31 protein-coding genes and 1 CRISPR repeat array (1 of these 32 cut by a window edge) are annotated in these 57671 nt (G+C 45.8%); of the genes, 11 read left to right on the forward strand and 20 right to left on the reverse strand.

Translation table 11 applies throughout. The annotated features are described in order from the left end of the window. Positions 1 to 162: 162 nt before the first annotated feature. Positions 163 to 1263 carry a precorrin-8X methylmutase gene (locus QUB08_RS13355; protein WP_333225158.1) on the forward strand — a complete coding sequence of 367 codons (1101 nt, stop codon included), beginning with the start codon at positions 163 to 165 and terminating at the stop codon, positions 1261 to 1263. 5 nt (positions 1264 to 1268) lie between these two features. Here QUB08_RS13355 and QUB08_RS13360 read toward each other — a convergent pair whose 3' ends face one another. From QUB08_RS13360 to QUB08_RS13395, 8 genes are all read right to left on the reverse strand, one after another. Continuing rightward, positions 1269 to 2459 (reverse strand): RNA-guided endonuclease TnpB family protein, encoded by a 1191-nt coding sequence (locus tag QUB08_RS13360; protein ID WP_333225159.1) that lies wholly within the window; start codon positions 2457 to 2459, stop codon positions 1269 to 1271. A gap of 541 nt (positions 2460 to 3000) precedes the next feature. After that, a CRISPR array of direct repeats spans positions 3001 to 19390; the repeat unit is 37 nt; unit sequence GTTTCAATCCCTGATAGGGTTTTAGGGTTTTTCCGGC. Between the two features lie 278 nt (positions 19391 to 19668). Then, the gene (locus tag QUB08_RS13365) at positions 19669 to 21798 is read right to left on the reverse strand and encodes a DNA-binding protein (RefSeq protein WP_333225160.1); all 2130 of its coding nucleotides are present in this window, start codon (positions 21796 to 21798) and stop codon (positions 19669 to 19671) included. A 371-nt stretch (positions 21799 to 22169) separates the two neighbouring features. Beyond that, a complete protein-coding gene (locus QUB08_RS13370) occupies positions 22170 to 22886 on the reverse strand; it encodes a Uma2 family endonuclease (protein WP_333225161.1) in 717 nt (238 codons plus the stop codon). 33 nt (positions 22887 to 22919) lie between these two features. Beyond that, the gene (locus tag QUB08_RS13375) at positions 22920 to 23927 is read right to left on the reverse strand and encodes a ribonuclease III domain-containing protein (protein ID WP_333225162.1); all 1008 of its coding nucleotides are present in this window, start codon (positions 23925 to 23927) and stop codon (positions 22920 to 22922) included. A 352-nt stretch (positions 23928 to 24279) separates the two neighbouring features. Continuing rightward, positions 24280 to 24972, reverse strand: coding sequence for a hypothetical protein (locus QUB08_RS13380; RefSeq protein ID WP_333225163.1), 693 nt, complete (start codon positions 24970 to 24972; stop codon positions 24280 to 24282). Positions 24973 to 25123: 151 nt separating this feature from the next. Continuing rightward, entirely contained in the window at positions 25124 to 25795 is a 672-nt protein-coding gene (locus tag QUB08_RS13385; RefSeq protein WP_333225164.1) for a hypothetical protein, read from the reverse strand. A gap of 38 nt (positions 25796 to 25833) precedes the next feature. Beyond that, the gene (locus tag QUB08_RS13390) at positions 25834 to 26607 is read right to left on the reverse strand and encodes a PP2C family serine/threonine-protein phosphatase (RefSeq protein WP_333225165.1); all 774 of its coding nucleotides are present in this window, start codon (positions 26605 to 26607) and stop codon (positions 25834 to 25836) included. Positions 26608 to 26839: 232 nt separating this feature from the next. Beyond that, positions 26840 to 27502 (reverse strand): VWA domain-containing protein, encoded by a 663-nt coding sequence (locus QUB08_RS13395; RefSeq protein WP_333143204.1) that lies wholly within the window; start codon positions 27500 to 27502, stop codon positions 26840 to 26842. A 247-nt stretch (positions 27503 to 27749) separates the two neighbouring features. On the opposite strand from QUB08_RS13395, the gene QUB08_RS13400 reads away from it, so the two are divergent. Beyond that, positions 27750 to 28352, forward strand: coding sequence for a Uma2 family endonuclease (locus tag QUB08_RS13400; protein WP_333225166.1), 603 nt, complete (start codon positions 27750 to 27752; stop codon positions 28350 to 28352). Positions 28353 to 28404: 52 nt separating this feature from the next. Continuing rightward, positions 28405 to 28659, forward strand: coding sequence for a DUF6737 family protein (locus QUB08_RS13405; protein ID WP_333225167.1), 255 nt, complete (start codon positions 28405 to 28407; stop codon positions 28657 to 28659). 288 nt (positions 28660 to 28947) lie between these two features. Here QUB08_RS13405 and carB read toward each other — a convergent pair whose 3' ends face one another. The 3 genes from carB to QUB08_RS13420 all read right to left on the reverse strand — a co-directional run bounded on the left by carB (position 28948) and on the right by QUB08_RS13420 (position 33578). Then, entirely contained in the window at positions 28948 to 32259 is a 3312-nt protein-coding gene (gene carB / locus QUB08_RS13410; protein ID WP_333225209.1) for a carbamoyl-phosphate synthase large subunit, read from the reverse strand. 748 nt (positions 32260 to 33007) lie between these two features. Continuing rightward, the gene (locus QUB08_RS13415; protein WP_333225168.1) at positions 33008 to 33247 is read right to left on the reverse strand and encodes a hypothetical protein; all 240 of its coding nucleotides are present in this window, start codon (positions 33245 to 33247) and stop codon (positions 33008 to 33010) included. Positions 33248 to 33338: 91 nt separating this feature from the next. Further along, positions 33339 to 33578 (reverse strand): hypothetical protein, encoded by a 240-nt coding sequence (locus QUB08_RS13420; protein ID WP_333225169.1) that lies wholly within the window; start codon positions 33576 to 33578, stop codon positions 33339 to 33341. Between the two features lie 431 nt (positions 33579 to 34009). On the opposite strand from QUB08_RS13420, the gene QUB08_RS13425 reads away from it, so the two are divergent. The 4 genes from QUB08_RS13425 to QUB08_RS13440 all read left to right on the forward strand — a co-directional run bounded on the left by QUB08_RS13425 (position 34010) and on the right by QUB08_RS13440 (position 37695). Beyond that, positions 34010 to 34267, forward strand: coding sequence for a hypothetical protein (locus QUB08_RS13425; protein ID WP_172192361.1), 258 nt, complete (start codon positions 34010 to 34012; stop codon positions 34265 to 34267). 13 nt (positions 34268 to 34280) lie between these two features. Next, positions 34281 to 35483 carry a murein transglycosylase A gene (gene mltA, locus QUB08_RS13430; protein ID WP_445300916.1) on the forward strand — a complete coding sequence of 401 codons (1203 nt, stop codon included), beginning with the start codon at positions 34281 to 34283 and terminating at the stop codon, positions 35481 to 35483. Positions 35484 to 35733: 250 nt separating this feature from the next. Continuing rightward, complete coding sequence (locus QUB08_RS13435; protein ID WP_333225171.1) at positions 35734 to 36444, forward strand: tetratricopeptide repeat protein; 711 nt, start codon at positions 35734 to 35736, stop codon at positions 36442 to 36444. Positions 36445 to 36807: 363 nt separating this feature from the next. Beyond that, complete coding sequence (locus tag QUB08_RS13440) at positions 36808 to 37695, forward strand: ROK family protein (protein ID WP_333225172.1); 888 nt, start codon at positions 36808 to 36810, stop codon at positions 37693 to 37695. 262 nt (positions 37696 to 37957) lie between these two features. On the opposite strand, the gene QUB08_RS13445 is transcribed toward QUB08_RS13440, so the two are convergent. From QUB08_RS13445 to QUB08_RS13455, 3 genes are all read right to left on the reverse strand, one after another. Beyond that, positions 37958 to 38380 (reverse strand): hypothetical protein, encoded by a 423-nt coding sequence (locus QUB08_RS13445; protein WP_333080303.1) that lies wholly within the window; start codon positions 38378 to 38380, stop codon positions 37958 to 37960. A 477-nt stretch (positions 38381 to 38857) separates the two neighbouring features. Then, a complete protein-coding gene (locus QUB08_RS13450) occupies positions 38858 to 40516 on the reverse strand; it encodes a CTP synthase (RefSeq protein WP_333225173.1) in 1659 nt (552 codons plus the stop codon). A 28-nt stretch (positions 40517 to 40544) separates the two neighbouring features. Continuing rightward, positions 40545 to 41567, reverse strand: coding sequence for an Rpn family recombination-promoting nuclease/putative transposase (locus QUB08_RS13455; protein WP_333225174.1), 1023 nt, complete (start codon positions 41565 to 41567; stop codon positions 40545 to 40547). A gap of 345 nt (positions 41568 to 41912) precedes the next feature. Between QUB08_RS13455 and QUB08_RS13460 the strand changes: the two genes are divergently transcribed. The 3 genes from QUB08_RS13460 to cutA all read left to right on the forward strand — a co-directional run bounded on the left by QUB08_RS13460 (position 41913) and on the right by cutA (position 46468). Then, positions 41913 to 44618, forward strand: coding sequence for a VIT domain-containing protein (locus QUB08_RS13460; protein ID WP_333225175.1), 2706 nt, complete (start codon positions 41913 to 41915; stop codon positions 44616 to 44618). Positions 44619 to 44871: 253 nt separating this feature from the next. After that, positions 44872 to 45771, forward strand: coding sequence for a pentapeptide repeat-containing protein (locus tag QUB08_RS13465; protein ID WP_333225176.1), 900 nt, complete (start codon positions 44872 to 44874; stop codon positions 45769 to 45771). 376 nt (positions 45772 to 46147) lie between these two features. Continuing rightward, positions 46148 to 46468 (forward strand): divalent-cation tolerance protein CutA, encoded by a 321-nt coding sequence (gene cutA, locus QUB08_RS13470; protein WP_333225177.1) that lies wholly within the window; start codon positions 46148 to 46150, stop codon positions 46466 to 46468. Between the two features lie 67 nt (positions 46469 to 46535). On the opposite strand, the gene QUB08_RS13475 is transcribed toward cutA, so the two are convergent. Then, positions 46536 to 47075: a DUF2231 domain-containing protein gene (locus QUB08_RS13475; RefSeq protein ID WP_333225178.1), complete on the reverse strand. Its 540-nt coding sequence runs from the start codon at positions 47073 to 47075 to the stop codon at positions 46536 to 46538. A 50-nt stretch (positions 47076 to 47125) separates the two neighbouring features. Next, positions 47126 to 47404 (reverse strand): hypothetical protein, encoded by a 279-nt coding sequence (locus QUB08_RS13480; RefSeq protein ID WP_333225179.1) that lies wholly within the window; start codon positions 47402 to 47404, stop codon positions 47126 to 47128. A 211-nt stretch (positions 47405 to 47615) separates the two neighbouring features. On the opposite strand from QUB08_RS13480, the gene QUB08_RS13485 reads away from it, so the two are divergent. Further along, entirely contained in the window at positions 47616 to 48785 is a 1170-nt protein-coding gene (locus QUB08_RS13485) for an FAD-binding oxidoreductase (protein WP_333225180.1), read from the forward strand. 54 nt (positions 48786 to 48839) lie between these two features. Here the strand turns inward: QUB08_RS13485 and QUB08_RS13490 are convergent, their stop codons facing one another. From QUB08_RS13490 to QUB08_RS13505, 4 genes are all read right to left on the reverse strand, one after another. Further along, positions 48840 to 49949 carry an ATP-binding protein gene (locus QUB08_RS13490; RefSeq protein WP_333225181.1) on the reverse strand — a complete coding sequence of 370 codons (1110 nt, stop codon included), beginning with the start codon at positions 49947 to 49949 and terminating at the stop codon, positions 48840 to 48842. A gap of 4 nt (positions 49950 to 49953) precedes the next feature. Continuing rightward, positions 49954 to 53661 (reverse strand): PAS domain S-box protein, encoded by a 3708-nt coding sequence (locus tag QUB08_RS13495; protein ID WP_333225182.1) that lies wholly within the window; start codon positions 53659 to 53661, stop codon positions 49954 to 49956. An 83-nt stretch (positions 53662 to 53744) separates the two neighbouring features. Further along, positions 53745 to 56531: an adenylate/guanylate cyclase domain-containing protein gene (locus QUB08_RS13500; RefSeq protein ID WP_333225183.1), complete on the reverse strand. Its 2787-nt coding sequence runs from the start codon at positions 56529 to 56531 to the stop codon at positions 53745 to 53747. Positions 56532 to 56588: 57 nt separating this feature from the next. Then, positions 56589 to 57671, reverse strand: the 3' portion of a protein-coding gene (locus tag QUB08_RS13505) for a PAS domain-containing sensor histidine kinase (RefSeq protein ID WP_333225184.1). It continues 474 nt past the right edge of the window; the window shows 1083 of its 1557 coding nt (coding positions 475–1557); the start codon falls outside the window, past its right edge; it ends in the stop codon at positions 56589 to 56591.

Genomic DNA, 57671 nt, shown 5'->3' on the forward strand with positions numbered 1-57671 from the left:
TGAGAATTGAATTTAATGTTTCAGTCGGTTTTAACCGACTTCTGCTATGAGACGGGGATTTCAATCCCCGGCGGACTGTGGGTGAATGCGTGGGAATTCATTCACTCCTAGGACTCTGGGTGAATTCGAGAATCAAATATACAATCAAAATCCCAAAATCCCATGCAACAATTCCTAACAATCAAACAACTTACTGAAGCGGTAAAAGGCACAATTACGCCTCGGATGGTGCGGCATTATCACGCTTTGGGGCTGCTATCTCCGGCGGTACGATCGACCTCTAACTACAGACTGTACACCCGCAGCGATGTGCAAAGACTGCAAAGAATAGTCGCACTCAAGCAGCAAGGCTTTCAACTGTCTCACATCCGCAAACTGTTAGAAACTGACGCGGATGCTTCCCCTGACGCGCTGATGGCGACTCTGCAACGGCAATATCTCTCGGTTATTCAGCAAATTGTACGCCTCAGAGAAACGGCTTCGGCGCTGGAAGGATTGCTGGGACGGGATATTTCCTGTCAAGCGGTGCAAGCGGACGCATTGGCGCAATTAAGGCTGTTGCAGGCGGAAACTGAGGGGGGGTTGGATGAGTTGGAACAACTTTGGGAGGGTTGGGATGCGGGGGCGCACACTCACCCGGAGGATTTTGGGGAGTCGTTGCAGCAGTTGTTGCCGGATTTGACCGATCGCTCGGAAATTGAGGTAGACTTGCTTTCTAAACTGGTGTTAGCCTGCGGAGATTGTTCGCTGCTGCCGTTTGTGAAGTTGAGCGAAACGGCGATTAAATCGGCGCGGGAAGCTTTGAAAAATCAGTGTCAAATTGTGGCTGATGTGCCACCTGTTTTTGCGGCTTTGGATCGGACAAGATTGGCGCATTTGGGAACAAGTATTGCAACTTTAATTGATGATCCGCACATCAATGCTGCGGCGGAAGCGGAACAGGAATTTTGGCAGCAGCGTGAGTGGTTTGATAAGTTGTTGAAACTGGAAAAAGGATGTATATTGGTGATAGGATATGCGCCTTCTGTGCTGATGGCGGTTTGCGAGGCGATCGAGAGTGGGCAACTGCAACCGGCTTTGGTGATTGGAATGCCGATCGGTTTTAGTCATTCTCCGGTGGCGAAACGGCGGTTAGTGCGATCGGGCGTTGCTTATATTACGACTGTGGGAACTTTTGGCGGCGGGTTGTTGGCGGCGGTTGCTTTGAATGCTTTGGTTGAGTCTTTGATTGAAAAGCCGAATTGTCACTGTCATCTCAATTGAAATACTTACCGTGCTAAAGCAGCGGTGATTCTTGACGCTTCATCGGGTCTTGCTACCGAAGTAGTCTTACAGTCCCTCAGCGCCCCTTTAGAGTCGTGGCGATTCCCCATCCCGACTTGCTCTATATTTCTAGCAGCATTTTCGTCTCTGTCTTGTTCAGTGCCACAACTGGGACAAAGCACTGAGCGAATAGACAAATCGATTTTACCCCATTTAAACTCACAATCTGAGCAGACTTGGCTAGTAGGTTCCCAGCGACTGATGACCTGAAACTCTCTGCCAAATTTTTCGGATTTAGCCTCGCACAAAGTCCTGAATTCTCTCCATCCTTGCTGGCTAATCGCTCTCGAAAGTTTCCGATTCTTGACCAGACCCGACACATTTAAATCTTCCAAAACTATCACTTGGTTTTCGTTGACTATTTTGGTTGACAATTTGTGTAGAAAATCTTTGCGGGTATCGGCAATTTGATTGTGCAACTTCGCAATCTTAATGCGGGTTAGATTTCTTCTCCTAGAATCTTTTGGTTGACGGGCTAATTTACGTTGCAGTTTACGAATTTTCCGGTCTAGCTTTTTATAGTTGGGACTTTCGGCTTTCTCGCCGTTGCTCATCACTGCAAAGGTTTTTATCCCTAAATCAATCCCGACACTTGAATTCTTAGCCTCAGTTTGAATTGATTCAATCTCTACAACAAAACTCAAAAAATAACGGTTTGCACAGTCCTTAATTACTGTGACAGAACTAGGTTCCGACGGTAATTTTCTTGACCAGACTGGGTTGACAATCCCAATCTTAGCTAAGTATACACCTCCGTTCTCCTTCATTGAGAATCCACGGCGGGTAAGTCTTGCCGATTGGCTGCTAGTTCTTTTTTTGAACTTAGGATACCCAACTTTACGTCCTTTTCTATTTCCTTTACAGGAGTCGAAAAAGTTCTTGAAAGCGATTTCTAAATCAGCCACCGACTGCTGCAAGGGAACACATGACACATTCTCCAGCCAAGCTCTTTCGGTTGTCCGTTTTGCCTGAGTAATTACTATCTTCTGAAGTTCGGTCGATTTGGGCTTCTTTTCAGACTGTTTGCAGAGCGCAAGAGCATCGTTCCAGACTACACGAACGCAGCCAAACAACTGAGCCAATCTCTGCTGCTGTTGGTCTGTCGGATAGATTCTGTACTGATACCTTGCTTTCATTATTTTTTGTTGCTTGAATTACTCTATCATACCATGTATTGTTGATACAACCCTTGAAAGATTGAAGAGAATTAAATCCGTCCTAGAAGGACGGGGCTTCAGCCCTCCGCTACGCTCCGCCCAGTTCTTTGGTGAAAATGGGATTTAGGTTTATGGTGGCTTAATTTGTATTTTGCTCTTTCATATCAATTCCGGGTGCGCCGCAATGATATCAAATCCGCGCTTCATCGTCGGTCTTGGTAAAGTGGAGTCAAGCTGCCAACAAATATCAGCGTAATTTTCAGTTTTTCGAGTCACAGTCAACAGTCATGTCTGAGTGCAACCGCAGATGATATCATACCCGATTTAGTTTCAATCTTTGATAGGGATTTAGGTTTTTTGCAGGGCGCTTGTACTTTGTTTCAATCCCTGATAGGGATTTATGGTTTTTCCCGCTACATTGTCCGAGGCGAAAGCCTTCTAATAAAGGGTTTCAAGCCTTAGATCGGGAAATAGGGTTTTTCCGGCTGCTTGCTAAAGCGCTTAAAGAAATGCGATGTGAGTTTCAATCCCTGATAGGGTTTTAGGGTTTTTCCGGCGCGCATCACATATCAATCAAATCTCACACTTAATTAGTTTCAATCCCTGATAGGGTTTTAGGGTTTTTCCGGCTTTCAGTCTTTTCCGATGTCCACGACAGCAGCTTGTTTCAATCCCTGATAGGGTTTTAGGGTTTTTCCGGCTAATGCTTCTTCTCCTCCATCGGGGCTAGGTATAGTTAAGTTTCAATCCCTGATAGGGTTTTAGGGTTTTTCCGGCCAGTAGCGAGAGCCATTAAACGAGCAACTTGCTGTTTCAATCCCTGATAGGGTTTTAGGGTTTTTCCGGCCTCAACAGCGTCTCGGTTCCAACAGACGGTGAACCGCTTGTTTCAATCCCTGATAGGGTTTTAGGGTTTTTCCGGCGCTACCGCCGTCAAGGATGAGTTCTGGCACTGTGTTTCAATCCCTGATAGGGTTTTAGGGTTTTTCCGGCGCGTTGTTTTCGATGGTTGTGAGGTTCATTTTTGTTTCAATCCCTGATAGGGTTTTAGGGTTTTTCCGGCCCACATCCGGCGATCGACAGATTTACAGGTCATTAAGTTTCAATCCCTGATAGGGTTTTAGGGTTTTTCCGGCGCGACTGTTGCTGATGTTCCCAACTGGAACACCTCAGTTTCAATCCCTGATAGGGTTTTAGGGTTTTTCCGGCGAAGCGGTAACGACAATTGCCTTGACTACTACTCGATTAGTTTCAATCCCTGATAGGGTTTTAGGGTTTTTCCGGCCTTACTAGGTCTTCGCTAACATCAAAAATGCCGTGTTTCAATCCCTGATAGGGTTTTAGGGTTTTTCCGGCGATCGAGCATATCCCTAGCATCTACATATCGCGTTTCAATCCCTGATAGGGTTTTAGGGTTTTTCCGGCCAAGCCAAACTTATAGTCAGCGTACAGCAGAAAGTTTCAATCCCTGATAGGGTTTTAGGGTTTTTCCGGCTTGATTTTATCCACGATGTCGCTAAGGGAATGCCCAAATGTTTCAATCCCTGATAGGGTTTTAGGGTTTTTCCGGCCAATCTAGTTGCTATATCGCCAGTTTTTTTATCCATTCAAGTTTCAATCCCTGATAGGGTTTTAGGGTTTTTCCGGCCATTTGGCTGCGCTTTGTCAAGCTTTTTACACTCGTGTTTCAATCCCTGATAGGGTTTTAGGGTTTTTCCGGCTCTGCCATTTGTGTTAGTAGGGAGTTACTGATTTCTATTGTTTCAATCCCTGATAGGGTTTTAGGGTTTTTCCGGCCCTCCCGCGTCATCTACCACCTGATGAGGCGAAAGTTTCAATCCCTGATAGGGTTTTAGGGTTTTTCCGGCAAAAAAGCACAGCAGTTTTTCTCTCAAGCCAGTTTGTTTCAATCCCTGATAGGGTTTTAGGGTTTTTCCGGCGCTCTTTAAAAAAATTAATAGCGATCGAATGTTGTAGTTTCAATCCCTGATAGGGTTTTAGGGTTTTTCCGGCCCCAAACTTTTTTATTAGCAGGGCAATCGGGAGGAGTAGAGTTTCAATCCCTGATAGGGTTTTAGGGTTTTTCCGGCAATCTCTTTTTCGTCCTGTTTTTCAAGCAATCCAAGTTTCAATCCCTGATAGGGTTTTAGGGTTTTTCCGGCTTAATGAATTACTTGCACTAATTGGATCGGAATCAGACAGTTTCAATCCCTGATAGGGTTTTAGGGTTTTTCCGGCTTATCGCGGAGAATATGTCTAAGATTATGGCCGTAGTCAGTTTCAATCCCTGATAGGGTTTTAGGGTTTTTCCGGCGAAATGGCAAAAAGTCGCCAGGGCGATCGAAGTGGTGCGTTTCAATCCCTGATAGGGTTTTAGGGTTTTTCCGGCAAGCAACAGAGAGCCCAGGAGCATGGCAAAGCTATAGTTTCAATCCCTGATAGGGTTTTAGGGTTTTTCCGGCTCTAGACCTGTAATTTTTGGTAATTTTAATATATGTTTCAATCCCTGATAGGGTTTTAGGGTTTTTCCGGCCTACTCGTACAATCCGTTTTCAAAAGACTAATTTCCAGTTTCAATCCCTGATAGGGTTTTAGGGTTTTTCCGGCGGGAATTTAGGGCGATTGCAACTTGTTACCGTAACGTTTCAATCCCTGATAGGGTTTTAGGGTTTTTCCGGCGTTGATGTGTGCGAAGATATAAAGTGAAGAGACTAAAGTTTCAATCCCTGATAGGGTTTTAGGGTTTTTCCGGCGAGATGTCGAGCTTGATGAAGACGGTCTAGAGGTTCTGTTTCAATCCCTGATAGGGTTTTAGGGTTTTTCCGGCTTGAATGATTGCTTGGTGTATGCAATGAGTTTGCATGTTTCAATCCCTGATAGGGTTTTAGGGTTTTTCCGGCCGGATGTAAGGTTTGCAAAGCAGGTTTAAGCGAGTTTCAATCCCTGATAGGGTTTTAGGGTTTTTCCGGCTCATCGGAGCTCATCGCATTTTCACCAAAGCTGACGTTTCAATCCCTGATAGGGTTTTAGGGTTTTTCCGGCTCTACGAATCTGGCGAAATGCAGGTAACTTGCTACCACGAGTTTCAATCCCTGATAGGGTTTTAGGGTTTTTCCGGCCCTCCACACCCTCAGCCCTGGGGCTTCTTAAGTCGTTTCAATCCCTGATAGGGTTTTAGGGTTTTTCCGGCTTCGTGAGCCTCTAATAATTCTTCTAAAGTGGATTCTTTAGTTTCAATCCCTGATAGGGTTTTAGGGTTTTTCCGGCTCTACCACAACAGCCCAAAAGCACGGCTTTATGAGTTTCAATCCCTGATAGGGTTTTAGGGTTTTTCCGGCGAAAGGGCGCGATCGCTCCTCAAAGCAAAAGTTAGCCCGTTTCAATCCCTGATAGGGTTTTAGGGTTTTTCCGGCAAGTTACTTTTCTGGTCTGCAAGGTCGGACAACTTTCGTTTCAATCCCTGATAGGGTTTTAGGGTTTTTCCGGCTTTAGTTTTATTTCTGTTGGCTTCATAGTTTCTCGGAGGTTTCAATCCCTGATAGGGTTTTAGGGTTTTTCCGGCCTGACCCCTACAATGCCATTCTTAGCGGAGATAGGATATGTTTCAATCCCTGATAGGGTTTTAGGGTTTTTCCGGCTTGATCGTAGTAGCTCCAGCCGTCCCCGCAGAAACAGAGTTTCAATCCCTGATAGGGTTTTAGGGTTTTTCCGGCGATCAATTCCCTTGGGGACAAGAGCCTTGAATGCGTTTCAATCCCTGATAGGGTTTTAGGGTTTTTCCGGCTAATTATTGAGGCAGCCGGAGGGGAAGAGATAGATTGGTTTCAATCCCTGATAGGGTTTTAGGGTTTTTCCGGCTGGAGGTTCCGGAGGGGGATCTGGCCTTTGGGAATGTTTCAATCCCTGATAGGGTTTTAGGGTTTTTCCGGCCTTCAAACACTTTTTATGATCGCATGGGTTTTCTGCTGTTTCAATCCCTGATAGGGTTTTAGGGTTTTTCCGGCGCCAAATATTTCTGGAAGGAAACCGAAATCCCAAGTTTCAATCCCTGATAGGGTTTTAGGGTTTTTCCGGCATATTTTGGAGCTTTTTTGCTTGCCGGATCGGTTGGTTTCAATCCCTGATAGGGTTTTAGGGTTTTTCCGGCTGCGACTGCAACACGATCGCTACCATTGTAGAAGTTTCAATCCCTGATAGGGTTTTAGGGTTTTTCCGGCCCAAAAATGCACCGGGGGAGCTGTAAAGCATAAGGCAGTTTCAATCCCTGATAGGGTTTTAGGGTTTTTCCGGCAATATAAAAATGGGGGTGTCTGTGACAGAACTAGGTTTCAATCCCTGATAGGGTTTTAGGGTTTTTCCGGCGCTATCAGTAACGGCATCAAATGGTTTTGTCCTGTTTCAATCCCTGATAGGGTTTTAGGGTTTTTCCGGCTGGAATGTGTCTGCGTTCCGTGCCATAACAAGCGCGGTTTCAATCCCTGATAGGGTTTTAGGGTTTTTCCGGCTTTGTTCGCGGGTGTTGCCAAAAACTCGAAATGTGTTTCAATCCCTGATAGGGTTTTAGGGTTTTTCCGGCGCTGGCAATTCCGTTGGAGCCAGCGCCTGTTGCCAGTTTCAATCCCTGATAGGGTTTTAGGGTTTTTCCGGCTTATTCTTGGTGGCTATTTCTCGCCATACTCGCACAGTGTTTCAATCCCTGATAGGGTTTTAGGGTTTTTCCGGCAATGAGGTCATGAAAATGTTTTCCCTGCTTTTATCTCTTCGTTTCAATCCCTGATAGGGTTTTAGGGTTTTTCCGGCACAGACGGGGCCCGACAATCTAAACGCGCCTACAAAGGCATCAAATGGTTTTGTCCTGTTTCAATCCCTGATAGGGTTTTAGGGTTTTTCCGGCTGGAATGTGTCTGCGTTCCGTGCCATAACAAGCGCGGTTTCAATCCCTGATAGGGTTTTAGGGTTTTTCCGGCTTTGTTCGCGGGTGTTGCCAAAAACTCGAAATGTGTTTCAATCCCTGATAGGGTTTTAGGGTTTTTCCGGCGCTGGCAATTCCGTTGGAGCCAGCGCCTGTTGCCAGTTTCAATCCCTGATAGGGTTTTAGGGTTTTTCCGGCTTATTCTTGGTGGCTATTTCTCGCCATACTCGCACAGTGTTTCAATCCCTGATAGGGTTTTAGGGTTTTTCCGGCAATGAGGTCATGAAAATGTTTTCCCTGCTTTTATCTCTTCGTTTCAATCCCTGATAGGGTTTTAGGGTTTTTCCGGCGTAACGGCGTTGACAAGTTCGTGGATACCCAGCGGTTCGTTTCAATCCCTGATAGGGTTTTAGGGTTTTTCCGGCGAGTTGGCGATTGTGAATTAATCTTCTCTTAATTCTTCAGTTTCAATCCCTGATAGGGTTTTAGGGTTTTTCCGGCTTAAAGATTTAGAAAAGAAAGGGTTTTTAACTCCACAAGTAAGTTTCAATCCCTGATAGGGTTTTAGGGTTTTTCCGGCTGCATCAATTAGAAATCTCACGATACGAATTGCAAGGTTTCAATCCCTGATAGGGTTTTAGGGTTTTTCCGGCTTCCGGCGCTTGTAAAATTTGTTTGTAGTCTGAAATTACTTTTTGTTTCAATCCCTGATAGGGTTTTAGGGTTTTTCCGGCATGGGTGATGATGATTATCATCAATTTATGAGTGGTTTCAATCCCTGATAGGGTTTTAGGGTTTTTCCGGCCCAGCGGGAGCCTTGTAAGGGCTGGTAAAACCAAACTAACATCAGTTTCAATCCCTGATAGGGTTTTAGGGTTTTTCCGGCGAGTAGGGGCGTACTCCAGCCCGCTTAATTGTCGTTTCAATCCCTGATAGGGTTTTAGGGTTTTTCCGGCATTGAACCACCTTAGCAGCCCTTTTAAGAGCAGTTGTTTCAATCCCTGATAGGGTTTTAGGGTTTTTCCGGCTGTAAAGATATCAGTGAAATTATTGATATTATTGCCGTTTCAATCCCTGATAGGGTTTTAGGGTTTTTCCGGCAAATACGGTCATTTAATTGTTAATATGTTAAAGGTTTCAATCCCTGATAGGGTTTTAGGGTTTTTCCGGCCGATCGGCTATCACAGCCGATCGCAAGACAGCCCAAGTTTCAATCCCTGATAGGGTTTTAGGGTTTTTCCGGCAAGATGCCCGTCAAGTGTTGCCAATTGTGCTGTCGGGGAAGTTTCAATCCCTGATAGGGTTTTAGGGTTTTTCCGGCCGCAAGTAATCTCGAAAAAGCAACAGATCGAAATTAGTTTCAATCCCTGATAGGGTTTTAGGGTTTTTCCGGCGTTCAACCGCTAGCAGTTCCAAACTTGCCAGAAGAGGACAGCGTTTCAATCCCTGATAGGGTTTTAGGGTTTTTCCGGCCAAAATATTAATCTGGTACGAAGAAAACGATGAGGTTTCAATCCCTGATAGGGTTTTAGGGTTTTTCCGGCGTAAGAAAAATCGCTGGCCGGCTTGGCCTACTACCAGTTTCAATCCCTGATAGGGTTTTAGGGTTTTTCCGGCTGTTATTTGGTTTTAGCTTGTGTATTGCATTCCAGGAAATGTTTCAATCCCTGATAGGGTTTTAGGGTTTTTCCGGCTGGGCTTGTGGCCTCACATCAATCCACTAAATCGTTTCAATCCCTGATAGGGTTTTAGGGTTTTTCCGGCAATGGTGCGCGTGTGTAGCCCGCTTCCAGGGGTATGTTTCAATCCCTGATAGGGTTTTAGGGTTTTTCCGGCTAACTAATTTTCTGTATCGCCTTGCATGGTTGTGTGTCCGTTTCAATCCCTGATAGGGTTTTAGGGTTTTTCCGGCTTGGCGCTCCATTTGCAAATCCTCCAGGAGGAATGTTTCAATCCCTGATAGGGTTTTAGGGTTTTTCCGGCGCTATTGATAAGCACGAGGATTTCAAGCAAGAGTATGTTTCAATCCCTGATAGGGTTTTAGGGTTTTTCCGGCATTACAACTCAGAGTGTTTTAAGAGTGTTTACGATGGTTTCAATCCCTGATAGGGTTTTAGGGTTTTTCCGGCGAGCATTACTACGGCACAAGTAAGGCCATCAGCTACGTTTCAATCCCTGATAGGGTTTTAGGGTTTTTCCGGCTGAAAGAATAAATGCCAGCCACCCGATCGCCGCTACGTTTCAATCCCTGATAGGGTTTTAGGGTTTTTCCGGCCGGGCATTGATATTGACATTTACCTACCGCCCCGTTTCAATCCCTGATAGGGTTTTAGGGTTTTTCCGGCGAAGATTTCCTGAAAAAGCTCGGCATTAACGCTGAGTTTCAATCCCTGATAGGGTTTTAGGGTTTTTCCGGCCACCGGGCGCTGCGTGTTTTTTGCCTTCTGGTCCTCCCGTTTCAATCCCTGATAGGGTTTTAGGGTTTTTCCGGCTTCATTTGCAAATTAAAATCCGGTATTGTTGAGTGTTTCAATCCCTGATAGGGTTTTAGGGTTTTTCCGGCATTGAAGTCGAAAATCGGAGAAGAATAAATCGGGTTTCAATCCCTGATAGGGTTTTAGGGTTTTTCCGGCCAAAACCGACGCTAGCGAACAGTTAGCTGAATTGCAGTTTCAATCCCTGATAGGGTTTTAGGGTTTTTCCGGCGTAAGTTGTTAGGGATAGGCTCTAACGTACTGTCGGTTTCAATCCCTGATAGGGTTTTAGGGTTTTTCCGGCTAGACTTTTTTCTGAGGATTACATTCCATTGGCGGCAGAGAGTTTCAATCCCTGATAGGGTTTTAGGGTTTTTCCGGCTTTATCTGATGCTAGTTGTTTGTCAAAAATGCTTGATTTTGTTTCAATCCCTGATAGGGTTTTAGGGTTTTTCCGGCGGCGATAATCGCTGGCAAAAATGGGTAGACTCTAGTGTTTCAATCCCTGATAGGGTTTTAGGGTTTTTCCGGCTCGATTCTCTGCCTTTAAGTTACCTACTTTAATCTGTGTTTCAATCCCTGATAGGGTTTTAGGGTTTTTCCGGCAAGATGGCACAAGCTTTTTTGCGCCAAGCAGGAGGGTCTGTTTCAATCCCTGATAGGGTTTTAGGGTTTTTCCGGCATACAATGTCTCGTTCTTCTATAAAAAAAATGAATTCAGTTTCAATCCCTGATAGGGTTTTAGGGTTTTTCCGGCGGTTCCGGGGCGGGGCGGCATTATTAAGCCCTGCACTTGTTTCAATCCCTGATAGGGTTTTAGGGTTTTTCCGGCGCTACGTCACGATCTTCACAACCGTCGCAGCATTCATCGTTTCAATCCCTGATAGGGTTTTAGGGTTTTTCCGGCTACCGATCACCACCGTACTCTGGAATTGGTGAAAGTTTCAATCCCTGATAGGGTTTTAGGGTTTTTCCGGCCCGCCGATCGCCGGGATTGAAACAGTTGTCATTGTGTTTCAATCCCTGATAGGGTTTTAGGGTTTTTCCGGCTCACTCAATCAAATGCTTACGGTGGAGACAGTTATCGATGTTTCAATCCCTGATAGGGTTTTAGGGTTTTTCCGGCGTTTCCGGCTCGCGCAAAAGCGATTTCTTCTTCTTTTGTCCCCAGTTTCAATCCCTGATAGGGTTTTAGGGTTTTTCCGGCATTAAAGAACGGGCAATTACCGCCGATGTAGTTGTTTCAATCCCTGATAGGGTTTTAGGGTTTTTCCGGCTTAAAATCCGCCAAAAAACAAAAATTTAAGGTGCTCTGTTTCAATCCCTGATAGGGTTTTAGGGTTTTTCCGGCCTAGAGAACACCGCCGAGTTGCAGCAGTGGGACGATTCGTTTCAATCCCTGATAGGGTTTTAGGGTTTTTCCGGCTTGTATTGCTGCATTTGTCCGCTTCTAATAATTCGTTTCAATCCCTGATAGGGTTTTAGGGTTTTTCCGGCCAAATACAATCAGCGTATGCTGAGTCGAATTACAGTTTCAATCCCTGATAGGGTTTTAGGGTTTTTCCGGCGGGTATCTAGATCGTCATGAAGTAAAAGCTTAGTAAAGTTTCAATCCCTGATAGGGTTTTAGGGTTTTTCCGGCCTTGCTATTCTTGACAATAAAGACGGAATAGCCGTTTCAATCCCTGATAGGGTTTTAGGGTTTTTCCGGCGGAAGCACCAGGCCCAATTCTGTTTACGACACGTTTCAATCCCTGATAGGGTTTTAGGGTTTTTCCGGCGTGGAATCGGTCTGGTGGAGTACATATTTTTGATCACGTTTCAATCCCTGATAGGGTTTTAGGGTTTTTCCGGCATTTTGGACTTAGACTAATTATGAATGAATTACTTGTTTCAATCCCTGATAGGGTTTTAGGGTTTTTCCGGCGAAGAGGAAGGCGAGGGAACCAAACCCGAAGGAAAAGGTTTCAATCCCTGATAGGGTTTTAGGGTTTTTCCGGCCCAAACTCAACCTCGCTCTCGATTCTAGGAAATTATAAGTTTCAATCCCTGATAGGGTTTTAGGGTTTTTCCGGCCTGGTTTGCGGCACGATGCATCAATGCAGCCATGTTTCAATCCCTGATAGGGTTTTAGGGTTTTTCCGGCCTGGCAAAGTTTAGCAGCGCTTGCTCTACCCAGTTTGGTTTCAATCCCTGATAGGGTTTTAGGGTTTTTCCGGCTTGACTGATGACGAATACAAAAGCTCGCAACAAAGTTTCAATCCCTGATAGGGTTTTAGGGTTTTTCCGGCTTAAAGCCTCAAGTTGTGCCGCACGTTCAAGCGATTCGAGTTTCAATCCCTGATAGGGTTTTAGGGTTTTTCCGGCTAGAAAAAGGCAGCAATTAAGCTGCCCAACAAAGGTTTCAATCCCTGATAGGGTTTTAGGGTTTTTCCGGCTGCTCCGATTGCCACAGCTAGTACCATTGGGTCGATCGGTTTCAATCCCTGATAGGGTTTTAGGGTTTTTCCGGCTTTTGTTGGTCTGATCATACAAGGGTTCTCTAATGTTTCAATCCCTGATAGGGTTTTAGGGTTTTTCCGGCTTAATTCTGAACATTTTGTATGGTATTTTGTATTGTTAGTTTCAATCCCTGATAGGGTTTTAGGGTTTTTCCGGCGAAATGTCGTAAGGTTTCTATTAGTCGATATCCTCACAGTTTCAATCCCTGATAGGGTTTTAGGGTTTTTCCGGCTGTGTTTTGATGCCTTCAGTAGCACCCTTAATGTTTCAATCCCTGATAGGGTTTTAGGGTTTTTCCGGCGGGATGTCAAATTGCTTAGCTATTTCGGTAAAAGTTTCAATCCCTGATAGGGTTTTAGGGTTTTTCCGGCCAGCTTATCTGCATCATCGAGCGCAAAGAGTTTGGTTTCAATCCCTGATAGGGTTTTAGGGTTTTTCCGGCCGATTAAGATTTCAATGAGTCATTCCCCATAGGTAGAGTTTCAATCCCTGATAGGGTTTTAGGGTTTTTCCGGCAAAATTCGAGTTTGACGAGCGCTTATTTGAGATTGTTTCAATCCCTGATAGGGTTTTAGGGTTTTTCCGGCCTGTTTGCGTGATTCGTTCACCTGCTGTGAATTTGAAAGTTTCAATCCCTGATAGGGTTTTAGGGTTTTTCCGGCCATGTGGAAATTTTTGCCAGCGATCGTTCCCGCGTGTTTCAATCCCTGATAGGGTTTTAGGGTTTTTCCGGCGCAGCTATCGGACTCAAGCGAGTTGAATATCTCAGGTTTCAATCCCTGATAGGGTTTTAGGGTTTTTCCGGCTTAGAGGTAGGCTACCTGAGTTAGCAGCTAAAATAATGGAAGTTTCAATCCCTGATAGGGTTTTAGGGTTTTTCCGGCATTCTTAACCAAACTAAAGGCAATTGTGATTTCTATGTTTCAATCCCTGATAGGGTTTTAGGGTTTTTCCGGCAGCAATCAGCATCACCGTCACCATGCCACCTGTAGTTTCAATCCCTGATAGGGTTTTAGGGTTTTTCCGGCAGCAGCAGTGCTTAAAGATTGCTACCAGCGAGGCTACGTTTCAATCCCTGATAGGGTTTTAGGGTTTTTCCGGCTTTAGAGATGATAATTGTGATTATTATTGTGGGCTTGTTTCAATCCCTGATAGGGTTTTAGGGTTTTTCCGGCTGATGAATCTCTCTACATCAATCCAACTAACATCGTTTCAATCCCTGATAGGGTTTTAGGGTTTTTCCGGCGCAATAAACTAATCTTATTACTTGATGCAATTCCTGTTTCAATCCCTGATAGGGTTTTAGGGTTTTTCCGGCATTCCCCGGCGGCGATCGATATAGCAACGTCAAAGTCGTGGTTTCAATCCCTGATAGGGTTTTAGGGTTTTTCCGGCGCAATCTCCGCCTAAGATTGCCGCGAAGTCTTTGGGTTTCAATCCCTGATAGGGTTTTAGGGTTTTTCCGGCTTGACATGGTAGATTGAGTATGCGATGTTTAAGTCGTTTCAATCCCTGATAGGGTTTTAGGGTTTTTCCGGCGTACATACTTTAAATGATGTTTGGAGCGATGAAACTGAATGTTTCAATCCCTGATAGGGTTTTAGGGTTTTTCCGGCGTTCATTTAGTAAATCATTCCAGATTACAGCATCTGTTTCAATCCCTGATAGGGTTTTAGGGTTTTTCCGGCTGGAAAAAGGTCTTTTCGCCAACGGTATCGGGCCGTTTCAATCCCTGATAGGGTTTTAGGGTTTTTCCGGCGGTTTGGGAGATATCTCGCTCTCCCAAATGTGCCGGCATAAGCGTTTCAATCCCTGATAGGGTTTTAGGGTTTTTCCGGCTGTAACGTGGCCTGGCATCCAGACAGAAATAGATTTGTTTCAATCCCTGATAGGGTTTTAGGGTTTTTCCGGCGTAGTCCCGTTATTAATGTTCCACTCGTACCCGTTAGTTTCAATCCCTGATAGGGTTTTAGGGTTTTTCCGGCGTTACAGTTTTGCAAGTGCTCGCGTGGATTAATGGCGTTTCAATCCCTGATAGGGTTTTAGGGTTTTTCCGGCACTTACATCAAAACTCAAAGCCTCAGAGATTTCGTTTCAATCCCTGATAGGGTTTTAGGGTTTTTCCGGCGAATAAAACCGGGGAATTCTAGTCCGGCGATGATTGTTTCAATCCCTGATAGGGTTTTAGGGTTTTTCCGGCTTAGATGATTTAGCGATCCTTCTGCATCAGTAGATTGTTTCAATCCCTGATAGGGTTTTAGGGTTTTTCCGGCGTTGTTGATCGCTTGGGTCGCTGATAAAAGTCGCGCCAGTTTCAATCCCTGATAGGGTTTTAGGGTTTTTCCGGCTTGAGTTCCGCTTCTTCTTCGTCGTCGTCGGCAATTAATTCTTGCTCGTTTCAATCCCTGATAGGGTTTTAGGGTTTTTCCGGCAATTCAGCGTGATCTGCCTTCAAATGGTGAGATTGAGTTTCAATCCCTGATAGGGTTTTAGGGTTTTTCCGGCGGAAGCTAATCGCTTACAAGGAAAGATTTAAACCCATGTTTCAATCCCTGATAGGGTTTTAGGGTTTTTCCGGCTGGTTGCGGTTTGAGGTGCAAAATATTAACTTTCACGTTTCAATCCCTGATAGGGTTTTAGGGTTTTTCCGGCAAAAGTGTTGCAGAAGAAATCCTGGGAGATGATATGTTTCAATCCCTGATAGGGTTTTAGGGTTTTTCCGGCTTAAATTGATGCTTCTCACAGGCTGCAATAAGAAAGGGCAGTTTCAATCCCTGATAGGGTTTTAGGGTTTTTCCGGCCTAGCTGCTGCAGCTTGCACCAATTCATTAGCTCCTTGTTTCAATCCCTGATAGGGTTTTAGGGTTTTTCCGGCTCTGCCTAGTGTTACAAATCCCATGATTTGTCGCAAGTTTCAATCCCTGATAGGGTTTTAGGGTTTTTCCGGCGCAATTACAGATTTTTCTGTGAGATGGGAGGGATGCGTTTCAATCCCTGATAGGGTTTTAGGGTTTTTCCGGCTATTTTGTCAGCAGTATCCGGAATGGAATCAGCGTTTCAATCCCTGATAGGGTTTTAGGGTTTTTCCGGCACTGCGATCGGAGAAGATTTTTATGAGGGTCTTTACCTCGTTTCAATCCCTGATAGGGTTTTAGGGTTTTTCCGGCCAGAGACGTGCGCCGCACAAATGCCATGCGGGCGTTTCAATCCCTGATAGGGTTTTAGGGTTTTTCCGGCTAAAGGGCCACCATTTTCGACTAGGTACGTGAGATTACGTTTCAATCCCTGATAGGGTTTTAGGGTTTTTCCGGCGCATCTTTAATCAATATTTCTAAGCCAGTGGGAGTGTTTCAATCCCTGATAGGGTTTTAGGGTTTTTCCGGCAATTCCTGTTGCTGGCTCTACACCGCTAGATTGGTTTCAATCCCTGATAGGGTTTTAGGGTTTTTCCGGCTAAAACTGGGAAATGGATTGCTGGCGATCGATATCGTTTCAATCCCTGATAGGGTTTTAGGGTTTTTCCGGCGTCCCCTTCCAGATGGACTGGTACGAATATCCACGTTTCAATCCCTGATAGGGTTTTAGGGTTTTTCCGGCTCTACCGCCCAGTACGCCAGAATTCAAGTCATACAATTGTTTCAATCCCTGATAGGGTTTTAGGGTTTTTCCGGCTCCAGCTAGCTACCCGCCACCCGTCGCTCGCCGACAAAGTTTCAATCCCTGATAGGGTTTTAGGGTTTTTCCGGCTGCACCGATTTTCTGTTAGTTATTAATACTCTCGTTTCAATCCCTGATAGGGTTTTAGGGTTTTTCCGGCTTTTGGATAAAGACTGGAAAATGTATCTGTTTTAAGTTTCAATCCCTGATAGGGTTTTAGGGTTTTTCCGGCCGGCTTTATCCGATTGTGCCGCTAGGTCTAGAACCTTTGTTGCAATCCCTGATAGGGTTTTAGGGTTTTTCCGGCTGTAAAAAGTACACCCTCAACATATCATTTAATAGTTTCAATCCCTGATAGGGTTTTAGGGTTTTTCCGGCATAGATATCTCTGGATGTTACGGGGAAGGTCAGAGAGTTTCAATCCCTGATAGGGTTTTAGGGTTTTTCCGGCGCAGAATTGGCGCTAAGTCAATACAAACAAACTCGTTTCAATCCCTGATAGGGTTTTAGGGTTTTTCCGGCTCCGGTGATTGATTCTTGGATGGTACCGCGCCAGCCGATGTTTCAATCCCTGATAGGGTTTTAGGGTTTTTCCGGCCCCCAATATTCGACATCGCCAAATCCGGGAAGCCATTGTTTCAATCCCTGATAGGGTTTTAGGGTTTTTCCGGCTCTCCGTACAAAATCAGAAGGATATTCGCCAAGTTAGGTTTCAATCCCTGATAGGGTTTTAGGGTTTTTCCGGCTTGACTCAACTACCTTTCCCTCTCTCCTAGTTGTATTTACATGTTTCAATCCCTGATAGGGTTTTAGGGTTTTTCCGGCATTGGGCATCCTATCAAGTGTATAATATTATTATGTTTCAATCCCTGATAGGGTTTTAGGGTTTTTCCGGCCAAAATCCAGCGTCTACAAATGGCATAGATACTGTAGTTTCAATCCCTGATAGGGTTTTAGGGTTTTTCCGGCAATTCGTTCCCGTATTGGGAAGTAGCAAAGGCAAGTTTCAATCCCTGATAGGGTTTTAGGGTTTTTCCGGCGTGCCTTTGGTTATTGCAACCATCCTTACTAATTGTCCTGTTTCAATCCCTGATAGGGTTTTAGGGTTTTTCCGGCGAGAATCTTTAATCACAAGCATCTCTCAGGGCTTTTAGTTTCAATCCCTGATAGGGTTTTAGGGTTTTTCCGGCTCGCTGCATAGATTTTAAGGTAAAATTAAATTTGTTTCAATCCCTGATAGGGTTTTAGGGTTTTTCCGGCGTTCGCCTTTGATTGTCCACTGCTGTTTTGAGTTTAGTTTCAATCCCTGATAGGGTTTTAGGGTTTTTCCGGCTCAGAATCTCGGTTTGTTGCGGTAAAAATTCGTTTGGGTTTCAATCCCTGATAGGGTTTTAGGGTTTTTCCGGCTCCAACGCTTTAAGATGTTCTAAGTCTTTAAGAATGTTTCAATCCCTGATAGGGTTTTAGGGTTTTTCCGGCCCAAAGGTCTTGGATTTGTCGAAAATTTCTGTTGCGTTTCAATCCCTGATAGGGTTTTAGGGTTTTTCCGGCAGATTTTAGGTTTTTCTTCCGACAGTGGTATCGGTTTCAATCCCTGATAGGGTTTTAGGGTTTTTCCGGCAGACGATCGCCCACCACACTCAACTTGAAGCCGCGTTTCAATCCCTGATAGGGTTTTAGGGTTTTTCCGGCCTCCAACCGCACCCGCCCCGACACCAACACAGCCCAAAAGTTTCAATCCCTGATAGGGTTTTAGGGTTTTTCCGGCCAATTGCTTCTAAATCTCCCTTTCTCTTCTCTTCTGGTTTCAATCCCTGATAGGGTTTTAGGGTTTTTCCGGCTTCAGCTATTGTTTTGTTCATACCCCACAAGAATTTTAGTTTCAATCCCTGATAGGGTTTTAGGGTTTTTCCGGCTTTACGCGCCATTCCAGTGCAGTGTTCGCGCAGAGGAAGTTTCAATCCCTGATAGGGTTTTAGGGTTTTTCCGGCTTGGCCGGTAGTTAACCTCCAAACCCTCCATACGAAAGTTTCAATCCCTGATAGGGTTTTAGGGTTTTTCCGGCTGAGTACGGTTGTGGTGTGGCTGCGTTTCCATTTTTGTTTCAATCCCTGATAGGGTTTTAGGGTTTTTCCGGCTCTATTAGTCCAACCCCCTGCAAGTTAAACAACCTAGTTTCAATCCCTGATAGGGTTTTAGGGTTTTTCCGGCCAAATTTTAACAAGTTACCTCAAGATTTAGATGTTTCCGTTTCAATCCCTGATAGGGTTTTAGGGTTTTTCCGGCCGTGGAGATTAACCCAATACAAATCGATGCTAAAGTTTCAATCCCTGATAGGGTTTTAGGGTTTTTCCGGCAGATGTTGAAGCGTTCACGGGGTTGTTAGAGTAGTTTCAATCCCTGATAGGGTTTTAGGGTTTTTCCGGCGTTTTTTGGCAATGGCAGCAGACAGTGCTGCATGTTTCAATCCCTGATAGGGTTTTAGGGTTTTTCCGGCTTTAGAGAGTCTTTTTGAAAACCTGAAAGACCACATAGTTTCAATCCCTGATAGGGTTTTAGGGTTTTTCCGGCTACTGGATAGCTGGCTCGAATACTGCGAGGTCGATCGTTTCAATCCCTGATAGGGTTTTAGGGTTTTTCCGGCTCACGAATCAACCACGGACAACCCCCATCTACAACCGTTTCAATCCCTGATAGGGTTTTAGGGTTTTTCCGGCACAGCATTTATCAACCCAAGGGAGTGGATCAGAAGTTTCAATCCCTGATAGGGTTTTAGGGTTTTTCCGGCCCATACTGGCACTTTTTCTTAAATTCTTGCAGATAGTTTCAATCCCTGATAGGGTTTTAGGGTTTTTCCGGCATAAGCAGCCGATCGCGCACTAAGAGATGCCGCAGAGTTTCAATCCCTGATAGGGTTTTAGGGTTTTTCCGGCTTAACCCCCGGAATTTTACCGCACCTTTATACTGTTTCAATCCCTGATAGGGTTTTAGGGTTTTTCCGGCTCCACAAAGAAACGCACCGGTGTCTCCGCTTGATTGTTTCAATCCCTGATAGGGTTTTAGGGTTTTTCCGGCTGAGGCTTGGCAGAGCTGGATTTACCTTTCTGTTTATTGAGTTTCAATCCCTGATAGGGTTTTAGGGTTTTTCCGGCGAAACGGGATTTATGAAATCGAGCGAGAGACCGAGTTTCAATCCCTGATAGGGTTTTAGGGTTTTTCCGGCCTCCCGCTCCTGATCAGCGATGATTTGCCCTGCTGTTTCAATCCCTGATAGGGTTTTAGGGTTTTTCCGGCGAAGTACGAAAGCACCGCCACTAGGAGAAGTGAAGTTTCAATCCCTGATAGGGTTTTAGGGTTTTTCCGGCAGCCCGTTTTAGAAGCCTTGCTGTATTTAGTTTTCAAGGTGCAGTTCCGTGAATCTAAAACAAAAGTACCATTTGGGCCTGCGACTTGTCAATACCCAATTTTTCATATTCACTCCTAAGGCTTATCCAGTAATACTTTCAGACTTTCCGTGAATCGTATTGTTAGACATAGAGCCTCAAACCCTTGCAGTACAGACATTGTAGCCCCCAAATTTAACACCTCGATTTTTACACCTACCGATTCACGGATTTTCCACCCAAAAACAGACATCAAGCGATCACCACTTCCCCAAAGCCCCCCAAACAGTACCCGAAACCACCCCCCAAATCGCCCCCAAACCAGCCCCCACGATCGCCCCCGCCACAGGCCCCAACTCCACCGGCACCCCAGCGCTAACAGCCGGAAACATCGCAGACACCCCCGCCCCCAACACAGCACCCGCAAAAGTCCCCAAAAAACTGCCCCAAATCGCCCCCAAAAACCCACCATTTACACCCGAAGGCTGAAACGAAATCGGCAACTTCGGCGCAAACCCGCAAAAACCCAACAAACCCCCAGAAACCACACCACCAACCGAACCAACACCAGCCGCCACGATCGCCACACCCAGCAACAAACCCGCAAACTCATTCACCGGCCGCATCTGGACACCGTATTGCTGCCAAACCACCAGCCCAGCCCCCAAAAAAACACCAGCCAGAGTCCCCACAAACGAGCCCCAGACAGCCCCCAAATACCCTCCCCGCCGGCCCCACACCCTCCCCATCGGCAGCGCCAGAGGAGGCCGAAAACTCGCCCAAACACAGCCCCAGACAGCACCAACCCCCGCCCCAGCCAAAATCCTCTCCCCGATTCCCGGAGTGCTATTAATCGCGCCAAACACCGCACCGCCGATCGCCGCCAACAAAAAAGCCCCCCAAGCCGCCCCCACCAAAACTCCGCCCCACTTCCGCCAAATCTGATTCGGCGGCAAAGTAAAAACCCCCCACATCACCCCAAAAAAACAGCCCCAAATCGAACCAACAAAAATTGCCCCCAAAATAGCACCGCCGCCCTCAGCTATTGCCGAATAAATCCCCCCGATCGCCGCCAAACACAAACTACCCCAAACACCTCCCCAAGCAGCATCCTGAAAAATGCGCTCAAACTTGCCCACCGGAAGCTGAGGCGCAGGAGTCCGACTCCGAGACATCGGCATCGGTAGCAACGGCACTGCGTACTGACCGAGGGGGCGTGGCAGGCCCGTGGCGGGCTGTTGTCGGCGCACTGCGGGAGCCCTCACGACAGGCGGTGGTTGGGGCTTTTTACGCTTGGTTTTCGCGGGCTGCAAGTGCAATCCGTTGCTGACTGCTTGTCGCGAAGGAAACGGATCTCGCCCTTTGAGGAGTTTTGCCCGATCGCACCAAGGACACCGATTCAGATGATTTCCGTATTTATGCTGACTGTTTTTGCTGCAAGTTACCAAAGCATCTTCCGCTTCCCGAATCGCATTCACCCAAGTTTTCGCATCCGGGCGCGCCGCAGGATTGCCGTGCCCTTCCTCAAAACAGCGGATAAACATCTGTCGCAGTCGCGGATGCAGCATCTCAAAAGGAGGCGCAGCGGGCATCGGGCGGTAGCGGGCGGGCACGGGGGCACCGCCCCTACTGCATCCGGGGACATGGCCCGATCGAATTCTCGCTTCCAAAGACGGTGGTTCATCGCTACCGAGATAAACTCCCGAAAACGGATGCGTACCTTCCATCAGCAATTGAAAAATTAATACTGCTAAACCGAACAAATCGTGCTCTGGAGATCGATCGATATCGCGGAAAGTCTGCCCCTGCAACTCCGGCGGCGTAAACTCTGGTTTCCCCACGGGACACCGATAAACGTAACCCGTATAAGGATCACGCACTTGAAACGAATCGGTGTCTACCAGCGTTACCAAGGCCGTATCCGTCACGAGAATGTTCGACTCGTTTACGTCGCCGATGACGTAACCCCTGACGTGGAGGGCGTTGACAGCCGAGGCGAGATTTCGGGCGGTACGGTGGAGGTAAAGATAGCTAAATAGCGGTTTTTGTTCGCGCCTGGTTTTGGGAGTGTAGAAAGTGTGTACCGGCATCACTTTTTTGACGCGCGGCATCACAAAACCAACGATTTTTTCTCGCCCGCCGACAGTATGCAGCAAATCGATCGGCCAAGCAATTGAAGCGTGCCCGGGTTCCGCGATTGGCGCATCCGGCGGCATACTGAACATGACTGTGAGTTTGTCGCCGTCTTCGTCTGTCGGTTTGTGGTAGATTTTTGCTACAAGGGACGAGTCTTGGGCGATCGGGTAGATGCGACCTTCACCCCCACTGGCGATCGCGCTTTTGGTGTCGATCGCAATCAGTTGTCCGCTAAATTGGCGCTGCAACTGCATAGAATTCGCTTAGGGTATGGGGGCATCAATCGATTTTAGATGTTAGATTTTGGATTTTAGATTAAAGAAAGCTACCCCACTGATAAATCCGTAATTCTATTTTATTGTGGGGAGTAGGGGTTGGGCAGGAGAGCCCGCCCTGGAAAATTTAGCAACAGGCTACGAGGGCCTGTTCCACGATAATTCTATTTTATTGTGGGTTGGGAAGGAGAGCCCGCCCTGGAAAACTCAGCAACAGGCTACGAGGGCCTGTTCCACAATAGTTCTATTTTATTGTGGGGAGTAGGGGTTGGGCAGGAGAGCCCGCCCTGGAAAACTCAGCAACAGGCTACGAGGGCTTGTTCCACAATAGTTCAATTTTGCAGTTGTGCTTACAATTGATTGGGATCGATGCCCATTTCTCGGAGTCTTGATTCCAAAGCTTGCGATCGCGATCGTTCTTGTTCCAGCAGCATTTCTGCCTGTTCGGCCCGCAGCCGTTCTTGTTCGGCCCGCGCCTCGGCTTGCTGGATCAGTCGATCGAGTTCCACAAAACTCCTAAACGGTTCTCCAGAGGGCCCGAACATTTCGAGTCCTGTTTCTGATAATTGAAACCGCACTCCCAGTCTCGGACTTACCCAACCATCAATTTGTTCGATCGGTTCTAATTTTCCCTCAGCCCGCAACCATCCTATCAGTTCCAATTTTTCTGGATCGTACAAATAGTATTCTTCCACACCATAGCGTTCGTAAAATTGAAATTTTTGCATCATCGGAGTCAGACGATTTCCCCGCGACCAAATTTCAAATGCGACTTGTGGCGCAATATCATTTTCATACCACTGTTGATAGGAACCTCGATATCCTTTGGGGATGCCAAAAACTGCCATTACATCTGGTGCTTGAGACAGTTTGTTATTGCCTTCCACCGGATACCAAAGCAAGTCACCTGCTACAAAAACATTTGGATCATCGGCAAACAGCAATTCTAAGTTTTCTTTAATCCAAACAATTAATCTAAACTGATCCGTATTGTTTGACATCGGTTCGCCGTTATCGTCTGGGTAGATGATATTTGATTTTTCGGGAGATTGCAGTTGTGTAACCATTGCTGTTTCCCCAATTTTTTTGACAAGTTGATTTTATTTTAGTCGATCGCCTGTTTCCTCTTCCAGTTCGTCAACTGCGGTTTGGATAAAGTTATCCACCAACCAGTCGCGGGTACGCGAGAAATTGCTTCTCAATTCCAGGTACTGACTGCCTAATTTGGCCTTAAAGTCTTTGGGGAAAATCTCTTTGGCCACTAACATATTTTTCCAGCGAGTTAGCTGGCTGGCGTTGCGTTCGGGAAAGCGGTTGTACAAATAGTCGATCGCGATCGCATCTAGAATAGCCGCACCGAGGATTTCCCGCCGTTTCACCTCGTTTTCTGGTCCAATTTCTCGCCACTGACTTAGATCCTCATGCTGGCTAACGTTTGGTTCAATCCAGTGCTGAATCAGCCAGTTTCCCCCACGAAAAAAATCCCGATCGAACTCCAAGTAAATCGCGCCAAACAAAGCCTCTAAATTCTCAGAAAAAATTCTATTGTACTCGCTTTTGTCTGTTTCTTTCCCATTCCAGACGCGCAAATTAAGTTCGTTTAATTTCAATCTTTGTGCAAATTCCGCAAGTTTTTTCGGATCTGCTAAACGAGCTTTTAAGGTTGAAATAGCATCTGGATCGAGTTCTGGATATTCCCGGTAGAGGTAATCGGTAACAACAGCACCGAAAATCGCTCCCCCTAAGAGTGACAGCCGTTTGTACTTAACCTCTTGCCAAGCGGGAGACTCCTCCGGGCGATCGGAGTAATCGCTGCTATAGTAACGGCAATTTAACGCAATTTCCAGCAGTTTTGTCTGCTGAAAGCTGGAAAGCTTGATCGCTGCTTTTACTGCTTCAATATCTACTTTTTTATTTTTTATTAGCTCTAATTCTTCTTCACATTTTCCCCACTTTTCCAACCACTCACCGCCAGCATCTTCCACATACAAATCCACAAAATCTACCCCGTGATTCATCCATTCATCCTGCATTTTTCTGGCAGCTTCCAGTTCTTCCCAGACTTTATGCAAGTTATTTTCAACGGTGTGTGTACCTTGTACAGTCATAGTATTTGATTTTGATGTAATTTGATTTTATTTCCAACAACTATACGGCGATTAAATCAAATCTCAATTCAATTTAGGCCGAGTGGCTAGTTATTTCACTCTTATTGATTGCTGCGGTAAATCTTCCCGTTATTTAGCCTTTGTATCAAGCACCTGTTGCCAGCATCTGGCCAACCCCTCCCGGAGACAGAAAAGGGGAGGAAAAATCTTGGTCTGTTTTCCCTTTTCCAGAAGCAGGCTGGGGGTTAGTTTTTTGGCATTGTCGAGAATTGTGCAATATGTGAGTTAGTCAAATTTTTTTTTCACGGAGTTTGGAGCAGTCGAACTATTCTCAGCAGCATATCTGCTTGATTTACGGGAACTTGAGGTAACGACCTGCGGGCAAATTATCACTATTATATAATGCAATGTTAACTAACTGGTTCAGGAAATTTGCATCGTTTTTATCATAACTTAAAAATAATCCTCTGTCAATCCCCCAATCTTGAAGAGTTTGTTGCCAATTTTGATATTTGAGTTCCGAAAACTCATCCGAAAGAGTAGTGACTTGAATGCAGAGGGGCTGTTGTTGGCGGTTGCTAACGATCGAATCGGTTGCCATAGAAAGATCTGCAACATATCGATACAAAACAGTGCCTTGGCGATCGACAATTCGGGCTGCGATCGCACGAATCACGAGATCGTCAGCCGGATCGAATTGGCCGGCCTTGAGTTTTTGTTTCCAGATGTAAAATTTGCGATCGTTTTCCCTCAACCATTTAGGAAATAGATAGCTGTACCAATACCTTTCCCCCGGCGTCATTAACTCAAACGCTGCTTGCTGTTCTCTTTCCGAAGGTAGAGATTGAACTGCCAGCCAAACCTGAGAATCTCGGATAAGCTGCAGCAAAAAAGCCATCACAAATTTTTTAGCCGTTAGCGAACCGGGTTTAACATCTTTCACCCAGCGATTGATTTCATCCAATCTTCTCGCCAAACTCGGATCTATTGGATCTGCTGCGCTAATTAGGGAGTTGAGCTTATCCTTAATCTCTTGTGCTTGCAAACGACGACCTACTGTACAAACTAAAGCAGAATTGTTGACACCTCGATTTTATTATAGAACCGCGCCAAATTTTCACCGCTCATTAGACATTTCCAACAATTGTTATGGGGCAGGTATCCTGACAGCCCTTGACTTGATTTTTAGGAGATGTCTATTTAATAGTTGCTGCCGATTCCCGCAGGCGCTGGTACAATAAAACCAAATAAACATTTATCAACGGGCCGGCTAAAAATCCGAGTAGATTACCTGCAAGCTTAGATGCTAGCAAATTTGCGGTCGAACTGATTAATAGGATCATCAACACTATTGGCACGGAAACCACAAAAATGATCAGAAAACTCGCTCGAAATACCAACCACCAGCGCCCTTTAGTTAATTCCCAACTGCTGCTAAGACTGTCCAGCGCCGAAGAGTTATCAATGACGGTAGCGTACAAGGAAAATATTAAGCGATATGATACATAAAGACCGGGAATTATTAGTGCAATGAAGCCTGCCAACGCCAGCCCAGAAGACATAATATAAACCAAAATAAGGGGCAGCAATCTTCTGTTTGCTTGATTGAAAGATTGACCCACAGTTACTTGATTTCGAGTCAAACTTCGGTAAGTGTAGAAAATCATGGCTCCCGACAATAAAGGAACTGCCACGAACCAGTAGATAATATTGAAAGCAACACCGGCTGAACCCAGATTGTCCAAACTATTGATCGCGGACAATATCAAATTGGGAAAATTGATTGTCAACAGTGGAGCGTATAGAGACCCCATAGTATCAAATGTTTCTCGCAACAAGTTTGTGGCACTAATTCGTGAACTTGTCATAATTTTTTATCCGCTTTTTGTAAGTGGAGTTGAACAGATCAGACATTACTAGAAAAAGTTGCTAACAATAATGTTAAGTCATCATCGGTGCGTTCGCAAACGCGGGGCGATCGCAAAAAAGACTCTAACTGCTGTTTCGCATCTTCTTCTTCTTTCCACTCGCCAGAAAACCGAAACAAAGGCGCAAAAAACGGCTTGTGCGGCGTGCCTTCTGGGATTTTGAGAGCTAACATTTGCAAGCCGTCGGAAAACACCGCCAAGTGCGGCAGTTTTTCCCGCAGTACCTGAAATTGCGCTGTTTCTATCGCATTCGGCGAAATCAAAAAGATAGTTTCGTTGATGTATTCGCCGCAGGGAGGTACAGTCAGGGCGATCGCATTTCCTGCACTATCACCCGCTACCGCCGCACCATCGCCGATTTGAGCAACTGCGATTAATTCCGGCGTAGCAACAACCGCAATTAAAGTGCAGGCTAAATCTCTCGCAGCCACTTCCCGCACTGCCGCTTCTGCTTCCACCTGCGCCCGCGCAACTTGCAGTGATGCTGTCAAGAATACCTGCCATTCATCGTCATTTTGAGGCAGCCTTTCCTGTTGCTGGCAAATAGTTTCGACAACCGCTTCCACAGCAATTTTTGCCCCAACTTCCGCGAGTGCTGCCGAGCCCGCACCGTCGGCAACCGCTGCCGCTAAAACACCGTTTGGCAAGAGACGCCAGCAGTGGGCATCTTGACAAGGCTGCGCTCTTTTTTCGTGGCTCGTACCTATCACCGACGCCCCTACAACTTGCCAATTAAAGGATGAATTCTGCATTAATAACTCTTTAACTCAAAACTTCGTAAATTCACAACTATGCAAAGTCTGGACGGGTTTATTTATCCCTAATTACAGCACTTTTCTGGGTTCGTAGGTACTAGCCCTTGTAGGGACACGACAGTGCCGTAGGGACACGGCACTCTTACTAATGACCAATGACTAATGACCAATGACCAATGACCAATGACTAATGACCAATAACTAATGACTAATGACCAATGACTAATGACTAAACAGTTCCCCATCCGGGTGGCGGCAGTGCTACTTGTTCGTCAATTTTTGAGTGAGAAACTCTCTGCATACTAGCCGACAGCCAGATGAACATCTCTCTAAAGTCTAATCCTTTCAATTTTACAGGCGTGCGATCGACAATTTGCGCGAGACGGGGAATATTAGCACCTTCCACTCCGACTGCAAAAAATGCCACGCGCTTGTTAGTTTCTTCCTCTTTAATCCGCTGTGCTGCTATTTCCACAACATCGTCGGATTCGCCTTGAGGTTCGCCGTCGGTAATCATAAATACCCACGGGCGGTAGTAGGTAATGCCGTTGTTGCGGTATTCGGATTTGCGGGCGGCAATGGTATCTAATGCTAGCTGAATGCCTGCGCCCATGTGGGTTTGTCCTTGAGCTGTCAGCAGTGGCGTCTCGAACTGGTCGGCGGTAACGAAGTCTTGCACGACTTTGATTTGATTGTCAAACGAAATAATCGCGACTTCGACTCGCTTTTTAGCTAGTTCGTCTTTAATTAGGTCATTCCTAAAAATTTCCAGCCCCTCATTCAAGGCATCTATGGGTGCGCCTTGCATGGAGCCGGAGGTGTCCAGCAGGAGGACGCAGGGACAGCGCGGCTCTGGGTTTTCGGCAAATTCTACGGCTTCGTCTAGTCTCATGGTTCGGGGTTGACCTGGGAGTGGCTCGATTTCTAGGTTTGTTACTTTCTACCCTAGCAAGTAGGTGACATATTTAACTCAATCTGCCCGCTGGCGATCGTATTTTACCATTTACGTGAATCGATTTTTGATTTTTGATTGTATATTTTAGACTTGAGAATTGGATGTCTGCGGTCAAAAAAACAAATTTGTTCCTGCCTGTGGTAATATAGACTAATAGTATTACTGCAAAATAAGGATAAATCTTATGATTGCAACAGTCACGCAAAAATTAACCTTTGACCAATTCCTTGTAGAATGTCCAGAAGATGGACTCTATGAACTGGTAAATGGAGAAATTGTAGAGAGGAATGCCACAAGAAATTATGGTGATGTTGCTAATTTCATGTTATTTGGCTTCAACGATGAAATCCGGCGACTAAGTTTTAATTATGTAGTCAACAATACCGCAGTTATCAGAACTGTAAGTAAAGCCGGCATCGAACAAGGGCGGAGACCGGATGTCAGCGTAATCGATCGCGATTTGTGGCGATCGAACCGTTCTGCTTATGCTGCAATGCGGGAACCAATTCAATTAGCAGTGGAAGTAACATCAACAAATTGGGAGGACGATTATATAGACAAATTGGACGAGTATCGGCGTCTCGGAGTTCCTGAGTATTGGATTGTCGATTATTTAGCAATTGGCAGCAGGGAATTTCTGGGAAATCCCAAAGTTCCAACTGTATTTGTTCACCTTTTGGATGCAGAGGGCAACTATCAAAGAAGCGCTTTTAAAGGCAGCGAACGAATTGTGTCGCGGACTTTTCCAGAATTAACGCTGACAGCAGAAGAGGTGATGAATGTTTAACCTCCGTTAATCCAGCTAGCCAGACTATTCTCCATAAAAAATTACTGAAAATATGAAATCTCTTTCTGATAAAAAATTTTCTGATCAAAAAGCTATTAGTCCTTGGAGTTACAAACCTTGGTGGTGCCAGCCGTGGTCGATTCTTTTAACTGGTACTAGCCTGATTAGCGGTAGTTGGTTTTTATTAAAAACTGTTTGGATAACTGTTTTAGTCGCGATTCCTTTATTAGCTTGGATGGGTTTTTTCTTGTTAGTTTGGCCGAGGTTGATGCTGTCTAGCGGAGTTTTGGAGTCCGATGCAGATTAGGTTTTGGTGGCGCGCACCTTATGTTTAAGGTAAGGTGCGCGACCATTGGTGTCAACAAACACGTTAAACCCTCAGTCCGGCAGGGGTTAAAACAATAGCCTCAAAGCGAAAGTCCTCGCTATGAGGACTAATGAGTTCTTCAGTCCTCTTTGAGAGGACTTTCGCTATAAGCCCCGTGGAATTCATTCCCTGGCGGGCTGCCGGGTGAGCGAGAGGACTGGCGGACTAAAAGCTTAAGTTGACACTAATAGTGCGCGGTGCACACCCTACCTTTGAGTGTTTCCCAGTCTAGGTTTGCGGGTAATAGTCTTGAATTGCTTTTACTTCCATCGGGTGGGATTTGAGCGATCGAATTCCCGCTGCTGTCGCTTTGGCACCGGCTATTGTGGTAATAATCGGGATTTTGTAAGTCAAAGCTGTGCGGCGGATAAAGATTCCGTCGGCGCGGGATTCTTCGCCGGAAGGCGTGGTGATAATTAGTTGAATTTTCTCATTTTTGATCGAATCCAACAAATTCGGCCGCCCTTCGTGCAGTTTCAATTCCAAATCTACCTCTAAACCTTGCTCTCGCAAAACTTTGCGTGTTCCGTGAGTTGCAACTACTCTGAAACCCAATTCTAAGAATTCCTTGACAACGGGTACAACTGCTAGTTTGTCCCGATCGCGCATCGAAACCAGCACGGTTCCCAACAGTGGCATCATTTGTCCAGCACCTAATTGAGCTTTGGCAAAGGCTTTGCCAAAATCTGTGTCAATTCCCATGACTTCGCCGGTCGATCGCATTTCTGGCCCTAACAAAGTATCAGTTCCCGGAAACTTAGCAAAGGGCAATACAGCTTCTTTTACCGAAACATGAGTGGGTATAATCTCTTCAGTAAAACCCAAAGCTTCTAGAGTTTTGCCAGACATGACTCGCGAGGCCATTTTTGCTAAGGGAACTCCGATCGCCTTGGAGACAAAAGGCACTGTTCGAGAAGCGCGCGGATTAGCTTCCAAAATGAAAACTTCTTCCCCTTGAACAGCAAATTGAATATTCATCAACCCGATGACTTTCAGGGATTTTGCTAATTCTACAGTCCAGCGGCGGATTGTTACCAAAGCTGCATCAGGAAGCGTTTGGTAAGGGATAGAACAAGCAGAGTCGCCGGAGTGGATTCCCGCTTCCTCGATGTGCTCCATAATACCGCCGATCGTCACATTGCCAGTAACATCGGCGATCGCATCGACATCAACCTCGATCGCATTCTCCAAAAACTTATCAATTAAAATTGGATGATCGGGTTCTACTAGCACGGCATAGGTCATGTAACGTTCCAATTCCGTATCGGAATAAACAATTTCCATTGCTCGCCCGCCTAACACGTAACTCGGCCGCACCACCACCGGATAACCTATCCGTTGAGCGACTATCAAAGCATCCTCAAAACTACGCGCTAGACCATTAGCAGCTTGCTGAATATCCAACTCCCGCAGAATCTTTTCAAAGCGCTCCCGGTCTTCAGCAGTATCAATGGAATCCGGCGAAGTTCCCCAGATTTTTGTTTGTACATCGGGGTGATTTTCGAGAGCTTTTTGTAAAGGTAGCGCCAATTTCAGCGGGGTTTGTCCGCCAAATTGAATAATTATTCCTTCGGGATTTTCTGCTTCGATGATATTGAGAACATCTTCTTTTGTCAGCGGTTCAAAATACAGGCGATCGCTCGTATCATAATCTGTCGAAACTGTCTCCGGGTTCGAGTTGACCATAATTGTCTCAAAGCCGTCTTCTCCTAGGGAATAGGAAGCGTGACAGCAGCAGTAATCAAACTCAATTCCCTGTCCGATCCGGTTCGGCCCGCCACCTAAAATCATCACTTTTCGTTTGGTAGAAGGCAAAACTTCCGACTCCGGCGCGAGACTGTGGCCTACAGGCGAAATTTTCTTTTCTTCATCGCCCAATTCCCAAATTGCCGCCCCCGCTTCGTAGGTGGAATAATAATACGGTGTAAACGCTTCAAATTCAGCGGCACAGGTATCGACTGTTTTGTAAATCGGAATTACGCCTAACTGTTTGCGGTAAGCGCGAACTTGATCTTCCGATGTTTTGGTGGCGTAAGCAATTTGGCGATCGCTAAATCCCAACTGCTTTACTTCAAACATTGTCTCTTTTGTCAACTGTTCCAACCGGGTTCGTTTCAAGAACTTCTCAGTTTCCAGCAATTCCTGCATTTTATCCAAAAACCAAGGGTCGATTGCTGTGAACTCGAAGATATCTTCCACGGACATTCCCATCATCATCGCGTGGCGAACTGTAAAAATGCGATCGGGATTTGGCGTCCGCAATCCGGCGCGAATTTGTTCCAAACTCGGCAATTTTTCCGGTTTGTCGCACCCGAAACCCGCGCGGCCTGTTTCTAATCCCCGCAACGCTTTTTGGAAGGATTCGTTAAAGCTGCGCCCGATCGCCATTACCTCCCCAACTGACTTCATTTGCGTTGTCAAAGTCGGTTCGGAACCGGGGAACTTTTCAAAGGCAAATCGGGGAATCTTCGTCACCACGTAGTCAATTGTCGGCTCAAAAGACGCCGGAGTTTTCTTGGTGATATCGTTGGAAATTTCGTCTAGGCTGTAACCTACCGCTAATTTTGCCGCCATTTTGGCAATGGGGAAACCAGTTGCTTTCGAGGCCAACGCGGAGGAACGGGAAACCCTAGGGTTCATTTCAATAACGATGAAATCTCCGTTGACTGGATTGACGGCAAATTGAATGTTGGAACCGCCGGTTTCAACTCCAATTTCGCGAATAATTTTCACCGAAGCATCCCGCAGGCGCTGATATTCTTTGTCTGTGAGAGTTTGCGCCGGGGCGACGGTGATAGAATCGCCGGTGTGGACGCCCATCGGGTCGAGATTCTCGATCGAACAAATAATCACCACATTATCTGCCAAATCCCGCATTACTTCGAGTTCGTACTCTTTCCAACCAATCAAAGATTGTTCGATTAAAATTTGCGATACTGGACTGGCATCAATCCCGCCTTGTGCCATTTCTTCAAACTCTTCTTGATTGTAAGAAATGCCGCCTCCCGTGCCGCCCATTGTAAAAGCAGGACGAATAATTAAGGGATAACTGCCAATTTGGTGACCAATTGCTTTGGCTTCGTCGAGAGTGTTGGCAATTCCCGAAGGGCAAACGGCGACGCCAATTCGCGCCATCGCTTCCTTAAATAATAGCCGATCTTCTGCCATTTCAATTGCTGGCAACTTAGCACCAATCAACTCGACGTTGTATTTTTCTAAAACGCCATTTTTAGCGACGGCAACTGCTAAATTTAGCGCAGTTTGACCGCCCATAGTCGGTAAAATTGCTTGAGGTCTTTCTTTAGCGATGATTTGTTCGAGGATGACCGGCGTTAGAGGTTCGATGTAAATGCGATCGGCAGTTTCGGGATCGGTCATAATCGTTGCCGGGTTGGAATTCACCAACACTACTTCAAAGCCTTCTTCTCGCAAAGCTTTGCAAGCTTGTGTCCCTGAATAGTCAAATTCACACGCTTGACCGATAACAATTGGGCCGGAACCAATGAGAAGAATCTTTTTTAAGTCTTGACGACGGGGCATAGGTTCGTAATTGGTAATTGGACAAGGTTGAGGATTAATTTGATATTTTGAATCACTCTTAGAAACAGGCTTTCTGAGCTGTTCCACCAAAAGCTTACTCAAAATAGTGCAAGTTTTGCTGTTAATGTGAAATTGTGCACCATTATCAGCATTTTGGAAGCAGAACCTCGCACCTCCGGCAGACAGACACCCCCAGCTAACCAGAAATATTGATGGGAAAAGGGTGCAGTCGATCGGTAAATCAAGACTATTTTAAGTGTTGCGGTCAAATCGTGTTCTAAAATACACAATCCCTGTATTCCGCCGGATTAATCATTGTAGAGACTTCGGCCAAGGCCTTTCCTGACTGTGGGGAAGGGGTAGAATTAACCGGCTTAGATGATGAAATTTTTCGTAGCTTGCGGGGCGGGACGCCATCGCCCTCGGAGGATGTCAAAACCGTATATCCAGCCATGTAGACGGGGCGATGGAGGACACGGCATTGCCGTGCCCAAAGCGTGTCAACTTAAGCCCATCGTCCGCCAGTCCTCCCACCTGCCCGTCAGTCCGCCAGGGAATGAATTCCCTGTCTAATAGCTAAAGTCCTCTCAAGAGGACTAATGAGTTTAAAAGTGTTCTTCTGAGTCCTCATAGCGAGGACTTGAGTTTTGAGGAAGGGGTTTCAACCCCTCTCGGACTGAAGGTTTAACGTGTTTGTTGACAGGACGAAAGGCAGGGTGTCGTGTCCCTACCTTATTTCATCAAATTTTTAAGCTTTGCGCGATCGGCGAATCAGGACGCTTATAACTTGTCCCGGCTTTGCACCTCGCTGGGGCGGACTCCAATCCCCGACGGCGGCAAATCCCAGTCGGTACAAGGTGTGGATGGTTTCTAACACGGCTGCGCGGGAACCGACAACCGTGATCCGCACGACTTCCTGTTCGGATACTGCTGAGGTGTCATTTGGACGCGCGGAAAAGTTATCGTCAGGTACGAATTCCTGTGACATAATATGGTCTCCTGGTTTTTGGTTTTCTAGGAAAACCCAAAAACCCAGCCGCCCCGCACGGTAACACAGAGCAGGGCGGCTACAGAGAGTGTTAAAATTCTCCATTAGCCTCCAGACTGCTGTAATCAGTTTGGCGGTTAGCTGTCCATTGCTGTTGGTAGCAGCTTTGGGCAGTGCAACTAGATTTTTGAGCGACGTGGGCTGCTTGCTCTTTGAGCAAAGCAGCCTTATTTTCACAGCGTAGCCGCAGAGGGGGGCCGCCGTCAATCGATTTAAGATTTTGGATTTTAGATTTTAGATTGAGATTTTCCTGCAACAATTCTCCAGTCATTCCCACCCTCCGCTTCTCCCAGTCTCTCCCCGTCCCTCAATCCAACCCACTAGATGAGGGAATGCGCCGAGGAAGAGTTGACAGTTGACAGTTGACAGTAGACAGTAGACAGCTTGCCCGCTAGCGAAGTCGAAGGGTTGACAGTTGACCGCACGCGGGGCGACCTCTCCCGGTCAGGAAGAGGATTGGAGTAATGGATAGTCTTCTTTTAATTTCTCCCGATCGGGCTTTGGGCTGTAAACCAATTCTTTCTGGTAAAATATGGAATCGTTCCAAAAGCTTAAAATCTACAATCTAAAATCAAAAATAAAGATCTGCCTAGAACTCAAGTGCGAATAGTCCTTGCACCTGCTGCTTGAGGGCAACCACATCAATTTTAGATTTGAGATTTTATATTTTAAATTGTCCTCCAACAACTCTCTCCATCTCCTATGCCTAGAACACCCAGTGAATATTCCGTGCACCTGCTGCTTGAAGGTGGCCACCGCGAAGAAGTGCGTTTCGCAACGCTGCAAGATTTTCAAAAGTGGTACAGCAGTACGCTGGTGCCGAAACAAGATTCAAGAGAATTTCTTAACGTCCCGATTAAAAATATTCAAGGCGAATACATGGTAGTTCGACCTACCAGCGTTCTCGCAATTCGCGTAGAACCGATATTTACTTCTAGCGTCGAACGATACGATGAATAAGGAAAATAATCAATTGAGTAGGAAAGATTGGAAATTGAGCAAGATTTTTCGCTATCAGCTATTAGCGATCGCCTGTTGCGTTTTGGCGATCGCTTTTTCGGTGCCAGCCGTTGCAGTTCCGTCGCTGCAACCAATTAGTATAAATCAATTGCAAGCGAGTGAGTTGGAGTCGATAGCCTTTGACGCTCAAATCTGGGGCGAAAATGGCAAACCGGGCGATAAAGAATTGCTGTTAAAGTCGATCGACAACAGCCTCCGCTATCTCAATACATCGGCCGCCGCCAGCGCTTACAGCCGCTATCCAGTAGCAGGAGTTACGCGCGATCGAGTCCGCCGTTCCCTCGATCGATTCCGCCAATTAGTTGTCAGTTCCACAACCCCAGCACAACTTCAGGAATCTGTCAAACGCGAATTTGTATTTTACAAATCCACGGGCAAAGACGGCCAAGGAACAGTCGCATTTACGGGTTATTTCGAGCCGACTTACGCAGCATCTCGGACGCCGAATTCCGAATACCGTTATCCCCTGTACCGGATGCCGCCAAACATGGCATCTTGGCCGAAACCTCACCCGACAAGATTGCAATTAGAAGGCGCAGATGCTTTGCAGGCAAGTAAAGGATTGCTGCGAGGATTAGAATTAGTTTGGTTGCGCGATCGATTCCAAGCATTTCTCGTGCACGTCCAAGGTTCTGCGAGATTGCAACTAACAGATGGTAGCGAGATGACCGTCGGTTTTGCAGGCAAAACCAGTCACAGTTATACAGGAGTTGGACGAGAATTAGTTAAAGACGGAAAGTTTACTTTAGAAGAGTTAAATTTGCCGAAACTAAGGGAATATTTCACTAACTTTCCCGCAGATATGAACAAATATTTGCCGAAAAATCAAAGCTTTGTATTCTTCCGGGATAGTAATGGAGTTCCAGCCACAGGAAGCATTGGAGTGCCAGTAACTGCCGAAAGGTCGATCGCCACCGACAAAGCCTTAATGCCACCCGGTGCACTAGCATTAATTAGTACAAAACTCCCTTATCCGAATGGGGCGGGACAACTCGAACAAAATGCCGTGAATCGGTACGTTTTGGATCAGGATACTGGGGGTGCAATCAAAGGCGCGGGGAGAGTTGACGTATTTATGGGAACGGGGGATTTAGCGGGCGATAGGGCCGGTTATATCAACTCAACAGGAGAACTGTATTATCCGCTTTTAAAGTAGATTAATTCTACTTCATCAGGACTTACGCACAGCCTCAATATATAGTGTTTTGTAGGGGCAAAACCCACGCCCGGTTGCCCCCATACCTGGGATGATTGCGTAAGTCCTATTCATGTGATTGTTTGCTGTGCGTCGCAATCGCGGACACGGCAGTGCCGTCTCCCTACAGATATCGCGGACAATCTATATGTAATCCTACTTTTGATAATTGCTATAAAATAGAAAATACCCCACCTTCGCAACCTCACAAATGCTCAACAAAATTCTGCAATTCTTCAAACGATTAATTCAGCGGCTGTTCGGAACCCCAACCAAACCTTCCCCGCCTTCGGAAAATACCGCCATCCGCCCAACCTTAACTGACGCGGAATACGAGTCGAAATTCATGGAAATCCTGGAAGGGGTGAATGCCGGCTGGAGTCGAGGGGATGTAGCGGGATTCTTGATCGCAAAACGCCTTAAAGATGGTGAATTGGCGGCTTGGTTGCGACGGTTTGGAAGTCGATTGTTTGAGGAGGGCGGGCACGGGGGCACCGCCCCTACGGATGCGGTGGCATCGCTTCAGGAATTAGCGCAGCGGCTGGTTTTGTTAGGTAGAATTGGCTGCGGGGAATTGTCAGAGGTGGCGAGGCAAATTGGGCGGGAGATATTGACACGGTTTCCGCTGCCGGAGGTTGAGGAGGAGGATACAAAGGGGAGGGTGATTGAGGCGGTGTTTGTTGGGGATGGTTTGGGTTTTTCTGGGGAAGGAAACCGCAGAGGCGCTGAGGCTGGGGAGGCTGAATCGGAAGTTAATGTAGAGGCGAAAGCCTGGTGCGAGAGAGGGAATGAGCAGTATAATTTAGGAAACTTTGAAGAGGCGATCGCATCTTATACCCAGGCAATTGCTCTCCAACCAGACTATCACGATGCTTTGCACAACCGAGAGGTCGCGCAACGTAAGTTAGGCGACATTAAATAGGCGAACTCGCTTGTATCCATAATTGTTGCTAGGTATTGCGATCGGTATGATACTATTAAGAATTAATCCCGGTTTTTGTCGCTAATTCTCAGACAGTTAAAAGAGTAATTTTAGGACGAAAGTCCTCAATAAAAAATTAATTGGTAAGGTGCGTTATAACTGAGATATTAGACAACTCTCAATAATTGTTTTAGGGCGGGCTAGAAGCCCAACCCCTACTCCCCACAATAAAATTTATTGGTTGTGAAACAGGCCGAAAAGCCTGTTCTTTAGAATGGTACAAGATGTGAGTTATAAGCACCCTACAATACGTTTATACTATTATGATTAATCCCAAATTCTTCCATCCCAAACCCAAATCGAATGACACAAGTAATCGGCATTGACTTAGGCGGAACCGCAATTAAACTCGGCAGATTTAGCGAAAATGGTCTTTGTAACCAATCCTTAACTGTCCCAACCCCTCAACCCGCAACGCCAGAAGCCGTTTTAGCCGCGATGACCGATGCTATTTTACAACTGAATCCGGTCGAAAATGCTGTAAGTGCGATCGGCATCGGCACTCCAGGCCCCGCAGACGCCTCCGGCCGCATAGCCAGAGTTGCAATTAACCTCAAAAACTGGCATAACGTCCCCCTCGCTGACTGGTTGGAAGCTAAAACCGGACTGCCGACAATATTAGCAAATGATGCCAACTGTGCCGGATTGGGAGAAGCTTGGCTGGGCGCAGGAAGGAACTTTAAAAACCTAATTTTAATAACTTTAGGTACAGGAGTCGGCGGTGCAGTTATCCTAGACGGCAAACTATTTGTAGGTCATCAAGGCGCGGCCGGAGAACTAGGATTGATTACTATAAATCCCGACGGCCCGGAGTGCAACAGCGGCAATCGCGGTTCTTTAGAACAGTACGTTTCGGTGCAAGGAATTCGCCGCGAAACGGGTTTGGAACCGCTAGAATTAGCAAATCTAGCTAAGTCTGGAGATGCCAAAGCTTTAGAATTTTGGCAAAATTACGGGCGCTATCTGGGTATCGGTTTGGCAAGTCTCATTTATATTTTGACGCCGGAAGCTATTATTATCGGCGGTGGAATTAGTGCAGGTGCAGAATTTTTCTTGCCGAAGGTTCAAGCCGAAATTCACCAACGTGTACTGCCGAGTTCTCGCGAAGATTTACAGTTATTGGTGGCTGAATTGGGCAATCAAGCAGGGATGGTAGGGGCAGCAAAATTAGCTTGGCAGCTTGGTCGATAGTGAAAATTTAAAAAAGCAGCGCATTTTACTGCGCTTTTTTCATATCTAAACTTAGGTTGCAACCTAAGCACCTTACCCCAAAAAAATTTAAAATGAATGTTAGGATTTACTAAAAATAGTCTTCCTTCCTCCTTCATTGTTCATGCTTCTAACTAATGACTAATGACTAATGACTAACAACTAACGACTAATGACTAACGACTAATGACTAACAACTAACGACTAATGACTAATGACTAATGACTAACAACTAACAACTGCTTCATGGCAGAGATTGTCCAGTCGTATTTTTAATGTATTCCTGAATTTCTTGATAAGTTTCCGGGTTGTTTTGGCGGAGGATAATAATATTAGTTGCGCTGTCAGGCAGGCAAAAGCTTAGCCGACCGTTCTGTTCGCAAGCAAAAGAGCTAATTCGACTCATATCGATCGCAAATTCTTTGCGGTCATAATGAATTTTAATCCACGAACCTCTCGAATTGCGATCAATGGTTTTTTTGAGGTAATCGAGAACTTGCTTGTAAGCCTCATAATTGCCTTGGGGATTGAGGATAATCGGCTGACTGCTATTAGGCAGCCAAAAGGTGAGACGCTTGTTATCCAGTTCGCTAGAAAAAGCACTAATAGTGTCAAGGTCAATTATGTATGTACTTTTCTCATAAGTAATTTTGCTCCAATAAGCCACAAAGCCTCCTCAAACCTGTGTTTCCTGGTATTTTAGGATAGTTTGACAACTCCTACCATTTTAGATTTTAGATTGTAGATTTTAGATTGGGCATGACTGATGACAATCGGGGTTGGGAAGTTGCCTAAACTTGCATTCTTTTGGGAAACTGGTATCACCCTTGAAATCCGTAAAAAGTTAAGTAAAAATATCAGATTTTTACCTTCTGCCTTCTGCCTTCTGCCTTCTGCCTTCTGCCTTCTCCCTTGCGGTACTAGCCCCCCAGCCCTAGTATAGGGGTTGGGGGGTGAGGTCTTTCACTCGTTGAGAATGCGGCCCGATATCTAGTCCGATAAGTGCGACCCCTATCAAATCCTATTGGTCTGTTGGGCGGGTTTTGTAATGTCCATTGTCGGGGCGATTTGAATATTGTCTACTCTGAACCGCCCCTACAGACATCTAATATATCAGAACTAATCGATCGCACATAATCTCAGATCAGTTTGCTGCAACTTTCCCGGCCACCAAGTCGCGACCCTCATCTTCTAAAACATCTTGCTTTCCCTGGATGCTAGCGGCCTGGATAAACCCTTGAAACAATGGGTGGGGGGTGCTAGGTCGAGATTGGAATTCGGGGTGAAATTGGCAGGCTATGAAAAAGGGATGGTTGGGAAATTCGATCATTTCTACCAATCGGCCGTCTGGAGATGTACCGGAGACTGCATAACCTGATTCTAAGAAAAGATTGCGGTAGGCGTTGTTAAATTCGTACCGATGGCGGTGTCGCTCGTAAATCACTTCTTTCTGATAAAGTTTGAAAGCTAGCGTGTCTGGGTTGACACGGCACGGATACAAACCCAGTCGCATTGTACCGCCCAAATCGACTACATCTTGCTGTTCTGGCAATAAATTAATTACCGGATTTGCTGTATCTGGGTTAAATTCAGCGCTGTTGGCATCCTTTAGTTGGGCGATGTTGCGCGCCCATTCAATCACAGCACACTGCATCCCCAAACACAAGCCCAAAAATGGAATTTTGTGGTGTTTAGCATATTCGATCGCAGCTATTTTGCCGTCAACTCCCCGAACCCCAAAACCTCCCGGTACAAGAATGCCGTTGATACCTTTGAGATAATTATCGAGGTTTCCCGATTCTAAATCTTCTGAGTTAATCCAGTGCAAATTCAGGTCGCCGCCGATCGCAATTGCCGCGTGCCGCAAAGCTTCGACCACCGAAAGATAAGCATCGTTCAACCGCACGTATTTGCCAACTAAAGCAATATCAATTTTGTGATTGGGACTGTAAAGCCTGTTGACTAAAGTTTGCCACTGATGCAAATCTGGCTGGCGATGTTCGAGTTGCAGCAAATTGAGGGTTTGTTGGGCCAAACCTTCCTGTTCCATCATCAGGGGTACTTCGTAGATACTTTTTGCATCTTGAGATGTGATGACGCATTCTTCCGGGACGTTGCAGAATTCCGACAATTTCTGTTTCATGCCCAAAGACAGCGGCCGATCGCACCGACAGACTAAAATATCTGGTTGAATGCCGATCGACCGCAATTCCTTCACCGAATGCTGAGTCGGTTTAGTTTTCATCTCCCCAGCCGCAGGAATCCAAGGTATCAGCGTGACGTGCATATACACAACATTTTGCCGCCCGACATCCTTGCGAAACTGGCGAATTGCCTCCAAAAACGGCAAAGATTCAATATCTCCCACCGTTCCGCCGATTTCCGTAATCACGACATCGGGATTGGTATTTTTTGCTACTCGATGAATTCGATCTTTAATCTCGTTAGTGATGTGCGGAATCACCTGCACCGTGCTCCCCTGATACTCACCGCGGCGTTCTTTGTTGATCACCGCTTGATAAATGGAACCCGTGGTGACGCTGTTGAGGCGCGACATGGAAGTATCAGTAAAACGCTCGTAGTGCCCCAAATCCAGGTCAGTTTCCGCACCGTCTTGGGTGACAAAGACTTCTCCGTGCTGAAACGGGCTCAGAGTGCCGGGGTCAACGTTAATATAGGGGTCTAGCTTCAAAATCGAGACAGAATAGTCCCGCGACTTCAATAGGCGGCCCAAGGAAGCACCGACAATTCCCTTGCCGATACTGGAAACCACGCCGCCGGTCACAAACACAAATTTGCTCATAGGATTTTCGACTTTAGATGCTTCAATGTCAGGTCAGACTCAAATGTGACATAGGTAATCCATAAGGGCAACCACGGGGGATTGCCCCTACACCCATTTGACCAAATTGTTGACGATTGTTATGTGCTTGCAACCAAGTTGTCAAATCTGACACACTGGCCAACTCTAAAACTGCCTCTCCTAAATTCTCTAATTGCTCAGCGGATAACTGACTGATGCGAGTTTGAATCTCCGACGACAACGGGCCGACACGGCGCTCCAACAGCCGCACAACTAACTCCAACTTTCCTTGTTTGATGCCTTGTTCGATGCCTTGTTCGATACCTTGTTCTCTCCCAATTCTGGTAGCTTTGGTAATTGCACCGCGCTGGTCTTGAATAAAAATTTCTCGCCTTTCTAAATCCTCCAATTCATCAGGATCGAGATTGGCTTCATTGGCAATTGTAAAAGCTTTGCGGAGTTCCGGTACATTTCCCAACTCTTCCGGCACAGACCTTAACGTGCGAGCGGTTTTCATGAAATATATCCACTTATCAGTCAGAGTCTCTAATTCTGCTAAAGTCTTGTCAAATTTGGGCAACTCAACAAATACAAATTCTAATTCATCCGCCAAATACTCGACCCGATTGTTTTTTTCTTTGATACAAAACCGCGAAATTACTGTTTCCAGATGCTCAAACATTTGGAAATCTGTAATCGTCAAGGCAATCACGGGATTTAATAGGTGGTAGTTTTCTCCGCTTTTCAATTGCACTGAGTAAGCTTTGGTAGCATTGTATAAAATCCGCTTCTCAAAGGATTCTACATTCAACACCTGCATTTCAATGATCACAGTTTTGCTGCCACCAATTTTTGCTTTGACATCCAAGTAAGTATCTTTGACTCCTTTGATTTTGGGAGCTAAATAAGGGTCAAGAATTTCTAAATCTTCGATGACTGGCTGCGCTTCGTAGAGGATGGCATTTAAGAAGCTAATCAAAATGTCTTTGCTGTCAGCCGAGCCGAAGATTTTTTTAAATGCAAAGTCGGTTTTGGGGTTAATAAAATTCATGGCTTTTTCAATTTATTAGAGATTGAGAGGTTGAGGTTAGAGTTATTTAATTATTTAACTATCATACAATCTTCTAGGTTGGGTTCGCGGACGATCGCCCCAACCGACCTCACCCAAATACAGATGCAAGCCGGCGACAGCAGTCGCGCTGAGCAATCATGGCTTCGACAAAAGTTCCAGCGCCCAGTTCGCCCCTAGGCGAGTCAATCTAAAATCTAAAATCTAAAATCTAAAATCAGCCCTACGCGCTCAGTCATTTTTCCCAAAAAGCTAACTCAGGAACGTTTTGGCAATCGTAAAGTCATGATACACAAAGCACCTCAAGTCTGCTAAAAAACAACAGCTATGAAGTTTGTCTGCGTTCTATCCCCTCAACGGTTGCTTTGTGCTGGTATCGCATTGCTCGCTGCGATCCTCTTCGAGGGCTTCGCTAACGAGTGTGGCGCCTGGCTGGCTCCAAATGCAGCGCGGGCAAAAGATCCTGGGGAAAATTATTCGTCTGTGTCGCCGAAAATCATCGCTAGTAACGATGTTAATTGCAATGGCGGACGATCGCCCGAAACTCGCTGTCCAGTCGGCGGTTTGTTCGTCAAAACTCCCAACACGACGCCAGAACAAGTCTTTCCTCTGAAACAGACGGAAGTTAAAGCCAAAATAGCTGGCAATATCTCCCGCGTCGAAGTTGTTCAGAAGTTTGAAAATCCTTTTCCAGAATCTATAGAAGCTGTTTATGTATTTCCTTTGCCCGACGAAGCGGCGGTGGATGATATGGAAATTAAAATAGGCTCACGAATTATTAAAGCTGATATCAAACGCCGCGAGGAAGCTTTGGAAATGTACGAACAAGCTAGAAAGCAAGGCCGGAGTGCGGGTTTGTTGGAACAAGAACGATCCAATATTTTTACTCAGTCTCTGGCTAATATCAAACCGGGAGAAAAAATTGAAGTTACGATTCGCTACACCGAAAGTCTCAAGTTTGCCGGCGGCGATTACGAATTTGTGTTTCCAATGGTGGTAGGGCCACGCTATATTTCGGGAAATTCGACCCCCCCCAACCCCCCCTTGCTAAGGGGGGGCGATCGTTCTGAGTCTTCAGGGGTGAGAAATTCGACCCCCCCCTTAGTAAGGGGGGGCGATGCTCAATTCCCCCCCTTAGTAAGGGGGGGCGATGCTCAATTCCCCCCCTTAGCAAGGGGGGGGCAGGGGGGGGTTAGTACCGATGCCGATCGCATTAACCCGCCTGTTTTGCCTCCAGGAACGATCTCGGGCCACAATATTGCTGTTTCGGTAGAAATAGATGCCGGAGTTGCGATCGGCGATGTCCGCTCTACTTCCCATCAAATTACAACTGACCGCAGTGGCAATATTGTGCAAGTCCAATTAGCCAATTCAGACACAATTCCCAATAAAGATTTAATTTTGCGCTATCGAGTCGCGGGCGAAAATACGCGCGCAACTGTCTTGACTCAATCCGACAAGCGGGGCGGTCATTTTGCTACTTATTTGATTCCGGCATTAAACTACAAAACTAATGAAATTGTGCCTAAAGATGTCGTGTTTCTGATGGATACTTCCGGTTCTCAGCAGGGCGAACCGCTGGCAAAATCTAAGGAGTTGATGCGCCGCTTCATTCAAGGGCTAAATTCCAACGATACTTTTACTATTATTGATTTTGCCAACACGGCGAAAGCACTTTCAACAACTCCTTTAGCAAATACGGCTGCCAACCGACAAAGCGCCATTAATTATATCGATAAGTTGCAGGCAAACGGTGGTACAGAACTGGTTAACGGCCTTCAAACAGTGATGAATTTTCCGGCGGCGACAACGGGAAGGCTGCGGAGTATTGTATTAATTACTGACGGTTACATTGGTAATGAAAATGAAGTGCTGGCTCTGGTTCAGCAGAGTCTGAAACCAGGAAATCGACTTTATAGTTTTGGTGTCGGCGGTTCGGTGAATCGGTTTTTGCTCAACCGTTTGGCGGAAGTGGGAAGAGGCACGTCTCAAGTAATTCGTCAAGATGAACCGTCAGCAGAAGCGGCAGAAAAATTTTTTAGGGAAATTAATAGTCCGGTATTGACTAATATTCAAATTAGTTGGGAAGGAGTGGGGGAAAAACCGGAGATTTATCCGATCGCACCCCCAGACTTGTTTGCGAGTGGGCCACTGGTTTTGTTTGGCAAAAAGACCGATCGAACTAACGGCAAACTTCGCATCCGCGGCACTCTTGCAGGTGGCAAAGCTTACGAGCAAGTTTTACCTGTTAATTTTGCTCAATCCGGCGGGCGGCAGCGCGAGTCTACTTCAGTCTCCGCAACCGCTACGGATTTTGGCAATCCGGCGGTAGCTCAACTTTGGGGGCGATCGCGCATTAAAGATTTAATGAATCAAATGTTTGGTGGCGAGACTAAATCTCTGGTGGAAGCTGTGACTAATACTGCTCTGACTTATCGGTTGCTGTCGGAATACACGGCTTTTGTGGCTGTGAGCGAAGAAGTGCGAGTCGAACCCGATGGATCTCGTCGCCGAGTGCAAGTGCCTGTAGAATTGCCGCAGGGTGTCAGCTATGAGGGTATTTTTGAGTCGGGAGGGGTAGAGCCAACTAGGGGCGGCACTCGCAGCGTTACCTCGAATCGCAACTCGGCACCAGTGAGTCCAGTTCCTGCTATGCCGCCGCCGCGAGGTTACGGTGAGTTGCAACCATCGCAGCCAAAGGCTTCTCGCCTCCAAGTAGTCAGCGCCGAAGGGTTGGATGCCGGGGCGATCGTCGCTTTGACTCAATACTTGCAATCTGTTAATCTCCCGGCGGGGGTTAGCGGTGAAACGGTGTGGGAGTTATCGGTACAAGGCGGCCGCGTTGCCCGATTGGCGCTCCTCTTCGTTGGCGTAGCCCCCGTAGGGGCGGGCTTCGCTAACGATACTCAAACCTCGACGCTGCAAGCAACAGACGCCGTAGAGACTCTCAAGAAAGCCTTGAGTTCCTGGCAACCTCCTGCAGGATTCAAGGGCACGCTGCGCCTGAAGTTGCGAATTACGGTTGAGCGTTAAGGAATGACTATCTATGTCAAGAAACATTAATTTTTAATTCAAAAATACCGAAACCGGGATCGCTACCGCGAGGAAGATATAAAATCTTTATTAAGAGATTGCCTTTAAACAGAAAGTGATGTTAATGAAATTTATACCGTTTGAGGCAAATGCTAAAACAGTTTCCTTTCTGAAACAGTTTCCTTTCTGAAACAACCTTAACAGTAAAGATTTCTGGATCGAAACCCCCCAATCATAGAAGGTATGATGCCCTATGGAAGTTAGTGAACTGCTCAACAATTACGAAAAAGGAGAAAGAGACTTTACTGGAGCCGACCTCAGCGGGAAAAACCTCAGCGGAGCAATCTTAATCGGAGTCAACCTTTCGCGAGCTAATCTTTCCGGGGCCAACCTCAGTAGAGCGTTTCTCACCAAAGCAACACTCAAAGGTGCACAGATGCAAAGAACAAATCTGACTTTTGCCAAAATGGGCGAAACCCAACTTTCGGGTGCAGATTTGACAAAAGCTAATTTGAGTGGAGCTTTTTTGGTAAAAGCAAAATTGCCCAGAGTAAAGTTAAGCGGCGCAACTTTAACAGGCGCAAACCTGCGGGGTGCTGTGTTGTGGAATGCCAATTTGTGCAGCGCCGACTTGCAATTAATTAACTTGCTGGGCGCGAATCTGACGGGAGCTAATGTTAAGTGGGCCAACCTTTACGGTGCAAGGCTCAACAGTGCAAAACTTTTTGGAGCTCAATTAACCGGAGTCAGTCTGCGGCGAGCGCAGTTGGCAGGGGTGAATCTCTGCGGTGCAGATTTGAGCGGCGTTAACGTCAGCGAAGCTAAACTAATGGGAGCTAATTTGGAAGGCTCGAATTTGGCGGGGGCGAATTTCAGCGCGGCTCAGTTGCGGGGGGTGAAGTTGGCGGGCGCAAACTTAACCGGGGCTAAGTTGAGGGGAAGTTGTTTGAGAGGGGCAAATCTGAATTGGGCAAAGCTGTGTCAAGCAGATTTGATGTCAGCAGATTTGAGCGAGGCGACGTTAATAGGAGCTAATTTAGATAATGCTTTGTTGGCGGGAGCTATTTTGCCGGATTCTACTAGGCGCTATTTTTCCTTAGCTGGCGCTGGCAAAGTCAATTCTTGGGAAGTTACGGAAATTAAAAATGGGTAATGGGAAAGGGAATTTGGAAGTGGGGAATGGGTAATTGCGTATCTGAATGGGATTTTTGGGCCGGCATCCCGCCCAACCCCTACTCCCCACAATAATTTCCTCCAACTTGACTGTAAAATTTAGATGCGACACGATCAATTATAGCGGTTCTCAGAAAGATTCGCGGACGTAGTTGGGCTTCAGCCCTCTTAGTTTAGTGGTTGTATAAGCTGTCAGTCATACCTCATCTTTTTGAGAAAAGCTATAAATCCGGTAAATAGAATTATTAAAAGTGGTAGATATCCGCGCCGGGAAAGGCTTTGCCCTCTAGCTACAAAGAATTACGCTCAAGGTTTTGTGTTCAAATCAATTCTTTAATCTCAAATCTAAAATCGTTATGACTGTTAATTTTGGGGTGGTGCTGGTAACTGTGGCATCGGAGACCGAGGCGGAGAATCTTGCGAAATCTCTAGTAGAAAACAAGCTGGCTGCTTGTGTGAGTTTGTCGCCAATTCGCTCTATTTATACTTGGCAAGGCGAGATTCATTCCGAGTCTGAGTGGCAGTTGGTAATTAAAACTGATATGGCTAAATTTGAGGCTTTAAAAACAAAAGTTCAGGAACTCCATTCCTATGAAGTTCCCGAAATTATTGCTATTCCTATTATCGCTGGCAGCTATGCTTATCTGAATTGGCTCGGACAATCTTTAAGTTTGTAGTCAAGACTTTAGTGCTAAAGTGTCAAATCAAGAGGGACGGAAGTCCCTACTACAAACGGTCACAAACCTAAGAATTATGACTTGTAGGGCCGATGACGCCGATTTTGTGGCGAAAACTTAGTTCGCCGCCGAACCAGCCTGTAATGCCCAGCAAGGTCGCAACGACGATCGATATTGCTAAACCTGTATATACTATTGGCTCAGCCGGATTTCCTTGTCGCAACAGCAAGTTAATCAGGGAAAGTACCAAAGCCGCCACATTGCCCCCCATGTGCAACCAACCGGCACTGCGATCGCGCACTCTTTTTATTTTGAAAAAATCTAAAAAGCCCGTGATTCCCGCCAAAATCCCCGCAGCAAAACCAGCACCAATCAGCCAAACCGAAGCTCTCGCCCAAAACGGATCGCTTGTCAGCCAATAACCGATATCCGTGCCGGCGGCTCCTACTAAAAAGGCTACCGGAAACACGATCAGCACTGGGTGGAGGGGATGACCTGCAACTGAAACTGTACTTGTAATGCCAGCATCGCGGTACTCTGTGTCGTCACTTTCGAGAATCGGCGGAATATTGGGATAGGGCGTACTATTTCTGGGATTTGTTTCCATGATTTCTACGATAACTTTTGTACAAAAAACCCGTTTTTATTGGATTGAACTTAATCCCAAACCCGTTCGCCATTTTCGTCAACGCGGGCCTGCCGAATTACGTCGGAAATTTCGTCGGCGTCTTTGACGTGGTGCAAAGCTTTCTTTTCCCCATCCGGTTCTTCGACGATTACATAAGTTGGAACTGTAACAACATCTCCCACGATGTCTGGTACGTGGTCTACCGCCAGTTGCTGGGCTTTTTCTTCAATGGTTTGCGGTTTGTCGGAAATGCGATCGCCCGGATTAACAGTGCGCTCCATATCTTTGCCTGGTTTGTCGATACTCATAAAAACCTCTCTGGTATTTCTAATTTTTTGCTGACTCTAATTCCTACTATTGAACGAAAAATCTCCCTGCACAAACATCTCCCGACGGGTGGAAGTTTCAGTTATGCCGATCGCAGGCAGCCTCTTCCTGTAGGTAGAGGCTTTTCGATTGGTTCCGAAAAAAGCTAAGCTAAAATCTAAGCATGATATTTTTCTTCCCTTTGAGTTGCTCATGAAAAGTTACGATTGGATTGTTGTCGGCGGTGGCATTACGGGTGCTGCACTGAGTTACGAACTGGCAAAAAAAGGTTTTGCCGTGCTGCTTTTGGAACGAGATGCTACCATGCAGAATGCTACTCGTTTTAGTTATGGTGGCTTGGCTTATTGGTCGGGAACGACGGATTTAACTCGGCAATTGTGTCGGGAAGGTATCGAACGCCACCGCAATTTATCGGCGGAATTAGATGCTGATACTGAGTTTCGGGAATTGGATTTGTTGCTGACAATTGATGCGGGTACTGATGCCGAAAAAGTGGCATCTAATTACGCGCATTTTGCGATTGTTCCGCAGCTTTTGAGTGTTGCAGAAGCTGGGGAGTTGGAACCTTTGCTGAATAAAAGTGCGATCGCCGGAGCTCTGACTGTGCGCCACGGTCACATTTCGCCGATTGCCACAAATAAAGCTTATTGTCAAGGGTTTCTACGGTTGGGAGGAACGATAGAATTTGCTGAAGTAATTGGGTTTATAGAAGAGGGAAATCGGATTTCGGGAGTCAAGACGGCGCAGGGAATTTATCGTTGTGAAAATACTGTGGTTTGTGCTGGAGGTTGGAGTCGGACTTTGCTGAAAGCCGCTGGTGTTTCTGTGGGAGTTTATTTTACTCGCACGGAGATTTTGGAAACTGCACCTGTGGATTTGAAACTCAGGACTTTGGTGATGCCTGCGGTATTAAAACGTTTTGAATTGGAAGCTGAATCGAGTAGAATTGAGGTGGATTTTCTTTGGGATGAACCGGGTAAAGAGTTACAGCCGCCGATTTTAGATGCGGGTGCAATTCAATTTAATGATGGGAGTTTGCGGATCGGGCAATTGTCTCGCACTTTGAGCGATTTGAATGCTAAAGTCGATCGCGAAACCAGCGAAACGGCAATTCGTGCAGGAATCAGCAAGGTTTTGCCTGATTTGGCAGGTTTATCGGCAACTTGGCACCAGTGTAGTGTGGCATTTAGCGCTGATAATTTGCCTGTAGTGGGGCCGATCGCCGATCGCCCTGGATTGCACGTTTTTTCGGGTCTCAGCAATCCTTTGACTATTGTACCTGCTTTGGCTGAGCGATTTGCGAAGGCGGCGGGGGGAGAAGAAGATAGGGCGATCGAGCTTTTATCTCCCAACCGATTTTAGATTTTAGATTTTAGAATTACTCCGGGTCAACAGTCAACAGTCAACAGTCAACAGTCAACTATACAAAGGCAGCGTGACAATAAATGTAGTACCTTTACCTAGTTCACTTTCCACACTTATTGTACCGCCGTGCAGGTCAACTATGTGTTTGACAATGCAGAGTCCCAAACCCGATCCTTTAATTTTGCCTACATTAGCACCCCGTTCAAACTGCTGAAATAGTTTTCCTTGATATTCCGGTGTCATCCCAATTCCCTCATCTCGAACGCACAAAATTATTTGTTGGTTTTCGCAGCTTAAGTCTAAACTGACATTGCCGCCGTTTGGAGAATATTTAATGGCGTTGGAAAGCAAATTAGTCAGAAGGTGGTGCAGTAGTTTTGCATCAAGATTGGCGTGCAGCGGATTTGTGTGACTGCGGAAATGTATTAGGTGTTTGTCGGTGACGATAGGTTGCAGTTCTTCTAAAATAGAATTGCATAAATCCGTCGCATTAATCGGATTTAAATTTAATGAAATTTTGCCTGATTCTGCTTTGCTAAGAATTAAAATATCTTCCAGCAACCCACTCATATTACTGACTGCTTTTTTAATCCTATCAACATTTTTATTGGTAGTTCCGAGGCTTTTTTGCAATTCGCTATCTTCTAGCATTTCAGCCGATAACTGTATGGTAGTTAAAGGAGTGTTTAAATCGTGGTAAGCCATTGAAATAAAGCGCGATCTATTTTCGCTTTTTTCTGCTGCTAATGCCATTATTTTTTTCAGACTAACTGCTTCTTGATGTTTGCTCAGTGCTATCTTGATAGTGGCGTGCATTTCTCTTTCTTTAAAAGGTTTGAGCAGGTAGCCGTAAGAACCAGTATTTTCGGCTCGCTGCAAAGTTTCGTCGTCAGCATAGGCAGTTGTATAGATAATTGGTATATCTAATTCTTGATTAATTATTGCTGCTGTTTCTATGCCGTCAATGTCGCCTTTGATAACTATGTCCATTAAAATTAAATCGGGTTTTAGTTCGCGGGCGCGCTGGATGGCATCGGCTCCTGAAGAAACGATATCGGCGATTTGATATCCCAACTTTTCTAATTTCGGAGATAAGTTTTTAGCAATTAACAATTCGTCTTCGACAATCAAAATATTAATTTTTTTTTCGGCAAAACTCATTTTGTTACAATCTTTGAAAGTAGTTTAACTCGTTAAATTTCAAGTGAAAAGATGTACCAAATTCTCTGGATATTTCGATGGTTCCTTCCAACTGCTCGGTTAAAGTGCAGACAACTTGAAACCCCATCGATTGAGTTTTCCGAAAATCTAAGTTTTGAGGAAAGCCAATGCCGTTGTCCTTAACTAAGAGGTTGATTTCTTGATTGCCCGTTTGATAGCATTCTACACTAACTGTACCAGTTGTGCCATCAGGAAAAGCGTGTTTCAGCGTATTTGAAACCAGTTCATTGGCAATTAAACCGCAGGGAGTAGCGGTTTCAAGATTTAGGAAAATTGGCTCAGCTAATACCTGCAACTGAATTTGGTTGTTGCTAATATTGTAAGAGTGAAACAAGTTACTTACCAAATCTTCAAGATATTCACCAAAATTAATTTGCGCTAGGTTAGTCGATCGGTACAGTTTTTCGTGAATCAGAGCCATAGAATAAAGACGATTCTGACTTTCTTCAAACATTTTGCTTACTTGCGGGTCGGCAACTGTGTTCGATTGCAATTCTAACAGACTGGCAACTACGCAGAGGTTGTTTTTGACGCGATGGTGAATTTCTTTAAGCAAAATTTCTTTTTCTCTGAGGGAGTTTTTCAACTTTGCTTCCGCTTGTTTGCGTTCGCTCAGTTCAGCTTGCAGTTGCTGGTAAAGTAGAGATTGCTGAATGGCGATCGCCAATTGATTCACCAACTGCTGAAATAAATTGATTTCCCATTCTTTCCAATCACGAGAACCATCACATTGGTGGGCAATCAGCAATCCCCAAAGTTGGCTGTGCTGAATAATCGGCACTACTAACTTTGCCCTAACTTGAATCTGTTTCATAAACTGGGCCATACAAGTTGTAAGGGAGGGATCATCTAGTTGGGAGATCGCACAAATTCGCCCTTGCAAATAAAGCTGAGAACTTTGGGCCGGAAAAACCTCTTCGCCAAAACATCTATCCACCAGTGGGCTGCATCCTTCTGCAACGGCTTCAGCAATGACTCGGCCGCCTTTTTCGGGTAAAAGTTGATAAACCAAAACTCGATCGGCTAATAATACTTGCTGGAGTTCCGCAACCGTGGTGTTGAGAATTTCCTCTAATTGCAAAGACTGGCGGACACGACGGGCGATCGCCTCCACAAGCCGTTCTTGCTCGAACTGCCGACCCCTAGCGAGTTCGGCGTATTTAGAATTGCTGATATCGGCGGCATAACCAATAATTTCGATCGGAATCCCCCTGCTGTCAACCAATAGTTTTAGTTCCGTCCTTAGCCAGCGGTAAATTCCGTCTTGATGTAGAAAACGATACTCGCAAATGCAATTTTTTCCCTCGGACAAATCCGAAAAATTTACTAAAAATTGTGGTCGATCTTCAGGGTGGATTCGGCTAGACCAAAATTTAGAATCTGCCAACAATTCTTGGGGATTGCAGCCAACGATTGTCTGAACATTGTCGCTGATGTAAGTAGTACAAAAGTCCCCCGTAGGTGCGGCTGTAAAAATTACCGCCGGATTAGAAGCCAGTAAAAATTGCAGGCGTTCTTTTAACTGCTGAAATTCCATTTCTGCCCGCTTACGATAACTGATATCTTCGATCGCCCCCATACTGTAGAGAGGAATGCCCTCGCGATCGCGGATCAGCGTCACCGTCAAGTTTGCCCACATCAGCTCGCCATTCTTCTTAATCAAGCGTTTTTCCCTTTGGAAGCGAGAAATCTTGCCACAGATCAACTGCTTGACTTCCTCTACATCTGCGTGTAAATCTTCTGGATGCGTGAGTTCACTAAAAGTCATGCTAGCCAACTCCGAATCGCTGTAGCCCAACATCTGGCGGTGAGCTTCATTCACTTTGATCGTGCGGTAGTCGCGCACGCTTGCCAAACCAAGCGCGATCGGAGCATCGTCAAATAAGTTGCGAAACTTTTCCTCACTCTTTTGCAGTGCAGATTCTGCCTGTTTGCGGGCGGTAATGTCTCGGGCGACCCACATCACCCGATCGAGCTCCAGCGGCGAAATACTGGCATCAAACCAAAATAACTTGCAGCCAATTTCCATCCTGTATTCAACTCTGTGGGTTTGCCCAGATGCCAATGTTTGGCGAATGTGGCCCAGGGCAAAATTAGCTTCCGCTTCTGGGAAGATTTCGGCGAGGGTTTTGCCCAGCACTTCAGGAGCAGGTTTGTACAGCAGTTCGGGAGCCGTGGGGGCGATTTTGAGGTAGCGGCCGCTGGCGTCGAAAACCAGCACGATATCCGTCATGGCGTTAAACAGCGCCAGCAGTTCGGCTTCGGATTTTTGGAGTTTTTCTTCGGTCAATTTGCGATCGGTAATGTCGGTGTCAGTGCCAGTCAGTCGTAATGCCTGGCCAGAAGCCGATCGGATCGCGCTGCCGCGGGCAAGTATCCAGCAGGTGCTGCCGTCTTTACGCACCATCCGGTGTTCTATTTCATAAATTTCTGTCAAACCCTCTAGATAAGCATTTACTGCTTCGGCGACTGCAACTCGATCGTCGGAATGAACGTGAGACACCCAATTTTCGATGCGGTTGGGAATCTCTGTTTCCTGATAGCCCAACAAAGCTTTCAAAGACGGAGCAATGTAGATTTCATCGGTTTCCAAATTCCAGTCCCAAACCCCCACTTTGCCTGCCGATACTGCCATTTCGTACCATTGTGTCCGCTGCTGCACTCTCCGTTCTAACTCTGTATTGAGCTGCTGCAAAGCGATTTCTGCTTGTTTGCGATCCGTGACATCCCGGCCTGCAGCTTGATACTCGACGATTTGTCCGCTCTCGTCAAATATCGCCCGATCGATCCACTGCTGCCAGCGAATTTCTCCGCTCGGCAAAATTACTTGGTGCTCGCAGGTAAAAATAGGGTTGTCGGGAGACACAGAATTATATTGCTCTTGAAAAATTTCTCGGTCTGCAGATGGCAGCAGCGACATGAAGCATTTGCCGAGCAAGTCTTCTGGTTGCACGCGGAAATAGCAGCAGTAAGCTTGATTGACAAAAGTTATTTTACCGTCTGGGAGGTAGCGGCAAATCAGTTCGGTTTGGTCTTCCACAATCGCCAGGTAGCGCGCCTCGCTCTGCCGCATGGCATTTTCGGCCTTTTGGCGATCGCTGGCTTTTTCTAGTTCACAATTGCCCTCTAACAGTTCGCATTTTTCCTGGAGTTTTGCCACTTCTTGATGCAGTGCCTCGATCCAGCTATACATTGCTGGGCGAATCGTTTTTTCGCTGACTATACCTACTGGCTGACCCCGTTCATCTACAATAGGCAAGCAATCGATCGAGTATTGACAAAATAGCTTAAATGCGGTAGTAATATCTGTAAATTCTGATTCTTGTAAGACAATTAAATTCCGCGTCATTGCCTCGGCAACTTTCATGCCTTGCCATCCGTATTCGGAGGCGGCTAAGTTCAGCACATCTTCCGGGCTTAGCACTCCCACTAGCTGATTTTCATCGACAACTAAGACGCAATTAATCGATGCTTTTACAGTTTCGTTTGAGTCGGGAAGTGCAGGGGCATTAGGCAGTGGGCAGGGGTTGATCGTCCGACGCATCAGGGCGATCGCATCCCCGATGGAAGTTGAGGGCGCAACCGTCACAGGATGGCGATCGACAGCTTCGTCGGGCGATCGTAAATTGGCCGACAAATTAGCAAGTTCCATTAGTCTGGGTCAAAAAGTATTGTTAATTAACTTTAGCAACACTTTTAGTCATCAGCCAGATGACTTATGACTGATGATCGGCATTATTTTCTACCAATGAGCAGATAAGTTTTCATTTCCCCTTTGCCTTTAACTTCAATAGTTCCCCGCTCCTGAAATACATATTTGTGTTCTAATAACTTATAAGTAGTTTCGCTGACTTGAATCCGCCAAGGCAAACCGTGAGATTCCATGCGGGAAGCAATATTTACTGTGTCGCCCCACAAATCGTAAATAAACTTTTTGATGCCAATTACTCCGGCAACAACCGGGCCGCTGTGAATGCCGATGCGAATGCTAAAATATTTATTATGGCTAGCATTAAATCGGGCTATTTCTGCTTGCATATCTAGGGCCATTTGGGCGATCGCCTCTGCGTGGTCTGCCCTGGGTTCAGGGAGCCCTCCAACCGCCATGTATGCGTCGCCGATGGTCTTGATTTTCTCTAGGCCGTGCTGTTCGCACAAAAGGTCGAATCCTGAAAAAATCTTATTGAGGAGCTCCACAAGCTCGATCGGATTCATGAGGGCAGACAAAGCAGTAAACCCTACAATGTCTGCGAACAAAACAGTCACTTCTGGAAAGTATTCGGCAATAGTAGTTTCGTTTTGCTTAAGGCGTTCTGCTATTGCCTTGGGCAGGATATTTAACAGCAGCTTTTCTGATTTTTCTTGTTCTTCCCGCAGGGCATCTTCTGCTTGCTTGCGTTCCGTAATGTCGTGATAACTCCAGACTCGGCCGATAATTTTATCTCCCAGCCGCTGCGGTTCCGAATAGCGTTCAAAAAATCTGCCGTCTTGAAATTCCAACAAATCGTAACTTTCGGCTTCGGGCTGCTCGTCAAGCGATTCTATTCTCTCTTGAAATGCTTGGGGGTCTTTGAGCTGGTTCAGGACAAAGGCGATCGTTGCCGCGTTATCTCGCAGTGCCATCACTTCGTTAGGTATGCCCCACATTTCCACAAATTCTCGATTGAAAGTGACTATTTTTCCGCTCCTGTCAGTAGCTAAAATACCATCAGCAGTAGAATCAAAAGTTGCTTGCAGCAGGGACACAGATTTTGCCAGGGCGTCTTCTGTCATTTTTCGAGCAGTAATGTCTCGCAAAATAGCGCGAATCGCTACTAGCGAACCATCCGCAAACTTACAGCTTAGGCTGCCTTCCAACAAAATTTGTTCGTGATATTTAGTGATAAATATTACTTCAATCGATTCTGGATACAAGGTATTTTCATTTACAGTTTTTTGGGTAAAAGCTTGATATAATATATCCAGAGACTCTTGGGAACTGTTGGGATGAATAATATCAAAAACAGTCATTTGAGCAATTTCTGCTTCGGTGTAGCCCAGAGTTTGCCGCCAAGCCCGATTTACATACAAAAAATGACCGTCCGCTCCTATACTTTGAATTAAGTCAGTAGCATTTTCAAATAAGTCTCGCAGTTGTTCTTCGCTTTCCCGCAAAGCTATTTCCGCTTGCTTGCGCTTGATAAATTGACCGATTTGGCTGCCGATTGTCGCCATTGTCTGGAGCAATTCTTCATCAAAACACTGCACTTCACGGCTGAAAAAAGTCATCACCCCCAACACAGCTCTTGCAGAAGTTTCCGCCTCGTAGTCGCCCAAAATTGGGAAACCAAAAGCTCCGTATAATCCTTCTTCTGCGGCTATTTCTCGGCGCATACAACTGTCGCTTTTTGTGACATCGGCAATCCACTGAGATGAACCGCTAGCCCAAACGAAACCCGGTAATCCTTCGCCAAACGCACAAGTCATTTGTTCGGTAAATTCGGCAAATTTGGGGATAGAAACTGAGCGTTTTGTCCAACTGGCGACGCAGCGAAGCAAATTGGGGTCGGAAACCGCAGTTATTCTCTTAGTTTCTGACAACAGTTTTTCCCCAGCTTCAGGCATCCACAGTTCGGCGGTATCCCATCCCAAGCTGTCGCAAATTACGGGGAGAATTGCTGCTATAGCTTTTTTGATTGTTTCGGATGCCGACAGGATGCGAGTGGTGACGTACTGAGCTGTTTTTCGCTTGCGGGCGCGCTGTCTATCTGTGACATCGCGGCCGATGTACACGAAATCTTGAACGGCGGGCGAAGATCCAGAAATGCCTTTAATGTCCGTCGGAATCGCCGTACAGGAAAACGAAACGGTGAGCTTTTCTCCGCTTTTTGCCGTGCAAATTACTTCAGTGTTAGTTCGAGATTGTTGAGGCGGATATTGACTGACTGCTTGCAAAGATGCGCCCACAGCAGCAAGAACTTCTATTTGCTGGCCTACTAATTCTGATTCGCTGTAACCGAACAAATCTTGAGCAGCTTGATTGAGTTTTTTTATTTTTCCCGAGGCTGTTGTTACCAACAAAACTTCTGCCATTGAAGTAATAATTTTTTCAACATAATTATTAGTTGCGGCTAAGGTACTCAATAAAATATCCATTTCATTGGTAGCTTGGACTAGAGTTTGTTCTAAAGCCATCCTGTCGCTTACGTCTTGAAAAAATATAATTAATCTCTGATAATTCTCGTCATTGGTGAACTGCACGATATACATATCAAAATAAAGCCGCGAGCCATTTTCTAATACCCGCGTGATCGCTTTTAATTCAAAATTTGGCAAACGTCTTTCAAAAATATCGATTAAAATTTCTTCAGTTCCCACCAATTCGGGGAAGGGAATGCGGACATCGTTGCCGGCGACTACTTCATCGGGAAAGTCGCCGAACCGCTCCACTTTGAGAGACTTCTCTTGGATTAAAAAATCTTTATCCAGTGCTAGGTACTCCAAGTGGTGGGGAACTAACAGTTTTTTAAACAAGGTTTTCATGTGAGATTCTTAGTAGTGAATGCGCCCTGTGTATCGAATAATCGAAAATCCATCTATTTATCTCTGTTTCTCAAAGGGAATTCTGACTATAAAGGTAGTGCCTAACCCGATCTCGCTGGAAAATTCGATTTGACCTCCGTGCAAATCTACACACTGCTTGACTATGGATAAACCCAGTCCTGTACCGGGTATTTTTCCGACATTTCTGGCTCGATAATAAGATTCAAATAGTTGTTCTTGGTCTTCGATAGGAATGCCAATGCCTGCGTCTTTAATTTTAAATGTGGCTTCTTCATTATTCTGACAATTTAATTCAAAATAAATATTGCTGTCAATCGGCGAATATTTGAAAGCATTTGACAGCAAATTTGTCAAGATGTGCCGCAGCAATTTTGGATCTAGTGCGGGCAAATGTTGCGTTTCCTGCGAGTCGGTATCATTTTTGGTCGTGGGCGTAACTAATTCTTGATAAATAAAGTTAATTGTATGATTTTTTCCATAACTAATTTTAATGGATTCTACTAACTCGCTGCAAAATTTTTTTAAGTCAACTGGTGCGGGATAGAATTCGAGTTTTCCTGCTTCGGCGCTGCTGAGCAACCGCACGTCATCTAATAGCTGAGCCATTTGTTGAGAGGCTGATTTAACGTGTTGCAGGTATTGGTGTTTTTCCGTGTGGGTGATTTCGTCGCCGTAGTCTTGGAGGATTTTAGTAGCAAATAATACTGTACTTAAAGGATTGCCGAATTCGTGAGCGATCATCGAGAAAAAACGAGATTTTACCTGTCTGAGTTCTTGCTCTTTTGCCAAAGAGCGACGAATTTCTATTTCTTGTTGTTTGCGTTCTGTGATGTCCCTGCCTATATAAATGAAATCGTAAAGTCCCTCTAATTCTGTCTGAATTGCCGAACAGGAAAATTCTACCCAAATTTCTTCTCCTGCTTTAGTAGTGCAGACTATTTCTAGTTCTCTACGCAGCTCTTTATGAGACAAAATATAGCGGTGGCGAGCTTGGTAAATTAATGTTTCTTCTACTAATATTAAACACAGGGGATGGCCAATTAATTCTGCTTCGCTATACCCAAATAACCATTGGGCCGATTGATTGATTGTTTTGATAGTTCCTAATGTTGTTGTCAC

The organism is Microcoleus sp. BR0-C5 (assembly GCF_036705045.1).
In the GTDB taxonomy this organism is placed as follows: Bacteria; Cyanobacteriota; Cyanobacteriia; order Cyanobacteriales; family Microcoleaceae; genus Microcoleus.

Excerpts from the sequence above, each read along its gene's own strand:
- QUB08_RS13355 (WP_333225158.1), top strand. The coding sequence starts at position 163 with ATGCAACAATTCCTAACAATCAAACAACTTACTGAAGCGGTAAAAGGC.
- QUB08_RS13360 (WP_333225159.1), bottom strand. The coding sequence starts at position 2,459 with ATGAAAGCAAGGTATCAGTACAGAATCTATCCGACAGACCAACAGCAG.
- QUB08_RS13365 (WP_333225160.1), bottom strand. The coding sequence starts at position 21,798 with ATGCAGTTGCAGCGCCAATTTAGCGGACAACTGATTGCGATCGACACC.
- QUB08_RS13370 (WP_333225161.1), bottom strand. The coding sequence starts at position 22,886 with ATGGTTACACAACTGCAATCTCCCGAAAAATCAAATATCATCTACCCA.
- QUB08_RS13375 (WP_333225162.1), bottom strand. The coding sequence starts at position 23,927 with ATGACTGTACAAGGTACACACACCGTTGAAAATAACTTGCATAAAGTC.
- QUB08_RS13385 (WP_333225164.1), bottom strand. The coding sequence starts at position 25,795 with ATGACAAGTTCACGAATTAGTGCCACAAACTTGTTGCGAGAAACATTT.
- QUB08_RS13390 (WP_333225165.1), bottom strand. The coding sequence starts at position 26,607 with ATGCAGAATTCATCCTTTAATTGGCAAGTTGTAGGGGCGTCGGTGATA.
- QUB08_RS13395 (WP_333143204.1), bottom strand. The coding sequence starts at position 27,502 with ATGAGACTAGACGAAGCCGTAGAATTTGCCGAAAACCCAGAGCCGCGC.
- QUB08_RS13400 (WP_333225166.1), top strand. The coding sequence starts at position 27,750 with ATGATTGCAACAGTCACGCAAAAATTAACCTTTGACCAATTCCTTGTA.
- QUB08_RS13405 (WP_333225167.1), top strand. The coding sequence starts at position 28,405 with ATGAAATCTCTTTCTGATAAAAAATTTTCTGATCAAAAAGCTATTAGT.
- carB (WP_333225209.1), bottom strand. The coding sequence starts at position 32,259 with ATGCCCCGTCGTCAAGACTTAAAAAAGATTCTTCTCATTGGTTCCGGC.
- QUB08_RS13415 (WP_333225168.1), bottom strand. The coding sequence starts at position 33,247 with ATGTCACAGGAATTCGTACCTGACGATAACTTTTCCGCGCGTCCAAAT.
- QUB08_RS13420 (WP_333225169.1), bottom strand. The coding sequence starts at position 33,578 with ATGACTGGAGAATTGTTGCAGGAAAATCTCAATCTAAAATCTAAAATC.
- QUB08_RS13425 (WP_172192361.1), top strand. The coding sequence starts at position 34,010 with ATGCCTAGAACACCCAGTGAATATTCCGTGCACCTGCTGCTTGAAGGT.
- QUB08_RS13435 (WP_333225171.1), top strand. The coding sequence starts at position 35,734 with ATGCTCAACAAAATTCTGCAATTCTTCAAACGATTAATTCAGCGGCTG.
- QUB08_RS13440 (WP_333225172.1), top strand. The coding sequence starts at position 36,808 with ATGACACAAGTAATCGGCATTGACTTAGGCGGAACCGCAATTAAACTC.
- QUB08_RS13450 (WP_333225173.1), bottom strand. The coding sequence starts at position 40,516 with ATGAGCAAATTTGTGTTTGTGACCGGCGGCGTGGTTTCCAGTATCGGC.
- QUB08_RS13455 (WP_333225174.1), bottom strand. The coding sequence starts at position 41,567 with ATGAATTTTATTAACCCCAAAACCGACTTTGCATTTAAAAAAATCTTC.
- QUB08_RS13460 (WP_333225175.1), top strand. The coding sequence starts at position 41,913 with ATGAAGTTTGTCTGCGTTCTATCCCCTCAACGGTTGCTTTGTGCTGGT.
- QUB08_RS13465 (WP_333225176.1), top strand. The coding sequence starts at position 44,872 with ATGGAAGTTAGTGAACTGCTCAACAATTACGAAAAAGGAGAAAGAGAC.
- cutA (WP_333225177.1), top strand. The coding sequence starts at position 46,148 with ATGACTGTTAATTTTGGGGTGGTGCTGGTAACTGTGGCATCGGAGACC.
- QUB08_RS13475 (WP_333225178.1), bottom strand. The coding sequence starts at position 47,075 with ATGGAAACAAATCCCAGAAATAGTACGCCCTATCCCAATATTCCGCCG.
- QUB08_RS13480 (WP_333225179.1), bottom strand. The coding sequence starts at position 47,404 with ATGAGTATCGACAAACCAGGCAAAGATATGGAGCGCACTGTTAATCCG.
- QUB08_RS13485 (WP_333225180.1), top strand. The coding sequence starts at position 47,616 with ATGAAAAGTTACGATTGGATTGTTGTCGGCGGTGGCATTACGGGTGCT.
- QUB08_RS13490 (WP_333225181.1), bottom strand. The coding sequence starts at position 49,949 with ATGAGTTTTGCCGAAAAAAAAATTAATATTTTGATTGTCGAAGACGAA.
- QUB08_RS13495 (WP_333225182.1), bottom strand. The coding sequence starts at position 53,661 with ATGGAACTTGCTAATTTGTCGGCCAATTTACGATCGCCCGACGAAGCT.
- QUB08_RS13500 (WP_333225183.1), bottom strand. The coding sequence starts at position 56,531 with ATGAAAACCTTGTTTAAAAAACTGTTAGTTCCCCACCACTTGGAGTAC.